68 protein-coding genes (2 of these 68 only partly in view) are annotated in these 53,375 nt (G+C 64.7%); 52 read left to right on the top strand and 16 right to left on the bottom strand.

Features of this window, described 5'->3' with window-relative positions:
- Positions 1-440, top strand: the 3' portion of a protein-coding gene (locus GGC65_RS00810; protein WP_192645421.1) for a hypothetical protein. It extends 253 nt beyond the left edge of the window; the window shows 440 of its 693 coding nt (coding positions 254-693); its start codon lies off the left edge, out of view; it ends in the stop codon at positions 438-440.
- Here the strand turns inward: GGC65_RS00810 and GGC65_RS00815 are convergent.
- Both GGC65_RS00815 and GGC65_RS00820 read right to left on the bottom strand, forming a co-directional pair.
- Positions 437-1,432 carry an aldo/keto reductase gene (locus GGC65_RS00815; protein WP_192645422.1) on the bottom strand — a complete coding sequence of 332 codons (996 nt, stop codon included), beginning with the start codon at positions 1,430-1,432 and terminating at the stop codon, positions 437-439. The two genes, GGC65_RS00810 and GGC65_RS00815, sit on opposite strands and share 4 nt — an antisense overlap.
- On the bottom strand, positions 1,429-2,676 hold the full coding sequence (locus tag GGC65_RS00820; RefSeq protein WP_192645423.1) for a dicarboxylate/amino acid:cation symporter: 1,248 nt from the start codon (positions 2,674-2,676) through the stop codon (positions 1,429-1,431). Before GGC65_RS00820 ends, GGC65_RS00815 begins: the two co-directional genes overlap by 4 nt.
- Positions 2,677-2,849: 173 nt before the next feature.
- Here GGC65_RS00820 and glmM point away from each other — a divergent pair, with 173 nt between their 5' ends.
- The 7 genes from glmM to folP all read left to right on the top strand — a co-directional run bounded on the left by glmM (position 2,850) and on the right by folP (position 9,630).
- Positions 2,850-4,187 carry a phosphoglucosamine mutase gene (glmM, locus tag GGC65_RS00825; RefSeq protein ID WP_192645424.1) on the top strand — a complete coding sequence of 446 codons (1,338 nt, stop codon included), beginning with the start codon at positions 2,850-2,852 and terminating at the stop codon, positions 4,185-4,187.
- A 119-nt stretch (positions 4,188-4,306) separates the two neighbouring features.
- Positions 4,307-4,531: a DUF1272 domain-containing protein gene (locus GGC65_RS00830; protein ID WP_192645425.1), complete on the top strand. Its 225-nt coding sequence runs from the start codon at positions 4,307-4,309 to the stop codon at positions 4,529-4,531.
- On the top strand, positions 4,528-5,670 hold the full coding sequence (thiD, locus tag GGC65_RS00835; protein WP_192645426.1) for a bifunctional hydroxymethylpyrimidine kinase/phosphomethylpyrimidine kinase: 1,143 nt from the start codon (positions 4,528-4,530) through the stop codon (positions 5,668-5,670). The genes GGC65_RS00830 and thiD overlap by 4 nt, the downstream gene beginning before the upstream one ends.
- Complete coding sequence (locus GGC65_RS00840) at positions 5,667-6,221, top strand: ribonuclease HII (protein ID WP_192649335.1); 555 nt, start codon at positions 5,667-5,669, stop codon at positions 6,219-6,221. The genes thiD and GGC65_RS00840 overlap by 4 nt, the downstream gene beginning before the upstream one ends.
- 25 nt (positions 6,222-6,246) lie before the next feature.
- Entirely contained in the window at positions 6,247-7,143 is an 897-nt protein-coding gene (locus tag GGC65_RS00845; RefSeq protein ID WP_192645427.1) for an oxidoreductase, read from the top strand.
- A gap of 217 nt (positions 7,144-7,360) precedes the next feature.
- Complete coding sequence (locus GGC65_RS00850; RefSeq protein ID WP_192645428.1) at positions 7,361-8,500, top strand: site-specific DNA-methyltransferase; 1,140 nt, start codon at positions 7,361-7,363, stop codon at positions 8,498-8,500.
- The gene (gene folP / locus GGC65_RS00855) at positions 8,500-9,630 is read left to right on the top strand and encodes a dihydropteroate synthase (RefSeq protein WP_192645429.1); all 1,131 of its coding nucleotides are present in this window, start codon (positions 8,500-8,502) and stop codon (positions 9,628-9,630) included. The genes GGC65_RS00850 and folP overlap by 1 nt, the downstream gene beginning before the upstream one ends.
- On the opposite strand, the gene GGC65_RS00860 is transcribed toward folP, so the two are convergent.
- A complete protein-coding gene (locus tag GGC65_RS00860) occupies positions 9,631-11,061 on the bottom strand; it encodes a sigma-54-dependent transcriptional regulator (RefSeq protein ID WP_192645430.1) in 1,431 nt (476 codons plus the stop codon).
- 247 nt (positions 11,062-11,308) lie between these two features.
- Between GGC65_RS00860 and GGC65_RS00865 the strand changes: the two genes are divergently transcribed.
- From GGC65_RS00865 to GGC65_RS00900, 8 genes are all read left to right on the top strand, one after another.
- Entirely contained in the window at positions 11,309-11,431 is a 123-nt protein-coding gene (locus tag GGC65_RS00865; RefSeq protein WP_225940615.1) for an aa3-type cytochrome c oxidase subunit IV, read from the top strand.
- Positions 11,432-11,444: 13 nt separating this feature from the next.
- The gene (locus GGC65_RS00870) at positions 11,445-12,566 is read left to right on the top strand and encodes an NAD(P) transhydrogenase subunit alpha (RefSeq protein ID WP_192645432.1); all 1,122 of its coding nucleotides are present in this window, start codon (positions 11,445-11,447) and stop codon (positions 12,564-12,566) included.
- 8 nt (positions 12,567-12,574) lie between these two features.
- A complete protein-coding gene (locus GGC65_RS00875) occupies positions 12,575-12,889 on the top strand; it encodes a hypothetical protein (RefSeq protein WP_192645433.1) in 315 nt (104 codons plus the stop codon).
- Positions 12,890-13,022: 133 nt separating this feature from the next.
- On the top strand, positions 13,023-13,628 hold the full coding sequence (locus tag GGC65_RS00880) for a fasciclin domain-containing protein (protein WP_192645434.1): 606 nt from the start codon (positions 13,023-13,025) through the stop codon (positions 13,626-13,628).
- A 40-nt stretch (positions 13,629-13,668) separates the two neighbouring features.
- Positions 13,669-14,265, top strand: a complete 597-nt coding sequence (locus GGC65_RS00885; protein WP_192645435.1) for a fasciclin domain-containing protein — start codon at positions 13,669-13,671, stop codon at positions 14,263-14,265.
- Between the two features lie 157 nt (positions 14,266-14,422).
- Positions 14,423-14,704, top strand: coding sequence for a proton-translocating transhydrogenase family protein (locus GGC65_RS00890; RefSeq protein WP_058808197.1), 282 nt, complete (start codon positions 14,423-14,425; stop codon positions 14,702-14,704).
- A 1-nt stretch (position 14,705) separates the two neighbouring features.
- On the top strand, positions 14,706-16,190 hold the full coding sequence (locus GGC65_RS00895) for an NAD(P)(+) transhydrogenase (Re/Si-specific) subunit beta (protein WP_192645436.1): 1,485 nt from the start codon (positions 14,706-14,708) through the stop codon (positions 16,188-16,190).
- Positions 16,191-16,302: 112 nt separating this feature from the next.
- On the top strand, positions 16,303-17,001 hold the full coding sequence (locus tag GGC65_RS00900; protein ID WP_192645437.1) for an aspartate/glutamate racemase family protein: 699 nt from the start codon (positions 16,303-16,305) through the stop codon (positions 16,999-17,001).
- 100 nt (positions 17,002-17,101) lie between these two features.
- Here the strand turns inward: GGC65_RS00900 and GGC65_RS00905 are convergent, their stop codons facing one another.
- Positions 17,102-17,464, bottom strand: a complete 363-nt coding sequence (locus tag GGC65_RS00905) for a DUF2147 domain-containing protein (RefSeq protein ID WP_192645438.1) — start codon at positions 17,462-17,464, stop codon at positions 17,102-17,104.
- Between the two features lie 149 nt (positions 17,465-17,613).
- Here GGC65_RS00905 and GGC65_RS00910 point away from each other — a divergent pair, with 149 nt between their 5' ends.
- From GGC65_RS00910 to GGC65_RS00945, 8 genes are all read left to right on the top strand, one after another.
- Positions 17,614-18,828, top strand: a complete 1,215-nt coding sequence (locus GGC65_RS00910) for a parallel beta-helix domain-containing protein (protein ID WP_192645439.1) — start codon at positions 17,614-17,616, stop codon at positions 18,826-18,828.
- Positions 18,825-19,856 carry an SO2930 family diheme c-type cytochrome gene (locus GGC65_RS00915; RefSeq protein ID WP_192645440.1) on the top strand — a complete coding sequence of 344 codons (1,032 nt, stop codon included), beginning with the start codon at positions 18,825-18,827 and terminating at the stop codon, positions 19,854-19,856. The genes GGC65_RS00910 and GGC65_RS00915 overlap by 4 nt, the downstream gene beginning before the upstream one ends.
- Before the next feature lie 133 nt (positions 19,857-19,989).
- Positions 19,990-20,622 carry a maleylacetoacetate isomerase gene (gene maiA / locus GGC65_RS00920; RefSeq protein WP_192645441.1) on the top strand — a complete coding sequence of 211 codons (633 nt, stop codon included), beginning with the start codon at positions 19,990-19,992 and terminating at the stop codon, positions 20,620-20,622.
- Positions 20,619-22,709, top strand: a complete 2,091-nt coding sequence (locus GGC65_RS00925; RefSeq protein WP_192645442.1) for a TonB-dependent receptor — start codon at positions 20,619-20,621, stop codon at positions 22,707-22,709. Before maiA ends, GGC65_RS00925 begins: the two co-directional genes overlap by 4 nt.
- A gap of 82 nt (positions 22,710-22,791) precedes the next feature.
- Entirely contained in the window at positions 22,792-23,238 is a 447-nt protein-coding gene (locus GGC65_RS00930; protein WP_192645443.1) for a MarR family winged helix-turn-helix transcriptional regulator, read from the top strand.
- A complete protein-coding gene (locus tag GGC65_RS23680; RefSeq protein ID WP_192645444.1) occupies positions 23,231-23,512 on the top strand; it encodes an HPr-rel-A system PqqD family peptide chaperone in 282 nt (93 codons plus the stop codon). Before GGC65_RS00930 ends, GGC65_RS23680 begins: the two co-directional genes overlap by 8 nt.
- Complete coding sequence (locus tag GGC65_RS00940; protein ID WP_192645445.1) at positions 23,509-24,375, top strand: HprK-related kinase A; 867 nt, start codon at positions 23,509-23,511, stop codon at positions 24,373-24,375. Before GGC65_RS23680 ends, GGC65_RS00940 begins: the two co-directional genes overlap by 4 nt.
- Positions 24,372-25,385 carry a nucleotidyltransferase family protein gene (locus tag GGC65_RS00945; protein ID WP_318780102.1) on the top strand — a complete coding sequence of 338 codons (1,014 nt, stop codon included), beginning with the start codon at positions 24,372-24,374 and terminating at the stop codon, positions 25,383-25,385. The genes GGC65_RS00940 and GGC65_RS00945 overlap by 4 nt, the downstream gene beginning before the upstream one ends.
- Here the strand turns inward: GGC65_RS00945 and GGC65_RS00950 are convergent.
- Entirely contained in the window at positions 25,382-26,044 is a 663-nt protein-coding gene (locus GGC65_RS00950; RefSeq protein ID WP_192645447.1) for an HAD-IA family hydrolase, read from the bottom strand. The genes GGC65_RS00945 and GGC65_RS00950 overlap by 4 nt on opposite strands.
- Positions 26,045-26,091: 47 nt before the next feature.
- Here GGC65_RS00950 and glmU point away from each other — a divergent pair, with 47 nt between their 5' ends.
- From glmU to GGC65_RS00995, 9 genes are read left to right on the top strand one after another with little or no spacing between them, the layout of a single operon-like run.
- Positions 26,092-27,456, top strand: a complete 1,365-nt coding sequence (glmU, locus tag GGC65_RS00955) for a bifunctional UDP-N-acetylglucosamine diphosphorylase/glucosamine-1-phosphate N-acetyltransferase GlmU (protein WP_192645448.1) — start codon at positions 26,092-26,094, stop codon at positions 27,454-27,456.
- A gap of 5 nt (positions 27,457-27,461) precedes the next feature.
- Positions 27,462-27,998, top strand: coding sequence for a GNAT family N-acetyltransferase (locus GGC65_RS00960; protein WP_192645449.1), 537 nt, complete (start codon positions 27,462-27,464; stop codon positions 27,996-27,998).
- On the top strand, positions 27,995-28,309 hold the full coding sequence (locus tag GGC65_RS00965) for a hypothetical protein (RefSeq protein WP_192645450.1): 315 nt from the start codon (positions 27,995-27,997) through the stop codon (positions 28,307-28,309). The genes GGC65_RS00960 and GGC65_RS00965 overlap by 4 nt, the downstream gene beginning before the upstream one ends.
- Positions 28,306-28,770, top strand: coding sequence for a GNAT family N-acetyltransferase (locus tag GGC65_RS00970; protein ID WP_192645451.1), 465 nt, complete (start codon positions 28,306-28,308; stop codon positions 28,768-28,770). Before GGC65_RS00965 ends, GGC65_RS00970 begins: the two co-directional genes overlap by 4 nt.
- Before the next feature lie 30 nt (positions 28,771-28,800).
- Positions 28,801-29,025, top strand: a complete 225-nt coding sequence (locus GGC65_RS00975; RefSeq protein ID WP_192645452.1) for a ribbon-helix-helix protein, CopG family — start codon at positions 28,801-28,803, stop codon at positions 29,023-29,025.
- Positions 29,022-29,390, top strand: a complete 369-nt coding sequence (locus GGC65_RS00980) for a PIN domain-containing protein (RefSeq protein ID WP_192645453.1) — start codon at positions 29,022-29,024, stop codon at positions 29,388-29,390. The genes GGC65_RS00975 and GGC65_RS00980 overlap by 4 nt, the downstream gene beginning before the upstream one ends.
- Before the next feature lie 15 nt (positions 29,391-29,405).
- On the top strand, positions 29,406-31,229 hold the full coding sequence (gene glmS, locus GGC65_RS00985; RefSeq protein WP_192645454.1) for a glutamine--fructose-6-phosphate transaminase (isomerizing): 1,824 nt from the start codon (positions 29,406-29,408) through the stop codon (positions 31,227-31,229).
- Positions 31,226-31,783 carry an STM3941 family protein gene (locus GGC65_RS00990; protein ID WP_192645455.1) on the top strand — a complete coding sequence of 186 codons (558 nt, stop codon included), beginning with the start codon at positions 31,226-31,228 and terminating at the stop codon, positions 31,781-31,783. Before glmS ends, GGC65_RS00990 begins: the two co-directional genes overlap by 4 nt.
- A gap of 30 nt (positions 31,784-31,813) precedes the next feature.
- Positions 31,814-32,227 (top strand): GFA family protein, encoded by a 414-nt coding sequence (locus tag GGC65_RS00995; RefSeq protein WP_192645456.1) that lies wholly within the window; start codon positions 31,814-31,816, stop codon positions 32,225-32,227.
- A 22-nt stretch (positions 32,228-32,249) separates the two neighbouring features.
- On the opposite strand, the gene GGC65_RS01000 is transcribed toward GGC65_RS00995, so the two are convergent.
- Positions 32,250-32,438, bottom strand: coding sequence for a hypothetical protein (locus tag GGC65_RS01000; RefSeq protein WP_192645457.1), 189 nt, complete (start codon positions 32,436-32,438; stop codon positions 32,250-32,252).
- Between the two features lie 40 nt (positions 32,439-32,478).
- Here GGC65_RS01000 and GGC65_RS01005 point away from each other — a divergent pair, with 40 nt between their 5' ends.
- The 4 genes from GGC65_RS01005 (at position 32,479) to GGC65_RS01020 (ending at position 34,736) form a co-directional block, all read left to right on the top strand.
- Positions 32,479-33,156 (top strand): HAD family hydrolase, encoded by a 678-nt coding sequence (locus tag GGC65_RS01005; RefSeq protein ID WP_192645458.1) that lies wholly within the window; start codon positions 32,479-32,481, stop codon positions 33,154-33,156.
- A gap of 23 nt (positions 33,157-33,179) precedes the next feature.
- Positions 33,180-33,455 (top strand): hypothetical protein, encoded by a 276-nt coding sequence (locus GGC65_RS01010; protein ID WP_192645459.1) that lies wholly within the window; start codon positions 33,180-33,182, stop codon positions 33,453-33,455.
- 156 nt (positions 33,456-33,611) lie between these two features.
- Entirely contained in the window at positions 33,612-34,481 is an 870-nt protein-coding gene (locus GGC65_RS01015) for a dienelactone hydrolase family protein (protein WP_192645460.1), read from the top strand.
- 39 nt (positions 34,482-34,520) lie between these two features.
- Positions 34,521-34,736 (top strand): hypothetical protein, encoded by a 216-nt coding sequence (locus tag GGC65_RS01020; RefSeq protein WP_192645461.1) that lies wholly within the window; start codon positions 34,521-34,523, stop codon positions 34,734-34,736.
- Between the two features lie 10 nt (positions 34,737-34,746).
- Here GGC65_RS01020 and GGC65_RS01025 read toward each other — a convergent pair whose 3' ends face one another.
- Complete coding sequence (locus GGC65_RS01025) at positions 34,747-35,199, bottom strand: DUF411 domain-containing protein (RefSeq protein WP_192645462.1); 453 nt, start codon at positions 35,197-35,199, stop codon at positions 34,747-34,749.
- Positions 35,200-35,246: 47 nt separating this feature from the next.
- Between GGC65_RS01025 and GGC65_RS01030 the strand changes: the two genes are divergently transcribed.
- A complete protein-coding gene (locus tag GGC65_RS01030) occupies positions 35,247-35,813 on the top strand; it encodes a hypothetical protein (protein WP_192645463.1) in 567 nt (188 codons plus the stop codon).
- 114 nt (positions 35,814-35,927) lie between these two features.
- On the opposite strand, the gene GGC65_RS01035 is transcribed toward GGC65_RS01030, so the two are convergent.
- Together GGC65_RS01035 and GGC65_RS01040 are read right to left on the bottom strand one after the other, a co-directional pair.
- Positions 35,928-36,944, bottom strand: coding sequence for an aldo/keto reductase (locus GGC65_RS01035; RefSeq protein ID WP_192645464.1), 1,017 nt, complete (start codon positions 36,942-36,944; stop codon positions 35,928-35,930).
- A gap of 59 nt (positions 36,945-37,003) precedes the next feature.
- Positions 37,004-37,594 (bottom strand): LysE family translocator, encoded by a 591-nt coding sequence (locus tag GGC65_RS01040; RefSeq protein ID WP_192645465.1) that lies wholly within the window; start codon positions 37,592-37,594, stop codon positions 37,004-37,006.
- Positions 37,595-37,668: 74 nt separating this feature from the next.
- On the opposite strand from GGC65_RS01040, the gene GGC65_RS01045 reads away from it, so the two are divergent.
- From GGC65_RS01045 to queE, 8 genes are all read left to right on the top strand, one after another.
- Complete coding sequence (locus GGC65_RS01045; RefSeq protein WP_192645466.1) at positions 37,669-38,121, top strand: Lrp/AsnC family transcriptional regulator; 453 nt, start codon at positions 37,669-37,671, stop codon at positions 38,119-38,121.
- 67 nt (positions 38,122-38,188) lie between these two features.
- The gene (locus GGC65_RS01050) at positions 38,189-39,175 is read left to right on the top strand and encodes an LLM class flavin-dependent oxidoreductase (protein ID WP_192645467.1); all 987 of its coding nucleotides are present in this window, start codon (positions 38,189-38,191) and stop codon (positions 39,173-39,175) included.
- Between the two features lie 115 nt (positions 39,176-39,290).
- Positions 39,291-40,478, top strand: a complete 1,188-nt coding sequence (locus GGC65_RS01055) for an aspartate aminotransferase family protein (protein ID WP_192645468.1) — start codon at positions 39,291-39,293, stop codon at positions 40,476-40,478.
- A gap of 28 nt (positions 40,479-40,506) precedes the next feature.
- Positions 40,507-41,433 (top strand): ornithine carbamoyltransferase, encoded by a 927-nt coding sequence (gene argF / locus GGC65_RS01060; RefSeq protein WP_192645469.1) that lies wholly within the window; start codon positions 40,507-40,509, stop codon positions 41,431-41,433.
- 10 nt (positions 41,434-41,443) lie between these two features.
- On the top strand, positions 41,444-42,367 hold the full coding sequence (locus GGC65_RS01065) for an Hsp33 family molecular chaperone HslO (protein ID WP_318780103.1): 924 nt from the start codon (positions 41,444-41,446) through the stop codon (positions 42,365-42,367).
- A 165-nt stretch (positions 42,368-42,532) separates the two neighbouring features.
- The gene (locus GGC65_RS01070; RefSeq protein ID WP_225940618.1) at positions 42,533-42,910 is read left to right on the top strand and encodes a hypothetical protein; all 378 of its coding nucleotides are present in this window, start codon (positions 42,533-42,535) and stop codon (positions 42,908-42,910) included.
- A gap of 175 nt (positions 42,911-43,085) precedes the next feature.
- Complete coding sequence (queC, locus tag GGC65_RS01075; protein WP_192649336.1) at positions 43,086-43,769, top strand: 7-cyano-7-deazaguanine synthase QueC; 684 nt, start codon at positions 43,086-43,088, stop codon at positions 43,767-43,769.
- A gap of 4 nt (positions 43,770-43,773) precedes the next feature.
- On the top strand, positions 43,774-44,406 hold the full coding sequence (gene queE / locus GGC65_RS01080; protein WP_192645472.1) for a 7-carboxy-7-deazaguanine synthase: 633 nt from the start codon (positions 43,774-43,776) through the stop codon (positions 44,404-44,406).
- A gap of 2 nt (positions 44,407-44,408) precedes the next feature.
- Here queE and GGC65_RS01085 read toward each other — a convergent pair whose 3' ends face one another.
- Entirely contained in the window at positions 44,409-44,753 is a 345-nt protein-coding gene (locus tag GGC65_RS01085) for a hypothetical protein (protein ID WP_192645473.1), read from the bottom strand.
- A gap of 9 nt (positions 44,754-44,762) precedes the next feature.
- Positions 44,763-45,416: a lipoyl(octanoyl) transferase LipB gene (lipB, locus tag GGC65_RS01090; RefSeq protein WP_192645474.1), complete on the bottom strand. Its 654-nt coding sequence runs from the start codon at positions 45,414-45,416 to the stop codon at positions 44,763-44,765.
- A 132-nt stretch (positions 45,417-45,548) separates the two neighbouring features.
- On the opposite strand from lipB, the gene GGC65_RS01095 reads away from it, so the two are divergent.
- Both GGC65_RS01095 and GGC65_RS01100 read left to right on the top strand, forming a co-directional pair.
- The gene (locus GGC65_RS01095) at positions 45,549-46,295 is read left to right on the top strand and encodes a glycerophosphoryl diester phosphodiesterase membrane domain-containing protein (protein WP_192645475.1); all 747 of its coding nucleotides are present in this window, start codon (positions 45,549-45,551) and stop codon (positions 46,293-46,295) included.
- Positions 46,296-46,405: 110 nt separating this feature from the next.
- The gene (locus GGC65_RS01100; protein ID WP_192645476.1) at positions 46,406-47,287 is read left to right on the top strand and encodes a hypothetical protein; all 882 of its coding nucleotides are present in this window, start codon (positions 46,406-46,408) and stop codon (positions 47,285-47,287) included.
- A gap of 58 nt (positions 47,288-47,345) precedes the next feature.
- Here GGC65_RS01100 and hemF read toward each other — a convergent pair whose 3' ends face one another.
- Together hemF and GGC65_RS01110 are read right to left on the bottom strand one after the other, a co-directional pair.
- On the bottom strand, positions 47,346-48,206 hold the full coding sequence (hemF, locus tag GGC65_RS01105) for an oxygen-dependent coproporphyrinogen oxidase (protein WP_192645477.1): 861 nt from the start codon (positions 48,204-48,206) through the stop codon (positions 47,346-47,348).
- On the bottom strand, positions 48,203-48,661 hold the full coding sequence (locus tag GGC65_RS01110) for a tRNA (cytidine(34)-2'-O)-methyltransferase (protein ID WP_192645478.1): 459 nt from the start codon (positions 48,659-48,661) through the stop codon (positions 48,203-48,205). The genes hemF and GGC65_RS01110 overlap by 4 nt, the downstream gene beginning before the upstream one ends.
- Before the next feature lie 224 nt (positions 48,662-48,885).
- Here GGC65_RS01110 and petA point away from each other — a divergent pair, with 224 nt between their 5' ends.
- From petA to GGC65_RS01130, 4 genes are read left to right on the top strand one after another with little or no spacing between them, the layout of a single operon-like run.
- Positions 48,886-49,443, top strand: a complete 558-nt coding sequence (gene petA, locus GGC65_RS01115; RefSeq protein ID WP_192645479.1) for a ubiquinol-cytochrome c reductase iron-sulfur subunit — start codon at positions 48,886-48,888, stop codon at positions 49,441-49,443.
- 13 nt (positions 49,444-49,456) lie between these two features.
- Positions 49,457-50,743, top strand: coding sequence for a cytochrome b (locus tag GGC65_RS01120; protein ID WP_192645480.1), 1,287 nt, complete (start codon positions 49,457-49,459; stop codon positions 50,741-50,743).
- Positions 50,744-50,774: 31 nt separating this feature from the next.
- Positions 50,775-51,587 (top strand): cytochrome c1, encoded by an 813-nt coding sequence (locus GGC65_RS01125; RefSeq protein ID WP_192645481.1) that lies wholly within the window; start codon positions 50,775-50,777, stop codon positions 51,585-51,587.
- Between the two features lie 22 nt (positions 51,588-51,609).
- Positions 51,610-52,164 (top strand): adenine phosphoribosyltransferase, encoded by a 555-nt coding sequence (locus tag GGC65_RS01130; RefSeq protein ID WP_192645482.1) that lies wholly within the window; start codon positions 51,610-51,612, stop codon positions 52,162-52,164.
- A gap of 10 nt (positions 52,165-52,174) precedes the next feature.
- On the opposite strand, the gene GGC65_RS01135 is transcribed toward GGC65_RS01130, so the two are convergent.
- From GGC65_RS01135 to GGC65_RS01145, 3 genes are all read right to left on the bottom strand, one after another.
- Positions 52,175-52,627 (bottom strand): DUF6010 family protein, encoded by a 453-nt coding sequence (locus GGC65_RS01135; RefSeq protein ID WP_192645483.1) that lies wholly within the window; start codon positions 52,625-52,627, stop codon positions 52,175-52,177.
- 44 nt (positions 52,628-52,671) lie between these two features.
- Positions 52,672-53,052, bottom strand: coding sequence for a RidA family protein (locus tag GGC65_RS01140; protein WP_192645484.1), 381 nt, complete (start codon positions 53,050-53,052; stop codon positions 52,672-52,674).
- Between the two features lie 105 nt (positions 53,053-53,157).
- Positions 53,158-53,375 carry the final stretch of a DUF1134 domain-containing protein gene (locus tag GGC65_RS01145; protein WP_192645485.1) on the bottom strand. Its footprint extends 556 nt past the window's final position, so only the last 218 of its 774 coding nucleotides appear in the window; the start codon falls outside the window, past its right edge — the gene reads right to left on this strand; its stop codon occupies positions 53,158-53,160.

The following is a 53,375-nucleotide window of genomic DNA, read 5'->3' on the forward strand; positions in this document are numbered from 1 at the left end:
TTCAGGGGGAACTCGCGCGCCCTACTCATATGGTTCGTCAGCTGTTGGCTAAGAACCAATCTGAGCATCGAGCCGCGGCGATCGGACGAATTCACGAGATGGCTCTGGCTTCGACGGCCACTGAGGAAGCGCGCGAAGAGCGTGTTGCCGACCCATTTGTTCAAGCTCAGGGGCATATAGCCCAAGCCGGCCTTCCCATTGAGTTCACTGTATACCTATCTGGTTTCGGAAGGTTTTGTATCGATCACCGGTCAGCCGAAGGCACAGCACATGGCGCAGTTCCATTCATACTCGCCGAAAAATACATCCGATTTGTTGCAGGCGAGGTGGATTTCGAGGAGTTTAAAAACTCTCTACCAAAATTCCTTCAGCCTGGAACGAAGGAGCTACAGGACAAAGGAGTCCTCATCACAGCTGTGGATGGTGTAGCTGAGGGCTAAAGCCGCACCATCCGCATACCCATCTCGCCGTAACGCGGCCCACTGGTGCCGCCCTTCGGCGCCGCCGCATCGATTGCGGCGAGGTCTTCGGCGGTCAGCGTGACCTCCGCCGCCGCAACGCTGTCTTCCATCGTGGCGCGGCGCTTGGTGCCGGGGATGGGGACGATGTCGTCGCCCTGCGCGAGCAGCCAGGCGAGCGCGACCTGCGCTTTCGACACGCCGTGCCTGTCCGCGACCGCGCCGATCGCATCGACGATCGCGAGATTGGCGGGCAGATTTTCGTCCGAATAGCGCGGATCGTTGCGGCGCCAGTCATTTTCAGGAAGTTCGTCGCGGCTGCGCACCGCGCCCGCGAGGAAACCGCGGCCGAGCGGTGAATAGGGAACGAAGCCGATGCCATTGTCGCGGCACGCGCCGAGGATCTCGTCCTCGATATCGCGTTCCCAGATCGAATATTCGCTCTGCAGCGCGGTGATCGGCGCGGCCTTCGCGGCGCGGCGGATCGTGTCGGCGCCGGCTTCGGACAGCGCGATGTGGCGAATCTTGCCTTCCTTCACCAGCTCCATCATCCCGCCGACCGTTTCCTCGATCGGCACCGACGGGTCGACGCGGTGCTGGTAGAAAAGGTCGATCGTGTCGATGCCGAGCCGCTGGAGCGAGCCTTCGCACGCGGCGCGGGCATTGGCGGGCGAGCCGTCGACACCGACGATCTGGTTGCCGTCGAACTTGAAGCCGAATTTGGTCGCGATGACGAGCCCGTCGCGCTTGCCCTTGATCGCCTCACCCAGCAGTTCTTCGTTGCTGAACGGGCCATAGATTTGCGCGGTGTCGAAAAAGGTGACGCCAAGGTCGATCGCGCGGTGGATCGTGCGCGTCGTTTCGTCGAGATCGGCCGCCTCGCCATAGAGGATATTGCCGCCCTTGATCATCGGCATGCAGCCGATGCCGATCGCCGAAACTTCGAGGCCGTGGCCGAGCTTGCGATATTTCATGGGGTCTCTCCTGCTGGTTCGCGTTCGACGCCGTCGGCGGCATATTTGGTCGCGGCGACGTCGCCGATAACATTGCCGAGTGTACGGAAAATGTCAGGGAAAGTCTCGACCGCGACGAGCAGCCCGAGCGGTGCGACGGGGACGCCCATCGACACCGCGATCGGGGCGATCGAGGTCACGAAGCTGATCGAGCCGGGAAGGCTGACCGAGGAGAGCGCCGCCGCCATTGCGACCGCGAGGCCGACCGCCATTTCCCACGGGCTCAGTTCGATCCCGAACAGCCATGCGACATAGACGACGACCGCGAGGTTCATCGCGGGGCTGGTGAAGCGGAACAAGGCGACCGCGAGCGGCAGCACGACGTCTGCCTTCTTGGGATCGACGCCGAGTTCTTCGGACGATTTCAGCATCGCGGGCAGGCTGGCGAGCGAGCTTTGCGTGCTGATCGCGACCGCGAGCGTCGGCACCATCGCGCGGAAAAAGCGCGGCAGCGGGATGCCGACGACGAGCCATGCGAGCAGCAGGCCGAGGATGATGCAGCTCGCGCCGGTGGCTGAGAGGATCAGCACATAATGGACAAGGCCGCCGAAGGCCGCGACCCCGGCCTTGACCGCGAGCGCATAGCCCAATGCAAAAACGCCGATCGGCGCGAGCGCGAGGATCCAGCCGATGACGATCAGCATCGCATCGCCCAGTGCCTTGAACAGCCCCGACAGTGTTGCGCGCTGCGGCGGTTCGAGCTTGGTGATCGCGAAGGCGAAGATGGTGGTGAAGACGATCAGCGGCAGGATCGCGGTTTCGGCGGCCGCGGCGATCGGGTTCGTCGGGATTAGCGAGAGCAGGAAATCGCCGAAGGTCGGCGAAGGGCCCGCCTCGGTCGTGCCGCCGAGGCCGTGGCGCAGCGCCTCGGCAGCGCCCGCCGACAGCGGGAAGAGCCGGAGGTATAGCGGCGTGAGGAGCAAGGTCATCAGTCCCGACAGGAAGATCGCGCCGAGGAAGGTCATCACCGCGCGAAAGGCGAGCTTGCCGGCGCGCGCGGCGTCGGCGGTCGCGGTGATGCCGGTGATGAGCAAGGCGACGACGAGCGGGACGATCGTCATCTTGAGCGCGTTGAGCCAGAGCAATCCGATCGGTTCGATATAGGGAAGCGATGCGGTGCCGGCGGCGGGCGACACCAGCTCGACGCCGATACCCAGAAGCATGCCGGCGACGAGCGCCGAGAGGATGAACCAAGCGGATTTCAAGACGGATTCTCCCGGCGATTTTTATGGCCAGCTTGCCAAGCAAAAGAGGGTGACTTAGAGCACCTCCCGAAGGAAACGGGAACCGGTTTTTGGGCCGGTAAATGCTCCGCGGGGGCCATCCCGCGAGACGCCGGGGCAGGCTTGCCGGGCGATGGTTAGGTAGCAGAGGGAACATGCGCAAGTTTTTCGGAACCGACGGGATTCGCGGCCTGACCAACAAGGCCCCGATGACGGCGGAAGTTGCGATGCGCGTCGGCATGGCCGCGGGCGCACACTTCCTGCGCGGCGACCACAAACACCGCGTCGTGATCGGCAAGGATACGCGCCTGTCGGGCTATATGCTCGAAAACGCGCTCGTCGCGGGGTTCACGAGCGTCGGGATGGACGTGGTGCAGGTCGGGCCGATGCCGACCCCCGCTATCGCGATGCTGACGCGCTCGATGCGCGCCGACCTCGGCGTCATGCTCTCGGCGAGCCACAATCCCTATTACGACAATGGCATCAAGCTGTTCGGGCCCGATGGGTACAAGCTGTCCGACGAGGATGAGGCGCAGATCGAGCATCTGCTGACCGTCGAGCCCAAGCTCGCCGATGTGGCGCATATCGGGCGCGCGAAGCGCATCGACGACGCGCGCGGACGCTATATCCACGCGGTAAAGCAGAGCCTGCCCGAATCGGTCCGTCTCGACGGGCTGCGCATCGTGCTCGATTGCGCGAATGGCGCGGCGTATAACAGCGCGCCGACGGTGTTCTGGGAGCTCGGCGCCGACGTCGTCGCGATCGGGGTCGAACCCAACGGCACCAATATTAACGACAAATGCGGATCGACCGCGCCCGCGCTGCTACAGGAAACGGTGGTCGCGAGCGGCGCCGACATCGGCATCGCGCTCGACGGCGACGCCGACCGGCTGATCGTCGTCGACGAGAAGGGAACGATTGTCGACGGCGACCAGATCATGGGGCTGATCGGTGCGAGCTGGGCGCGGCAGGGGCGGCTGAAGGGCGGCGGGGTGGTTGCGACGGTGATGTCGAACCTCGGCCTCGAACGTTTCCTCGAAGGCGAGGGGCTGCGGCTCGAACGCACGAAGGTCGGTGACCGTTATGTGCTCGAACGGATGAAGGAAGGCGGCTTCAACGTCGGCGGCGAACAGTCGGGGCATATGATCCTGTCGGACCATGCGACCACCGGCGACGGCACGCTCGCGGCGCTGCAGGTGCTCGCCGAGCTCGTTGCCGGCGGCAAGCCGGCGAGCGAATTGCTCCACCAGTTCGATCCGGTGCCGCAGCTGCTCAAGAATGTCCGCTTTGCCGGCGGCAAGCCGCTCGACGACAAGCATGTCATCGCGGCGATTGCCGAAGGTGAAGCGGCGCTCAATGGACGCGGCCGTCTTGTTATCCGTCCGTCGGGCACCGAACCGCTGATCCGCGTCATGGCTGAGGGCGACGATGCCGGGCAGGTCGAGCAGGTCGTCGACATGATCTGCGACGCCGTGCGCGCCGCTGCGGCTTAATTATCTTCTCTTCCCGTTCGTGCTGAGCTTGTCGAAGCACCGTTCTTTTCTCTATTGAAGGGGAAGGAAGAACGGCCCTTCGACAAGCTCAGGGCGAACGGCCTTTAAGGAATAATCACATGCTTGAAATGCGACCCGATTGCGAAAAGTGCGGACGCGATCTGCCCGCCAACCTTCACGGCGCCTTCATCTGCTCGTTCGAATGCACCTTCTGCGCGAATTGCGCCGACAAGCTCGACGAGATTTGCCCCAATTGCGGCGGTGACCTGCTCGACCGCCCGCTGCGCGAGGGCGCCGCGCTCGCCAAATTCCCCGCTTCGACGGAGCGAAAGTATAAGGGGTGACCGCACGCGTCCTGATTATCGCCGGATCGGATAGCGGCGGCGGTGCGGGCATCCAGGCCGACATCAAGGCGGTCACGATTCTCGGCGGCCATGCGATGACCGCGATCACCGCGATCACCGCTCAGAATACGCTGGGTGTGCAGGGCGTCCATCCGGTTCCGACCGAAATGGTGCTCGCGCAGATCGACAGCGTCGCGTCGGACATCGGTGTTGACGCTGTCAAGATCGGCATGATCGGCAGCGCCGAAACCGCCGCAGCGGTCGCGGAGCGTTTGTCGCAGCCCGACCTCGCGCAGGCGGCGTTGGTGTTCGATCCGGTGATGGTCGCGACGAGCGGATCGGTGCTCGCCGATGCGGCGACGATCGATGCGTTCCGCGCGCTGCTCAACCGTGCGATGGTCGCGACACCGAACCTGCCCGAGCTGGAAGCGCTCGGCGGCGAAGAGGCGGTGCTCGCGCATGGTTGCTCGCTGCTGATCAAGGGCGGCCACGCCGAGGGCGAGACGGTGATCGACCGCCTGCTCGAAACGGGCGAGGGCGAGGTCGCGCGCTGGGAAGCGCCGCGCATCGACACGCCGCACAGTCACGGCACCGGCTGCACGCTCGCGAGCGCGATCGCGACCGGGCTCGCGCAGGGCATGCCGCTCGAACCCGCGATCGCGCGTGCGCGCGATTTCGTGCGCCTCGCTCTGCACGATGCGCCGGGGCTGGGGCAGGGGCATGGCCCGATGGGGCAGCAATATGTGCGCAACGACGGGCTGTTCACCGGCCCCGCGCTCAACCAGATCACCTTGCCCGCGAACGATTATGCGGTGTCGGTCGCTTTCTATAAACAGATGGGGCTGAAGCAGATCGTCGATAGCCCTGACAATGGTTATGCGCGGTTCGAGGCGGCGAATGGCGTGACGTTGTCGATCCATGTGGGCGACGGCGCGGCAGGCGGAGCGACGGCTTATCTCGAAAGCGGCGCGCTCGATGCCTGGGTTGCTTATCTCGCGCGGCGCGGGGTGCGGTTCGAACAGATGCCGAAGGATGAGGAATGGGGCTGGCGCGAGGCGCGGCTGGCCGATCCGGCGGGCAATCGCCTGTGCCTGTATCAGGCGGCCGAATATCGGCGTTATCCGCCGTGGCGCATATGATCGTCGGGGTCGACGAAGCCGGACGCGGGCCGCTGGCCGGGCCTGTGGTCGCAGCGGCGGTGCTGCTTTGCGAGGGCGGAATCGTCGGGCTGGACGATTCCAAAAAGCTGACAGCCAAACGCCGCGGCGAGCTCGAGATCGAGATCAAGGCGCGGTGTCGCTGGGGTGTCGGCGAGGCGAGCGTTGCCGAGATCGACCGCATCAACATCTTGCAGGCGACCTTCCTCGCGATGACGCGCGCAGTCGAGGCGTTGGGGTTCGATCCGCATGAGGTGCTGGTCGATGGCAACCGGTTGCCGCGATGGCGCTACACCGCGCGCGCGATCATCGGCGGCGATGCGCTGCATCCGTGCATTTCGGCGGCGAGCATCATCGCGAAGGAACATCGCGACCGCTTCATGGTCGCCGCCGCGCGCGACTTTCCTGGCTTTGGCTGGGAAACCAACATGGGCTATGGTACCGCACAGCATCTCGCGGCGCTGCGCCAGCATGGCCCCACGCCGCACCATCGGACCAGTTTTGCCCCGGTCGCACAAATGCAGCTGGTCTGAAGCCTGAAACCAGAGGGGGAACAGGATGAGCAGGGGATTTACGGCCGACGATGTGTCGGTCCAGACCGGCCGCACTTTCCTTGTCACCGGTGCCAATGCCGGGATCGGTTTCGAGACCGCCAAAATCCTGGCGGCGCGCGGGGCGCATGTGATCCTCGCCTGTCGTGACGAGGCCAAGGCCGAGATCGCGATGAACCGCATCCGGGTCGACGTGCCGAAAGCCGAGCTGTCGTTCCAGCCGCTCGACCTCGCCGACCTCGACCAGGTGCGCGATGCGGCGAAGGCGGTGCTTGCGGGGCCGCGGATCGACGTCCTGATCAACAATGCGGGGGTTATGATCCCGCCCAAGACGCTGACGAAACAAGGGTATGAGCTGCAATTCGGGGTCAACCACCTCGGCACATTCGCGCTGACTGGCCTCATTCACACGCATGTCGACGACCGCATCGTGATCACCGGCAGCATCGCGCACCGGAACGGGACGATGGATTACAGCGACCTGTCGGCATCACGCAGCTATCATAATTGGGCGCGCTACCAGATGAGCAAGCTCGCGAACCTGCTCCATATGTTCGAGCTCGACCGGCGACTGAGCGCGGCGGGGCGCGCGACGCAGGCGATCGGTTGCCATCCGGGGGTCGCCCTCACCGAATTAACCCGCCACCTGCCGCTGCCGCTCCGCACGATGACGCCGCTGGCTGGCCCCTTCTTCAACAGTTCCGCGCAGGGCGCCTGGCCGACGCTGCAGGCGGCGACCGGCGCGCGGGTGCAGGGCGGCGATTATCTGGGACCGCAGGGCCTCGGCGAAGTGTCGGGGCGCTCTGGGCCCGCACGCGCGACGCGTCAGGCTCGCGATCCGAGACTGGCCCGCGAGCTCTGGATGCGGTCGATCGAGCTGACCGGGGTCGATCCGGGTCTCTGACCCCGCAACGCAAATTTTTTTCGCGAGTGAGTCTTCATCGCCACACCACCAGTGGTTGAGTCCGCGGGTCGCGCCCGACTCCATATGGTGTGGCAGACTCGTTTCGTTCTCATCGCGTTAACCAGTTAGAGAGGCGGAATCCCTAGAGTCCTGCGCTTGACGGCGGACTCCGCCTGACTCATCAGGGCCTTCTTTCAGTCGAAGAACGGGGTGAAGCATGGGTGTGATGGAACGGGTCAAGGCGCCGGCGACGAAGAAGCGGACGCCGAAGGTCGACCCCGCGGACCTGCCGCTCGACAGCATCTTGCAGGGCGATTGCGTCGAAATGATGCGCAGCCTGCCTGCCGCATCGGTCGACATGATCTTTGCCGACCCGCCGTATAATCTCCAGCTCGGCGGCGACCTGCTGCGTCCCGACGGCAGCCAAGTCGATGCGGTCGACGATGATTGGGACAAGTTCGACAGCCTCGCGACTTACGACCGCTTCACCCATGCCTGGCTCAAGGAGGCGAAGCGCATCCTGAAACCGAACGGCAGCATCTGGGTGATCGGCAGCTATCACAATATCTTCCGCGTCGGCACCGCGTTGCAGGACAATGGATACTGGATCCTCAACGACATCGTGTGGCGCAAGGCGAACCCGATGCCCAATTTCAAGGGCACGCGCTTCACCAACGCGCATGAGACTTTGATCTGGGCGTCGATGGGCGAAAAATCGCGTTACACCTTCAACTATCGCGCGATGAAGACGCTGAACGACGAGCTTCAGATGCGTTCGGACTGGCTGATCCCGATCTGCGGCGGTCAGGAGCGTTTGAAGAAGGGCGGGACGAAAGTTCATCCGACGCAAAAGCCCGAAGCTTTGCTCTATCGCATCCTGCTCGCCTGCTCGAACCCCGGCGACGTGGTTCTCGACCCCTTCTTCGGCACCGGCACCACGGGCGCGGTTGCGAAACGCCTCGGCCGCCATTTCATCGGTATCGAACGCGAGGATGATTATATCGAGGCCGCGCTGGAACGTATCGAGCTGGCGCTGCCGCTCGATGAGAGCGCGGTGAAGACGATGATGGCGCCGAAGGCGGCGACGCGTGTCGCGTTCGGCACGCTCGTCGAGTGCGGCATGATCGCGCCGGGAACGGTGCTGACCGATACCAAGCGCCGCTGGAAAGCGAAGGTGCGCGTCGACGGCAGCCTCGAGTGCGAAGGTCAACCCGCGGGGTCGATCCACAAGGTCGGCGCGGGCCTGCAGGGCGCGCCGAGCTGTAACGGCTGGACCTTCTGGCATGTCGATAACGGCAAGGAATTGCGCGTGATCGACGCGGTGCGGCAGGACTGGTTGCTGGCGAACGAAGCCTGATGTTCCAGCCGCTGACCAAGCCCGACCTCGGCGCCGCGTCGGCGGGGGCGCAAATCTATTGTCGTCCGACCTGTTTCGTCGATCGGCCGCACGAGCTGGATGACGATTGCCTGCGCGTTGCCGAGACGATGGTGTGGTTTGCGGCTTGGCACATCAGCCTGCGCGATGGTTTGACGGTCAAATCGGCGATCGTTCCGGTTCCCGAATGGGACGGCTGGATCGCGGCGATGCCCGACCGGATGGCACAGGCGGCCACAGCCCAGCGCGCGGGCGTCGCCCGCCCGCGCGGCGTGCTCCAACTCGGTGAGCGGACGATCCGGCTGAACGAGCCGCAGCTGATGGGCATATTGAATGTGACGCCCGACAGTTTTTCGGACGGCGGCAAGCATGTCGATAGCGAGGCGGCCGCCGAAGCGGGCTTCGCGATGGGGTCGGCGGGTGCGGCAATCATCGATGTCGGGGGCGAATCAACGCGCCCCGGCGCCCCGCTCGTCTGGGAAGGCGACGAGATCAAGCGCATCGAAGGCGTGGTGTCGGCGCTCGCGCGGGGCGGCGTCGCGGTGTCGATCGACACGCGGAAGGCCGCGGTGATGGAAGCGGCGCTCGCCGCCGGCGCGCGGATCGTCAACGATATTTCGGCGCTGCGTTACGACGACCGCGCGATGGAGGTGGTCGTGCACGCAGGTTGTCCGGTCGTGCTGATGCACGCACCGTCGGCGAAGAGTGATCCGCACGAGGGTGGAAATTACGCGCATGTCCTGTTCGACGTCTACGACATGCTCGCCGAGCGGGTCGCGGCGTGCGTTGCGGCGGGGATCGATCGCACGAAAATCATCGTCGATCCGGGGCTCGGCTTCGGCAAGGGGGTTGGCGACAATCTGGCGCTGATCAACGGTCTTGCGCTGTTCCACACCTTGGGCTGCCCGATCCTGTTCGGGGCGAGCCGCAAGCGGATGATCGGGGCACTCGACAATGAGGCCGCCGCCGACCAGCGGCTCGGCGGGACGGTGGCGCTGCATTATCAGGCGGCGTCGCAGGGCGCGCAGTTGCTGCGCGTCCATGACATTCCGGAAAACCGGCAGGCGATTCGCGTATGGCGCGGGCTGCGCGACGCGGCGCTGACCGCCTGATCAGGCGGCGGTGTCGATCCCGAGATCGCTCAATTTGCGGTAAAGCGTCGAGCGGCCGATGCCGAGGCGACGGGCGACTTCGCTCATGCGGCCGCGGTAATGGCCGATCGCGAGGCGGATGACGTCGGCCTCGATTTCCTCAAGCGGGCGGAGGTTGCCGTCGGGCAGGTAGAGCGTGACGCCGATCGCTTCGCCATTGATCGCGACGTCGCCGTCGTTGCTGGCGCCGCCGCCGAGCGTGGCCTCGATCGCGCGGAAGTCGGCGCTGGTGAGCACGTCGGTGGTGCTGTTCACCGCGGCGCGGAACAGGACGTCCTGCAACTGGCGGACATTGCCCGGCCAGGCGTAGGCCGCGAGCAAGCGGAGCGCGTCGTCGGTGACCCCGATGGGCCCCATGCCGGGCAGGCCGCCGATGCGCGCGAGCAGATGGCGCGCGAGCGGGCCGACGTCGCCGCGGCGTTCGGAGAGCGAGGGCAGGGTGAATTGGGCGCTCGAGAGCGCGTAGAACAGATCTTCGCGGAAGTGCCCGGCCTCGATCAGCTTGTCGAGCGGGCTGGCGCTCGTCGCGATAATGCGGACATCGACGCTCTGGCGGATCGATCCGCCGATCATCTGGACTTCGCCGCTGTTCAGGAATTCGACGAGTTTCGCCTGCGTTTCGAGCGGGATACATTCGACATGGTCGATGATGATGCTGCCGCCGTCGGCCTGGACGAGGCGGCCGACCTGCCGGTCGAACGCGCCGGGAAACGCACCGCGTTCGTGGCCGAACAGGCCCGATCCGATCAGGCCCGGCGACACCGCCGAGCAATCGACCATGACGAGCTGGCCCCGCGCGCGGGGCGAGGCGCTGTGGATCGCGCGGGCAAAGACTTCCTTGCCGGTGCCCGGCTTGCCGTTGATCATCACCGGGACGCGCGCGCGCGCGGCCTTGGCGGCGATCGCGAGCGCGCTGCGGAAATTGGGGCTCGACCCGATGATTTCCTCGAACGCCAGAGGCGCGCGCAGTTTTTCGGTGAGCGGGCGGAGCTCGCCCTGCGGGCCGCTGGTCGACACGACGCGGTCGAGCGCTTCGAGCAGGCGGTCGGGCGCGATGGGTTTCTGGACGAAATCGCTCGCGCCGGCGCGCATCGCGCTGACCGCGACTTCGACGCCGTTGCGCATCGTGATGACGACGAGCGGCAACGCGGGGCGCCAGCGGCGGAGTTCGCCGACGAATTCGGCAATATCCATGCCCGGCGCGCCCTGATCGACGAGCACGGCGTCGAGCGCCATGCCTTCCTGGGTGCCGAGCTTGGCAAGCGCGGTGTCGGTGTCGGCCGCGATGACGCTACGCCAGCCGCCGCGCGATACAAGGGCTGCCAGAAAGCGCTGCTGGGCAGGCTCGCTGTCGACGATCATCACCATTCGCGTGTCGCGCGTGTTCGTCATGGTATCGAATCTGCCCCCTGAACCGACATTGCTATGAGTTTGTTCTGCTGAGGGCTGCATATCTATCCGATAGGGGTAAAAGGGCGATTAAGGGCATTCGTCTTTTCCCGCAGCGAAGTCTAGGGGCGCTGTCCACAAACCCGCACTTGAGCATCGGGGGGCGCGTGGCTAAGACCGGCGCGATAACCGATTCTGGGCAGGGCGCTGTGCGTTCGCGCACAGATAGGGCCGTTCAAGGGGAAAAATGATGGCACAGCAGGAAATGAAGGCAGCCGAAGAAACCTACACGGGTTTCATCAGCCTGCTGAAAATCGGTTCGATCATCACCGCGATCGTGACCGTCGGCGTCGTCCTGCTCATCGCATCCTGACCGGGATTCGCGCATGCGCATCGCAGTCCTGAAGGAGCTCGCCGAAGGCGAGACTCGCGTCGCCGCGACCCCCGAAACCGTGAAGAAATTCATCGGGCTGGGAGCCGAAGTTGCCGTCGAATCGGGGGCGGGAGATCAAGCTTCGATCGCCGATGCCGATTATAGCGCCGCGGGCGCCAGCGTTGGCAGCCGCGCCGATACGCTAAAGGGTGCCAACATCATCCTCGGGATTCAGGGCCCCGATCCCAAGGGGCTGTCGGGCTTTGCTGACGGCGCCTGGCTCGCTGCCGGGCTCAACCCGTTCGGCGAACGCGCGCGTGTCGATGACTATGCGAAGCTCGGACTCGAGGCGCTGGCGATGGAATTCATGCCGCGCATCACGCGCGCGCAGTCGATGGATATCCTCTCCAGCCAGGCCAATCTCGCGGGCTACAAGGCGGTGCTGATCGCGGCGAACGCCTATGGCCGGGCTTTCCCGATGATGATGACCGCCGCGGGCACCGTCAGCGCGGCCAAGGCGTTCGTGATGGGCGTCGGCGTCGCGGGGCTGCAGGCGATCGCGACTGCGCGCCGCCTCGGCGCACAGGTCAGCGCGACCGACGTCCGTGCCGCAACCAAGGAACAGATCCTCAGCCTCGGCGCCAAGCCGATCTTCGTCGAGACCGTCGCCGGGATCGAGGGCGAGGGCGCGGGCGGCTATGCCACCGAAATGTCCGACGAATATAAGGCGGCGCAGGCCGAGCTCGTGTCGTCGCACATCGCCAAGCAGGATATCGTCATCACCACCGCGTTGATCCCCGGGCGCCCGGCGCCGCGGCTGATCTCGGACGCGCAGCTCGCGACGATGCGCAGCGGCAGCGTGATCGTCGACATGGCGGCCGAAAGCGGCGGCAATGTCGAAGGATCGGTCTCGGGAGAGGCGAAGAAGATCCACGGTGTGACGGTGATCGGCGCGAAGAATATCGCGGCGCTGATGCCCGCCGACACCAGCGCACTGTTCAGCCGCAACCTGTTCAACTTCCTTTCGGCCTTCTGGGACAAGGAAGCGGGCAAGCCGGTGCTCGACGAGGAGATCGGCAATGCGGTGCGCCTGACACGGGGCGGCAAGGTCGTGAACGACCGGCTGCTGGGTTGAGCCTGCTTTTGGCCCTCGCGCTTGCCGAGGCGACGGCGCCGGTTGCGCCGCCCCCGGCGCTGCAATTTTCCTTCTGGCGCATGGCGGCGTTCAAATCGCGGGCGAAGCAACTGGGTTGCGGCGCCGGCTCGCTCGACGGCGAGCTTGAGGCTATCCGCAAACAATTGGCAAAACGCCACGGCAAGGAAGCCTTTGCCTGGCCAAAAACGCCGTCGTCCGCTAATCAGGGCGAAGGTGACTGCTATGTTGCCTTGATGGTGTACCGGACAAATCTTGGCGATTTCAAGCGTGAGGCGGATGCTGCGCTCGCCATTGCTCCGTAGTCGATCCGTCCGGCGAGGCATATCGTCCCGTCGCAGAAGTCGGCCAATTTCGGCCTTTTCATGAAACTTCCTTTGGTTACTATGCGTTCAGGGTTTCCCTAACCCTGACTCTCAACCAACTGGAGAATGATTGATGTCGTCTGCGAAGCTTTTCGCCACTCCCCTCCTTGTGCTTGCCACCCTGTCGCCCGTCTACGCGCAGGAAACCGCCGCTCCGGCTGAAGCGACCGAAGTCGCCGCCGATGCCGCCGCTCCGGCTGAAGCCGCGGCGCCTGCCGCACCCGCGCAGCCCACGGGAATCGCGCTCGAACTCGGTGCGAAGCCCGACCACAAGACGCTGGCCAACGCGCTGACCGCCGCGGGCGTTTCGGACAAGCTGGCCGGCCAGCCCTTTACGCTGTTCGCCCCGACCGACCAGGCCTTTGCCGCGGTACCGCAGCAGATGACCGACTGGCTGATGAACCCGGGCAACACCGAATCGCTCGCCAAGGTGCTGACCTATCATGTCGTCCCGGGCCGCGTGACCGCCGAGGATCTCTATGCGAAGATCAAGGCAGGCGGCGGTAAGGCGACGCTGGCGACCGTCGAAGGCGAAACGCTGACCTTCACAGAGGTACAGGGCAACATCAAGGTCGACGGCACGCAGGGCAGCAGCGGTTTCATCACCCAGCCCGACGTCGAACAGTCGAACGGTAATATTCACGTCATCAACGGCGTGTTGATGCCGACGCTCGGCTGACGATTCGCGCCGCTGCGGACGTCATTTTGAAGGATGGACAATGAAGACCCCCCTGATTTTGACGGCCGCAGCGGCCGCGCTCGCGCTTTCGGGCTGCGGCAAGACCGACACGCCGACCGAGACAACGACGATCGCCACCGGCGAAACTGCCGTGGCGCCTGCCGCCAGCCCGTCGCAGATGCTCGCGAGCAGCACCATCGCCGCGAACCTCTCGGCGTCGCCCGACCATAAGTCGCTGGCAGCTGCCGTGACGCAAGCCGGCCTGTCCGAAACATTGTCGGGTGCTGGACCGTTCACGGTCTTTGCGCCGACCGACGCAGCCTTTGCTCAGGTGCCGCCGGTGACGCGCGACGGCTGGATGCGTCCGGCGCAGAAGGACGTGCTTGCGGGCATCCTCAAATATCATGTCGTGCCCGGCAAGCTGACCGCGGCCGACCTCGCTGCAAAAATCACCGAAGGAGGCGGCCAGGCCGCACTCAAGACCGTCGACGGGCAGGATTTGATCGCGACGAAGAACGGCGATGCCATATTGCTCACCAGCGCGAGCGGCAACAAGGCGGCGGTGACGCAAGCCGATGTCGGTCAGTCGAACGGCGTCGTCCATGTCATCGACGCGGTGCTCATACCGAAAATGTAATATCCCGGCGCGCCTGCGCAGCGATATTTTATGTTACAAGGGGCTCGCATTTCTCACTTGGGGAAATGCGGGCCCTTCTTTTTGGCCGCTTTGGAGTCGACACGCCAGCATCGTCACGGCAAGAGGTGGCCTCGCGGAATCAGCAGGGGAGCTTGCCGTGGATTTTATCTCCATTTTTTCGATTTTCGTCCTGGCCTGCTTCGTCGGCTATTTCGTCGTCTGGTCGGTGACCCCGGCGCTGCACACGCCGTTGATGAGCGTCACCAACGCCATTTCGTCGGTCATCATCGTCGGCGCGCTGATCGCCAGCGCTGCCGCGGGATCGGCCACATCGAAATGGCTGGGTCTCGCCGCAGTGGTGATGGCGAGCATCAATATCTTCGGCGGCTTCGCCGTGACGTCGCGCATGCTCGCGATGTACAAGAAGAAGGAGCGCTGAGATGGACGTACAGGCCATTCTCTCGGCCGCGACCGGCGGCCATGGCGCAGTGAATCCCTATGCTGCCATCGCCTATCTGGTCGCTGGCGTTCTCTTCATCCTTGCGCTGCGCGGGCTGTCGAGCCCGGCGACGGCGCAGAGCGGCAACCGCTTCGGCATGATCGGCATGACGATCGCGGTGGTGACCACCATGCTGACGCATGCGCCCGTGAGCGCCGGCGGCCTGCTCGACACCATTTCGCTCGTCGAAATCCTCGTCGCTATCGGCATCGGTGCGGTCATCGGTATCGTGATGGCACGCAAGATCGCTATGACCGCGATGCCGCAGCTCGTCGCGGCGTTCCACAGCCTCGTCGGTCTTGCCGCGGTCGCGGTGGCGGCTGCCGCCTATCTCAACCCGGTCGCATTCGGCATCGCCGACGCCGCGGGACAGATCCATGTCGTCAGCCGCGTCGAGATGGGGCTGGGCATCGCGATCGGTGCGATTACCTTCTCGGGCTCGGTCATCGCCTTCCTCAAGCTCAACGGCAATATGTCGGGCTCGCCGATCATGCTGCCGGGGCGGCATATCATCAACCTCGGCACGCTCGCCGCGATCGTCGCGCTGACCGCCTATTTCACGCAGGACCAGTCGCCGTGGGTGTTCTGGACGATCACCGGGCTCAGCTTCGCGATCGGCTTCTTGCTGATCATCCCGATCGGCGGCGCCGACATGCCGGTGGTCGTGTCGATGCTCAACAGCTATTCGGGCTGGGCTGCGGCGGCGATGGGCTTCACGCTCGGTAACACCGCGATGATCATCACCGGCGCGCTTGTCGGCTCGTCGGGTGCGATCCTGTCGTACATCATGTGCCGCGCGATGAACCGCAGCTTCATCAGCGTGATCGCGGGCGGTTTCGGTGCCGACGATTCGGGCGGCGGTGCGGGCGGTTCGAAGGAACAGCGCCCGTGGAAGCCGGGCAGCGCCGAGGACGCCGCCTTCCTGATGAGCCAGGCCGAAAATGTCATCATCGTCCCCGGTTACGGCATGGCGGTCGCGCAGGCGCAGCACGCGCTGCGCGAAATGGCCGACCAGCTGAAAAAGGAAGGCGTGAACGTCAAATATGCGATCCACCCGGTCGCGGGCCGTATGCCCGGCCATATGAACGTGCTGCTCGCCGAAGCGAACGTGCCTTATGACGAAGTGTTCGAACTCGAGGACATCAACGGCGAGTTCGCACAGTGCGACGTCGCCTTCGTCATCGGCGCGAACGACGTGACCAACCCGGCAGCGAAGACCGACAAGTCATCGCCGATTTACGGCATGCCCGTGCTCGACGTCGAAAAGGCGAAGACCGTGCTGTTCGTGAAGCGCTCGATGGGCGGGGTCGGCTATGCCGGCGTCGACAACGACGTTTTCTATATGGACCAGACGATGATGCTGCTCGGCGATGCCAAGAAGATGGCCGACGACATCGTCAAGGCTCTTAGCGGCAGCGGGCACTGACGCTTTGCCGCAAAACTTCGCTCGCGGGCTTGCCCGCGGGCGCGAGTTTTTCTAGCCAAGTTCGGGACCGGGTCCGGCGAGACCCGGTTTTGTTGTATTTCGGAGGACCATCTTGCGCAAAATCGGCCTGATCGGGGGAATGAGCTGGGCATCGACCGAGCTTTATTACCGGCACCTCAACAAGGGCGTGCAAAAGCGCCTTGGCACCGCCTGTTCGGCGCCGATCCTGATGGAGAGCCTGAACTATTGCGAGCTGTCGCGGATTACGACGCCCGAACAATGGACGCATGCGAAGGAGGTGCTGATCGCATCGGCGCAGCGGCTCGAGGCCGCGGGCGCGACCGCGCTGATGATCGCCGCCAATTCGATGCACAAGGTTGCCGAGGACGTCGCCGCGGCGATCTCGATCCCGCTGCTTCATATCGTCGACGAAACCGGCGAGAAGATGAAGGCCGACGGCGTCAAGGCGACCGCGGTGATCGGTACGCGCAATGTGATGACCGAGCCCTGGTTCCGCCAGCGGCTGGTGCGTCACGGGCTGACGCTCGCGCCTTATGACGCGACGCGCACCGACGAGATCGACCGCATCATCTATGAAGAGCTGATGCTGGGCAAGGTGAACGAAAGTTCGCGCCGCACGATGAAAACCTTCATCACCGACATCGCGAAGCAGGATATCCAGGCGATCGTGCTGGCGTGCACCGAACTGGTGATGCTGGTCGACACCGACGCCAATGTTCTGCCGATCTATGACACGACGCGCATCCATGTCGCGGCGGGCGTCGACTGGATCTTGGGCGCCGACGCATAAGTCTCACTAAAGACCCGTTCGCATCGAGCGAAGTCGAGATGCCCATCGGTCGAGTACCACTTAAGGGTGTCTCGACTTCGCTCGACACGAGCGGAAATGCCTAGCTCATCTTCGTCCACGTCACCGTGCGGCAAAATACGCTGACGCAGCCCTTCATCGTCATCTTGTCGCCCTTCACGCGCAGGTGCGCCTTGTAATATCGGCCGTCCTCGGGGCTATAGCCTTCGCCTTTCCAGCTATCGCCGTGGGGCACGAGATCCCAGTAAATCTGCAGGCCCGTGACCTTGCGGCTACGTTTCGCCTTGTCGGGGTTGCGCTCGTCGAGCTGGCCGCCCGCGGGCTGCTTGATCAGCAGGCGCTCGACGCGCCCGCACATCTTGTTGCCGCATGCGGCCATGACGACGATACCCTTGCCATCGTCGGTCTTCCATCGTCCCGCGATCGGCGCGGGCGCCGCGGCCATCGACGGCACGGCTATCATGGCGACAAGCGCCAAACCTAATCTGTGAATCAAAGCGACCTCTCCCCGGGTTAGCTACACATATGTCAGCAACATCGCTTGGCATCCGTCAAGTCTTGCACCATGTTCCCCGAAAATAAGGGGAGAGACATATGCGATTCCATGGCCTGTGCCACGCGGCGACGCTCTGCATCGTGGCTGGCTTTGCCGCCAGTCCGGCGGCGGCGAAAGTGATCAGCGTCAGTGCAACAACGCCCGACGCGAACGAAAAGCTGCAAGAAGCGCTGATTCTCGCGCAGCCCGGCGACACGGTGCAGCTCGGCGCGGGCGTGTGGAAGCTGACCGACGGCCTGTCGCTCGACGTTGCGGGAGTTACCGTGCGCGGCGCCGGGGCGGGCGAGGGCGGGTCGATCCTCGACTTTGCGGGACAGCAGGGCGCGGGCGAGGGACTGCTTGTCACCAGCGACGATGTGCTCCTGACCCAATTTGCGGTGCTCAACACCAAGGGCGACGGCATCAAGTCGAAGGGCGCCGACCGCATCGTCTATTACAAGCTGCGCGTCGAATGGACCGCGGGGCCTAAGGAAACCAACGGCGCGTACGGCATCTATCCGGTCGAAAGCAGTGACGTGCTGATCGATAGCGTTTTCGTGCGCGGCGCTTCGGATGCGGGTATCTATGTCGGCCAGTCGAAGAATATCGTCGTCCGCGATTCGATCGCGACCGAGAATGTCGCGGGGATCGAGATCGAGAACAGCTATGACGCCGATGTTCACGACAATATCGCGACGAAGAACACCGGCGGTATATTGGTGTTCGACCTGCCCAGCCTGCCGATGCAGGGCGGCCACAATGTCCGCGTGTTCGAAAATATCGTGAACGACAACAGCACGCCGAATTTCGCGCCCAAGGGCAATATCGTCGCGAGCGTGCCGACGGGCACCGGGGTCCTTATCATGGCGAACCGCAATGTCGAGATTTTCGACAATGTGTTCGACCAGAACGGCACCGCGAACGTGATGATCGTCGGCTATCGCTACGAGCATAAGGATCCGAAATACCAGCCGTTGCCGAAAGCGATCGTCGTGCGCGGGAACCAGCATGGCAAGGCGGGCTATGCGCCGAAATTCCCCGGGGGCGACATGATCGCGGCGGCGATGGGGGGCAGTATTCCGCCGGTATTGTGGGACGGTGCGGGCGATGCGGTCGTGCTCGACAAGGTCGGCGTGCTGTCGCTGAACCTGCCCGATGTGAAGACGCCGCAGAGCGAAGCGAAGCCGGCGCCCGCCGACCTGTCGAAGGGTACGCCGCCCGCGGCGCTGCCGGCGATCAAGCTGCCCGATGCGATGGAGGCGAAGGTCAAGTGAGACGCGTCTTTGCCGCGATTGGTGCGGCATTATTATGTTCGAGCGGCGGCGCGGCCCTGGCGCCGCCGGGTGTCGATCAGGCTGTCGTCGAGAGCGACGCGATGCCGCCCAAATTGTCGGCGTTCGGTCTGTTTCGGGGCAATGACCCGGCGCAGCCGTCGACGGGCCTCCGCTACACGCTGCGTGCGCCTTTGTTCAGCGACTATACCGACAAGCACCGCTTCATCTCGATCCCGGCAGGGAGGAAGGCGAAGGTCGGAAGCGACGGCGTGATCGACTTTCCGGTCGGCACCGTGCTCGTCAAAAGCTTCGGCTGGAGCGACGTCAACGGCGGACGCCCGGTCGAGACGCGGCTGCTGATCCGCCGCGCGACAGGCTGGACCGCGCTGCCCTATATCTGGGACGCCGACGGCAAGGACGCGACGCTGGCGCTCGGCGGGCGTCGCATTCCCGTGACCTTCAAAAGCCCCGACGGCGAGACGCACAGCATCCGCTATGCGGTGCCGAACAAGAATCAGTGCAAGGAATGCCATAGCCTCAGCGGCGAGATCGTCCCGATCGGACCCAAGGCGCGGAACTTCATTCCCGATCCCGCCGCGTCCGACAAATTGCGCGCGCTCTATTTCGACAATGTCGCTGCGCTGAAACCGACGATGCCGCAGTGGGACGACCCCAAGGCAGGCAGCATTGCCGACCGCGCGCGCGCCTATCTCGACGTCAATTGCGCACATTGCCACAACCCGGCGGGCAGCGCGTCGAACAGCGGGCTGTTCCTGCGCTGGACCGACGATCCGGCGGGTGTGAATTACGGTATCGGCAAGCGCCCGACCGCGGCGGGGCGCGGCAGCGGAGGGATGGAGTTCGCCATCGCGCCCGGCGACCCCGCGCACAGTTTCCTGATCTATCGCCTTGAAAGCACCGACCCCGGCATCGCGATGCCCGAGGTCGGGCGCTCGACGGTGCACAGGGAAGGTGCGGCGCTGCTCAGGCAATGGATTGCGGAGATGCCTCAGCGCGAGAAAAACTAGCCTTCTGTCGATCTTGCGCGATGGGTGATCCGCTCATATCCGTCATCCCGGCGAAGGCCGGGATCTCAACCCTGCGTCCTGAAGCTCCGTCGAGATCCCGGCCTTCGCCGGGATGACGATAAAAGGTCTCCTCATGGCATCGCTCATTCTCCACGACTATTTCCGCTCCTCGGCCAGCTTTCGCGTGCGCATCGCGCTCAATCTCAAAGGGCTCGATTATGAGCGCGTCGAGATCAGCCTGATCGCGGGCGAGCAGCGCAGCGACGCCTATCTCGAGCAGAATGCGCAGGGCTTCGTCCCGATGCTCGTCGTCGACGGCGAGCCGATCATCCAGAGCATGGCGATCATCGACTGGCTCGACCGCGCCTTTCCCGAACCGCGGCTGATCCCCGAAGAGGCGATGCCGCGCGCGATCGCGCTGGCACGGGCGCAGGTGATCGCGAGCGACATCCACCCGCTCAACAACCTGCGCGTGCTCAAATATCTGAAACGCGACCTCGGACTCAACGAGCAGACCAAGGAGCGCTGGATCGCGACATGGATTACGCAGGGGTTCGAGGCATTGGAGGCGATGGCGGGCGACGGGCGTTATCTCGGCGGCGACACGCCGGGGATCGCCGACTGCTGCCTCGTCCCGCAAATCTATAACGCGCGCCGCTTCGAGGTGCCGCTCGACGCCTTTCCGCGGCTGATAGAGATCGATGCGGCGTGCATGGAGCTGGACGCTTTCCAGAGAGCGCATCCCGACGCGGTCAAACCCGCGTGATCCGGCTGTTTGCTGGGGCCGCGCTGCTGGCGATGCCGGCGGCGGCGATGGCGCAGGGCGGCGCCATCGACGAGGAGAGCGCAGCTGCCATCGACCAGGCGGCCGCGGAAGAAGCCGGTGGCTGCTGCAGCTTCTGGGTTCCACGCATTCCGACTGAAATCATCGTCGTGCGGGGGAGCGGTGCGCTTCAACCGGCCGACAGCGATACGGTTCAGGGCTCCAGCCTGATCGCCTATCCCGAACAGGGCTTCGGCGCGCGCATCGAGAACCGTCTGCGCGACGAAGCGGGCATCGTCCAGTTTCGTCGATCGGACGGTCGCTCGGCGCATCCGACCAGTCAGGGCATCACCTTGCGCGGCCTCGGCGGCAATGCGTCCGCGCGCGCGCTCGTCACGCTTGATGGTATTCCGCAGGCCGACCCATTCGGCGGATGGGTCGCGTGGAGCGCCTATGACGCGATCAACCTTGGCGGCATTCTCGTTGCCCGCGGCGGCGGGAGCGGCGTCGATGGTCCCGGTGCGCTGGCGGGAACGGTCGGCCTGTATTCGACGATGACCGATGGCGTCGAGGCGAGCATGGCTTATGGCAGCCGCGATGGCTGGGACGCATCGGCGTCGGTTGGCGGCGAAATCGGCAGGGGCAGGATTGCGGTCGATGGCCGCTATAGCCGCGGCGACGGCTTTATTCCCGTCGCGAAGGGCCAGCGCGGTGCGGTCGACCGGGCGGCACCCTATGAACAGGGTGGACTTGGCTTGCGTTTGCGTCTTGACGCTGGCGACGACAGCCGGATCGAGGCCAGCCTGCGCGGTTTTTCGGACCGGCGCGACCGCGGGACCGATTTCACGCAAAGCAAATTCGATGGCGTCGATGCGAGTCTGCGCTTCGTCCACGATCCCGCTGGCGAGACGCAATGGCTTGCGCTGGGCTATATCCAGCTCCGCGATTTCGAAAGCGGCTTCGCGAGCGTCGCGGCCGGGCGGAACAGCGTCGCGCCCGCGCTGTTTCAGCGCGTGCCGGCGACAGGTATTGGCGCGCGGTTCGAATTGCGTCCCGCGATAGGCGGAGCGAATCCGCTTCGAGTCGGTGCCGATTGGCGCCGCACGACCGGCCGGACCGAGGAGGATTTCTTCTTCAGCGGCATAGTTCCCGGCCGCCACCGCATCGCGGGCGGCAGCAGCGATACCGTTGGCGCTTTCGCCGAATGGACGTCGGGCGACACCAATGACGGCTTCCTCTGGACGCTGAGCGGCCGCGTTGATCGCTGGTGGCTCGGCGAGGGCTACCGGCTCGAACGCAATATCGCGGGCCCCGTCATCACCAACCTGCGCTTCGCAGCGCGGCAGGGGTGGGAAGGCAGCGGGCGGGCGGGTGTGCGCTGGACCTCGGACGCGTTTTCGCTCCGCGCCGCGGGCTATCGCGGCTGGCGCCTGCCGACGCTCAACGAACTCTATCGCCCGTTCCGCGTCGGTGCGGAGGTGACGACCGCGAACGAGATGCTCAAGCCTGAACGGCTGTGGGGCGGCGAGGTCGGAGCCGACTGGGAGAGCGGCGATACGAAACTGTCGGCGACGCTGTTCGCGAACCATCTGACGAATGCGATCGCGAATGTCACGCTCGCGCCGAACCTCAACCAGCGACAGAATCTCGACGCGATCGACAGCAAGGGGGTCGAGGTCAGCGCCGAGCAGCGGATCGGCCCCGCGACGCTCCGCGCCACCTATGCCTTTACCGACGCCAACGTCGATGCATCGGGTGCGGCGCTTGGGCTCGATGGCCGCCGCCCCGCACAGATTGCAAAGCATGGCGGCAGCGTGTCGCTACGCAGCAATGGCGGCGGCCCGTTCGGCGGCTTTGCGACGCTGCGCTATGTCGGCAAGCAGAATGAGGATGACCTTGGCCTGCTCGAACTCGACGATGCGCTGACGCTCGACGCCGGCCTATCGTGGAAGCTTGCCGAGGCGATCAGCATCGAGGCGCGCGGCGAGAATCTGTTCGACGAACTCGTCCCTGCGGCGATTTCCTCGTCGGGGATCGTCGAGCGCGCGACCCCGCGGACTCTGTGGGTCGGCGCGCGACTTTCTTTCTGATTCTCCCGCCGAGAGACCTTCACAGACCCGAAACAGGCTATAGGATGGCTGCGACCGGGCAAAAGGTGAGGGTTTGTAAGGCATGGCCGCGAAGAAGCTGAATCTCGACAATTTCCTGCCGTATCGTCTGTCCATTGCCTCCAATGCCCTGTCGAGCCGGATCGCCGCCGAATATGAGAATCGTTTCGGGCTGAAGATTCCCGAATGGCGGTTGATGGCGGTGCTGGGCGAAGGACAGCCCAAGACGCAGCGCGAGCTGGTTCAGGCGACGCGCATGGACAAGGTCACGGTCAATCGTGCGGCCAAGGCGCTTGCCGATCGCCAGCTGATCGCGCGTCAGGCGCATGAAGCCGACGGGCGCTCGCATCACCTCGAACTCACCGAAACGGGACGCTCGCTCTATGACGCGATCGTCCCCGCGGCGCTCGCGAGCGAGGCACAGCTCGAATCGAATATCAGCGCGGGCGAGCGCGCGACGCTGATGGCCATCCTTGCGAAGCTGACCGCTGCCGCCGAAGTCTATGACTGATCGCGCCTATCGCGCCGCGCCCGCGGGCGCGCTGCGGATCGAGCCGCTGGGCGAATTGACCGCGATCTTCGACCGGCGATCGATGCAGACGCATCTCGTCGTCTCGCCGATGCCCGAGATTCTGGGTGCCATGGACTCCGACGCGTGTAGCGCGGCGACGCTTGCTTCGCGGCTCGCGGCGACGTTCGATCTGGGCGATGGCGGCGACGTGCAGTCGATCCTCGCCGAGCGGCTCGGCGAACTCGCCGCGATGGGGCTGGTGGAGCGCGCGTGAGGCACGGCATTCGCATTGCGGTCGGGCCGGTGCAGTTCCGGATCGGCAGCGACTGGGGCGAGCCGATCGCGGCGCTCGAACGGCTGTACGCTGGATATCCAAAGGACGATGATCGCCCCGCCGACGCGACGGTGCGCCTCTTCGCGGCGCGTCCCTGGCGGCGCTGGCTAAGGCCGTCGGTGCATATCGGCGGCGATTTCGTCGTGCCCGACGCGCTGCCGCTGCCGCTGTCGATGGGACTGCTCGCCGCCGAGATGGGCATGAATTTGCAGGTCGCATTGGGCTGGCGGCGGCACATGCTGCTCCACGCCAGTGCGGTCGCGAAGGATGGGCGCGCGGTGATCCTGTCGGGCGAATCGGGGTCGGGAAAATCAACCCTGGCGGCCTTGCTCGGAGAGGGCGACTGGCGGCTGATGGGCGACGAATTCACGTTGATCGACCCCGAGGGCGGCGATGCCTTCGCCTTTCCGCGCGCGGTCAGCCTGAAGAATGAAGCGATTGCCGAGGTGGCGGCACGGGTCGATCCGGCGCGGCTCGGCCCGCTGCTCGCGGGGACACCGAAGGGCGATATCCGCCACCTGATCCCGCGACCCGACGCCATCGCCGCGATGCACGAACCCGCGCGCCCCGCGCTGCTGCTCTTCCCGCGCTTCGGCGGCGAGGCAAGTATCGAGCCGATGGGCGAGGGCGAGGCTTTCGTGCGGCTGACCGAGGCATCGACCAACTATGTCGCGCTCGGCGAAGCGGGCTTTGCCGCGCTGACGCGGCTTGTCCGCGAAACGCCGGCGTTCGGCATTTCCTACCCCGACAGCGCGGCGGGCATCGCGCTGGTCGAGCAGCTATGGGCGGAGACGCCCCGGTGAGTGCGGTGCGGACCTTTGTCGACCTGCTCGCCGGGCGCCGCGATCCGGCCGCGCTCGCGCCGGGCGACTGGGACGGCGTGATCGGCGTCGCCCGCAGCGAGGCGATGCTCGCGACGCTCGCGCACCGATTGACCGAGGCCCAATTGCCGCCAACCGTCGCCGCGCTGTTCGCCGACCAGCGCGCTGCCGCCGCGGTCGCGCAGCGCCAGGCCTTGTGGGAGGCCGAGATGGCGCGGCGCGCGCTCGCACCCGCGGGGATCGAATTCGTGCTGCTGAAGGGCGCGGCCTATGCCGCTGCCGGCATGAGCTGTTCGGCGGGGCGGCAGATCGGCGATCTCGACATCCTCGTTCTCGCCTCCGACATCCGGCGCGCCGAGAATGAGCTGCTCAACGCCGGGTGGGAATGGGTGAAGTCCGATCCCTATGACGACCATTATTACCGCGCGCATATGCACGAGCTGCCGCCGCTGATCCACAAGGTGCGCGACCGGATGATCGACGTCCATCACACGATCCTGCCGCGCACCCACCGGATTACACCCGACGCGCTCGCGATGATGAGCGACGCGGTGACGGGCGGTGGCGGCTATTCGGTGCTGAACCCCGCCGACATGGCGTGCCATTGCGCGGCACACATGCTCGCAGACGGCGATTTGCAGGGCGGGCTGCGCAATCTGTGGGATTTCCACACGATGACGCGTGATTTTGCCGAAGCCGATCCGGGGTTCTGGGGGCAGCTCGACGGTCGCGCGGCGCTCCATGGCTTGCAGGACGCGGTGCATCGCGCGGCGCGGCTGTCGCGCGATATCTATGGCGCGATGCTGCCGAGCGGGTGGGATCGGATGGATCCAACCGATATATGGTTCCGCCGCCGCCTCTTCGCGCGCGACGATTGGGGCCGCGTGACCGACCCGCTGCTCGAACAGGCTTTCTACATCCGCTCGCACTGGCTGCGCATGCCGCCCGCGATGCTCGCGAAGCATCTCTGGACGAAGTGGCGCAAGCGCTAGAGCGTCGCGAGGAGCTGCACCAGCTCGTCGAAATGATCGATCACATGGTCGGCGCCAAGCTCCGGGGCGGGGCGGTCGAGGAAGCCGAAGCTGACCGCGACGCTGGGCACGCCCGCATTCTTCGCCGCCATGACGTCATAGATGCTGTCGCCGACGAAGACCGCGCGGCCGCCGCCGCATCGCTCGACCATTGCATGGATCGGCTCGGGCGACGGCTTGCGGACGCCCAGCGTGTCGCCGCCGATGATCGTCGCCATGCGGTCGGCCAAGCCGAATTCGGCGAGCAGCAGGCGCGCCAGATGCTCGGCCTTGTTGGTGGCCACGGCGGTGCGCACGCCGAGTGCATCGAGCCGGTCGAGCGCGGCGATCACGCCGGGGAAGGGCTGGCTGTGGACGGCGATATGCGCCGCATAAAAGTCCAGCAGTTCGGGATAGAGCCGTTCGACCGCGCCATCGGGAACGCCGCCCGACGCGCGCAGGCCTTCCTCGAGCATATGCTTCGCGCCGCGTCCGATCATCGGCCGCACCGCGTCGATGGTCAGCGGGGCGCGGTCCATCGATGCCAGCGTGTGATTGACCGCGGCGGCAAGGTCGCCCAGCGTATCGAGCAAAGTGCCGTCGAGGTCGAAGCCGACGATCGCAAAAGGAAATCCGTTCATCCGCTGCGCATGGCGCGATGCTCTGGAAACCGCAATGATTTGCTGGCATGGCAGCGCGCATGAGCAATCCCATCGCCGCTATCGTCCTTGCCGCGGGCAAGGGCACCCGCATGAAGTCCGACCTGCACAAGGTGCTGCACCCGATTGCGGGGCGACCGATGCTGCTCCACCTGATGGCGAGCGTCGATGAACTGAACCCGGCCAAGAAAGTCGTGATCGTCGGCGACAAGGCCGACCAGCTCGAAGCGGCACTCGGCGGTACTGCAGAGCTTGCGGTGCAGGACCCGCAGCTAGGTACGGGCCATGCGGTGCAGCAGGGCGAAGCGGCGCTCGCGGGCTTCGACGGCGATGTGCTGATCCTCTATGGCGACGTGCCCTTCGTTCCCGCCGCGACGATGCAGGCGATGATCGACCGGCTGGGCGCCGCCGATGCGCCCGCGGTTGTCGTGCTCGCGTTCGAACCCGCCGATCCGCTGCAATATGGCCGCGTCATTACCGAGGGCGATTATGTCACCAAGATGGTCGAACATAAGGATGCGACCGACGCCGAGCGCGCGGTGCGCCTCTGCAATTCGGGGCTGATGGCGGCGAAGTCGGCCGACCTCTTTGCGCTGCTCGCGCGTGTCACCGACGACAATGCGGCGAATGAGTTCTACCTCGTAGATATCGTCAATATCGCGAACGCCGACGGGCGCCGCTGTGCGGTGGTCAAGACCGATCCCGCCGATGTTGCCGGGATCAACAGCCGCGCCGAACTCGCGGCCGCCGAGGCACAGTGGCAGGCGTTCAAGCGCGAAGAGGCGATGGCGGGCGGCGCGTCGCTGCGCGCGCCCGACACGGTCTGGTTCTCGTGGGATACCGAGCTTGGCCGCGACGTGACGATCGAGCCCAATGTCTTTTTCGGTCCGGGGGTGAAGGTGGCCGACGGCGTCAACATCCGCGCCAACTGTCATATCGAGGGCGCGATCATCGGTACGGGCTGCGAAGTCGGCCCGTTCGCGCGGTTGCGCCCGGGCACGATCCTGGGCGAGAAGGCAAAGATCGGCAATTTCGTCGAGACCAAGAAAGCGGTGCTCGGCAAGGGCGCGAAGGCGAACCACCTGACCTATCTGGGTGATGTGAGCGTGGGCGCCGGCGCGAACATCGGCGCGGGCACGATCACCTGCAACTACGACGGCTATTTCAAATATAAGACCGAGATCGGCGAGCGAGCCTTCATCGGATCGAACAGCGCGCTCGTCGCGCCGGTGAAGATCGGTGCCGATGCGATCGTCGCCGCCGGGAGCGCGGTGACGCGCGACGTCGCCGATGGTGAGCTCCGCATCGTGCGCGGCGAGCAACTGGTCAAGCCCGGCTGGGCCGACCGCTTCCACGATGCGATGCGCAAGAAAAAGGCGGCGGAGAAGAAGTAGCCCCGATGGCCGCGCCGACCCTCACCACCGCGCGCCTCGTGCTGCGCCAACTGCGCGAGGACGACGCCGCCGCTCTGTACCCGGTGCTGTCCGATCCCGAGGTGATGGTCTGGTGGTCGAGCGGGCCGCACACATCGCTTGCCGAGACGGCCGACTATGTCAAAGGCAATGCCAGCGAAGGGCAGGGCTATCTCTGCTGGGCGATCACCGCGGGCGACGATGTCGCTCTCGGCTGGGTGATCCTGATCGACGGCAAGCCCGACGTGAAGGAAATCGGCTATATCCTGCGCCGCGACCAATGGGGCAGCGGTATCGCGCGCGAAGCGGTGGCGCGGGTGATCGATCATGGGTTCGGCGAGATGAAACTGCGCCGGATCTTTGCCGATACCGACCCCGAAAACCCCGGCTCGATCGGACTGCTCGAACGGCTGGGCTTTCAGCGCGAGGGCCGGCTGCGCGGCGAGTGGGAGACGCATATCGGCGTGCGCGATTCGCTGATCTATGGCCTGCTGCGTGACGAATGGATGGAGAAGACAAAGTGAGCGACCGCTATGCCGACAAGCCCTTTCTGCGCTTTGTCGACGCCTGGGTGCTGAAGGCGATCGGTCATCTCGACCCCGCGACCGAGGCTTATTGCAAGGCGATGGTGCCGCAACTCGAGCAAAGCTTTGGCACGACCGGAAGCTGGGAGCAGATCGTCGAGCAGCAGATGAAGTTCGGTCCCGAGCTGCCTGCGCAGATCCTGCAAATCTGGACCGACGGCAAGGCGCGCTTCGCCGCGGGCAATGGCGAGGCGCCCGATCCGCGGCAATTCGCGATGATCTTCGTCGACCGGAATTTCGGCCGGTCATGAGCGGCCTGATCGTCCGCCCGGCGGCGCGCGCCGATTACGGCCACTGGCTGCCTTTGTGGGACGGCTACAACGCATTCTACGGCCGCAGCGGCGATACCGCGCTGGCGCCCGAGATCACCGCCGCAACATGGGAACGCTTCTTCGATCCCTATGAGCCGATGTTCGCGCTCGTCGCCGAACAGGACGGCGTGCTTCTCGGCCTGACCCATTATCTGCTTCATCGCAGCACAACGTCGCTGCTGCCCTCGCTTTACCTGCAGGACCTGTTCACCGCTGCCGAAGCGCGCGGCAAGGGTGTCGGCCGGGCGCTGATCGAGGCTGTCTATACCGCGGCAAAGGAGCGTTCGCTGCCGCGTGTCTATTGGCTCACGCATGAAACAAACGACACAGCTATGTTGCTCTATGACCGTATCGCCGAAAAATCGGGGTTCGTTGTTTATCGGAAACAGTTGTCCGCTTGATTTGATATCATGATATGATATCATGGATGCATGCGCTTCCTCGCTGACATCCCTGATGACGATATTCAATGGCTTGACGCGCAAGCGGCGGAGCAGGGTGTGTCGCGCGCCGAACTTGTTCGCCGCGCGGTGACGGCCTATCGCGCAGAAGTTTCGGGGGACGCGATCGACAATGCATTTGGCATCTTCCGCACCCGCGACGATATCGGCGACGGGCTGAAATATCAGCGGCGTCTGCGGGGCAAGCGCGAATGATCGACGCGCAATTCGACAGCGACATCTTGATCGACGCGCTGAACGGCGTGGAGGCGGCGCGTAGTGAGATCCGCCGTGCCGGGCGCAAGAGTGTGAGCCGCGTCAGCTGGACCGAAGTGATGTCCGCCGCCGATTCCGCGTCGGTCAAGGCGGTCGAGGCCTTTCTCGGTTGCTTCCAGGTCGAGGAAATCGGCGATGCGGTCGCGCGCCGTGCGGCGGCGCTGCGCGCGGAGCGCAAGGGCTTGACGTTGGTCGACGCTTTCGTACTGGCGACCGCGCAGATCAGCGGGCGCATTCTCGTCACGCGCAATATCAAGGTGTTTCCGGCATCGATGCCGGGTATTCGCGTTCCCTACACGCTCTAACGAAAGCCAGACCCCATGTGCGGAATTATCGGAATCATCGGCAAGGATCAGGTGGCGGACCGCCTCGTCGACGGGCTGAAGCGCATGGAATATCGCGGCTATGACTCGGCGGGCGTGTGCACGGTCGAGGGTGGTCAGCTGATCCGCCGCCGCGCCGAGGGCAAGCTCGGCAATCTGGTGAAGGAGCTCGCGGGCAATCCCGCGCCGGGCACCGTCGGCATCGCGCACACGCGCTGGGCGACGCACGGCGCGCCGACCACCAGCAACGCGCACCCGCACGCGACGGGCGAAGTCGCGCTCGTCCACAACGGGATCATCGAGAATTTCAAGCCGCTGCGCGAAGCGCTGCAGGCGCGCGGCCGCAAATTCGAAAGCGAGACCGATACCGAGGTCGTCGCGCATCTGGTCAGCGAACAGGTCGAGGCCGGCCTGTCGCCGCAGGATGCGGTGAAGGCGGTCCTCCCGCAGCTTCGCGGCGCTTTTGCGCTCGCGATCGCCTTCCGCCAGCATCCCGACCTGCTGATCGGCGCGCGCCTCGGCTCGCCGCTCGTCGTCGGCTATGGCGAAGGCGAGACCTACCTCGGTTCGGACGCCCTCGCGCTCGCGCCGCTGACGCAGAAGATTACCTATCTCGACGAAGGCGACTGGGTCGTCATCACGCGCGACGGCGCGCAAATCTACGACGCCGACAACAATCCCGTGACGCGCGAGATTACGACGTCGGGCGTCACTGCCGCCGCGGTCGAGAAGGGCAATTACCGCCACTTCATGCAGAAGGAGATTTTCGAGCAGCCGACCGTCGTCGCGCAGACGCTCTCCTCCTACATCCGCCCGCTCGAACAGACCGTCGCGCTGCCGCAGATGGATTTCGACCTGTCGAAGGTCGAGCGCATCACCATCGTCGCGTGCGGCACCAGCTTCTACGCCGGCATGGTCGCCAAATATTGGTTCGAGACCTTCGCGCGCGTTCCCGTCGATATCGATGTCGCGTCGGAGTTTCGTTACCGCGACCCGGTGCTCCAGGCCGGCGGGCTCGCGCTCTTCATCTCGCAGTCGGGCGAGACCGCCGACACGCTCGCGGCGCTCCGCCATTGCAAGGCGAACGGCCAGACGATCGCTGTCGTCGTCAACGTGCCGACGAGCAGCATGGCGCGCGAGGCCGACCTGCTGCTGCCGACGCATGCCGGTCCCGAAATCGGCGTCGCCTCGACCAAGGCCTTCACCTGCCAGCTCGCGGTGCTCGCCGCGCTCGCCGCGCATCTCGCGCTCAAAAAGGGCAAGCTCAGCGCCGCCGACGAGCATGAGATCGTCAGGCATCTGATCGAGGCGCCCGCCGCGCTCAACGCCGCGCTTGCGCATGACGAGGATATCGCCGGCATGGCGCACCTCGTCGCTCCGGCGCGCGACGTGCTCTACCTCGGCCGCGGCCCCGACTATCCGCTCGCCTTGGAAGGCGCGCTCAAGCTCAAGGAAATCTCGTACATCCATGCCGAAGGCTATGCCTCGGGCGAAATGAAGCACGGCCCGATCGCGCTGATCGACGAAGCGGTTCCCGTGATCGTCCTCGCGCCGTCGGGGCCGCTCTTCGAAAAGACCGTCAGCAACATGCAGGAAGTCATGGCGCGCGGCGGCAAGGTCGTGCTGATTTCCGACGCCGAGGGCCTCGCCGAAGCCGGCGACGGCTGCATGGCGACGATCGAGATGCCCAAGGTCCACCCGCTGATCGCGCCTTTGGTTTACGCCGTGCCGGTGCAGCTTTTGGCGTACCATGTCGCCGTGGCGAAGGGCACTGACGTCGATCAGCCGCGTAACCTCGCAAAGTCGGTGACCGTGGAGTGAGCCCAGATCCCTTCATCGCAAGGGATAGTTGGTGGCGCATTGCGGCGGCAATTGCTCTTGCTGCGGGCATTGTCTGGTTTTCCGCTATTTTTGCGGGGCTGATTGTGCCTGCACAAGGCGTGAAACGACAGATTGTCGGCTGGATTGGCCTGATCTTCTTCGGGGGCGCGGGAATCGGTCTTTTGCCGCGCCTGTTTGGTTCGGCCGACCGCGTCAGAATTTCATCCAGAGGAATTTATTCGCGTTCATGGTCGGAGGATATGATCCCCTGGCAAGAAATCTCGCGAATTTCGACATGGGGAAGCCAAGGTAAAACGGAGTTTATTTTGTTGCATCTCGTTCGCCCCGACCGATTTCCGCCTTCGCATCCGGCGGGCTATTTTTCAAAGGCGAACGCGCTGTTCGGGGTGCGCGCCGATATCTGGATCGGCTTTGTGCTAACCGACCGGCGCATCGACGAGGCGCTCGCCGCTATCGACCGGTTTCAAAACCCGCCGGAACCCGCTGTCCGTTCCGCACCCGCACGTCCGGGTTTTGGGCGCCGCCGTGTTTGATGCAATGACTCCGGGCGAAGTGGAGAAGGAATGAACTGGAACACAACCTGCCACTGCGGCGCCGTCTCGGTGCGGCTCGCCAAGGCGCCCGAAGAGATCGCCGAGTGCAATTGCTCGCTTTGCTTCTCGCACGGTATCCTTTGGAGCTATATGTCGCCGCGCGATGTGGTGATCGAAGGGGCGACGCGGACCTATAATCGCGCCGATCGCGAGAACCCCAATTCGGACCTGCACTTTTGCGCGACCTGCGGCTGTACGACGCACTGGTCTGCGACCGAGGGGCTGATCGAGCGGATGGGCGGCGAGGTCGATTTGATGGGTGTGAACATGCGCCTATTCGACCCGGCGCAGCTCAGCGGACTCAAGCTCAGCTTTCCCGACGGGCGCGGCTGGTCGGGCGAGGGGCCGTGGGCCTATGCGCGCGAGCATGGGGTCATGCCCTGACGGGCCGGCAGCCGCCGGCGCGTCACTCGGTCGAGTTGGCCTGTTCCAGAATCGACGCCGCGATGTCCTCGAGCTTGCCCGCAACCAGCAGCGGCGTGCCGCCGACCATGCCGACCTGCGTCTGGCCATTTTCATAGTCGCGAAGCCAAGCGACATTTTCGGCGACGAGAAGATAGTTGCCGCCGCGCGACTTGAGCGAAATGAATTTCATTGGGGGTGTCTCCTGATCCCCGATGCTCTAGGCGGCAAATATGAAGAATATGAGATCAACTCCTCCCGCCGCGATCATCTTCGATTTCGACGGCGTCATCGCCGACAGCGAAGTGCGCGCGAACCTGTCGCTTGCGGAGAGCCTGACCGCGGCCGGCATGCCCGCGACCTATGACGAGTGCCTGCGCGATTATTACGGCCATAATTGGCAGGAGACCGAGCGTCGCATCGTCGCGCGCTACGGCCGCGCCTTGCCCGACGACTTCCGCGAGACGCACCGCGCGCGGGCGCGGGCGCGCTATATGGAGGGCTTTGATGCAGTCCCCGGGGTGGCGGCCTTCCTCGACATGCTCGGGTCGCTGCCACGCGCGATCGCCTCATCGAGCCGCGCCGAATATATCGGCTGGGCGCTCGGGCTGTTCGGGCTCGGCCATCATTTCGGCGAGCATGTCTACAGCGCCGACGGCTGGGATCGCGGCAAGCCGTTTCCCGATATCTATCTTGCGGCGGCCAAGGGGCTGGGCGTCGACCCGGTCGACTGCCTCGCGATCGAGGATTCGCCGACGGGCGCGCAGGCCGCGATCGCTGCGGGGATGACCGTGGTCGGCTTTTGCGGTGCGGGGCATATCGTCGACCGGATCGCACATGGCGAGATGCTGCGCGAGGTCGGTGTGCACCGGCTTGCCTTTGCCTTTGAAGAGATTAGCATCGCTGCTTGACCATTGGCCGGGGGGCGCGACCTATGATGTGGAATATTCTGTACCCGTTGATGCTGTTCGGCGCGGTTGTCGTCTTGCCGGTGTGGGTATGGCGGCGGATGAAGAAGGTGCAGCGCATCACGCGGGAGGCGCTCGACGATACGCCCGCCGCGCGCCACACCGATCAATGGGAAGAGGTCGAGACGCGGGATGACGGCTTGGGCAGCGGCCGGACGGCGTCCTACAATTCCCTGTTGAGGGCGGCCGATCGTGACCGGAACGACGGCGGGGACAATGCGATATTGGGCGATCGGCGCTGACGGGGGGCGTCTGCGGCAAAAAAAGGACTGTCCTAAAAAACATCGTCCCATTAGCCTGAGGACGATACCAAGCCTTCCGCGCCCATCGACACTCAATCGCGAATGAAGTTGCGCAGTTTTCTGCGACTTTTCCAAATGTCCCCAAGGAGAGATTGCATGTGCACCGAGAACACCGAAGCCGACCTCGACCGCGCTGGAATGCCCGTCGGACGACGCAGCTTTACCGCGCTTGCGGGCGCCGGTGCGCTCGCCGCCGCGCTGCCCGCGCGTGCGATGGCGGGCAAGCCGGTGAAGGGCCGCGATGTCACGATCAAGACCGACGACGGCACTTGCGACGCCTATTTTGTCGCGCCGGCGAGCGGCAAGCATCCCGGCGTGCTCGTGTGGCCCGATATCCGGGGGCTCCGTCCCGCATTCCGGCAGATGGCCGACCGGCTCGCTGCCGAGGGTTACGCCGTGCTGACCGTAAACCCGTTTTACCGCTGGCAAAAGTCGCCGGTAGTCGATGCCGCGAACGACTGGAGCAATGAGGCGGTCCGCCAGAAGCTGTTCGGCTATCTGAAGCAGCTCACCAAGCCGATTGTCGAAACCGACGCCAAGGCGCATCTTGCCTTTCTCGATGCACAGAAGGAAGTCGACACCAAGCGGAAGCTCGGCACGACGGGCTATTGCATGGGCGGCCCGATGGTCATCTATACGGCGGCGCTCAAGCCCGATCGCGTCGGTGCGGCGGCGAGCTTCCATGGCGGCGGCGTCGGCACCGACAAGCCCGACAGCCCGCACCTGCTGATCCCGAAAACCAACGCCGGCTATCTGTTCGCGATCGCCGACAATGACGACAAGGAAGCGCCGAACGAGAAAGTGCTGCTGAAGGAGGTGCTCGCGCCGCGCAAGCAGTGGCACGAGGTCGAGGTGTACGAAGGCGCGATGCACGGATGGTGCCCGCCCGACGGCCGCGCCTATAACGAAGCCGCTGCCGAGAAGGCGTGGGGCCGGATGCTCGAGCTGTTCAAGGCGAGCCTGTAGCGCGGATGGCAGGAGGGCGATCGGATGAATTGGACCGCATTGGCCCTCTATTTTGGAACCCTCGGCGTGCTGGCCGGCATCCCGATCTACTTCGCCCGCCGTTATCGCGGACGGAAACCTGAAAGCCTGTCGTCGTTGCCGTCCGTTGTCGACCGGATCGGAAGCGGCGATGGCGTGGTTTATGAGCGCGGCTGGCGGGTCGAGGAGGAAGCCATATTGCTCGACAATGACGAGTTTCCGCCGCCGCGCGGTTGAACGCATCCGGTCAGTGGCTGGCGGCGTAGCTCGCATAGACGCGCTGGCCGGCGGGGCCGAAGGTCATGACCTTATAGGCTTCGCGGTGGTCGCCATGCTCCATGCCGGGCGACCCCATCGGCATGCCGGCGACCGCGAGGCCCTTTACGCCCTTGGGTTTTTCGCGGAGCAGGCGGGCGATGTCTTTCGCGGGCACATGCCCCTCGATCACATAGCCGCCGACGAGCACCGTGTGGCAGCTGCGCAGCGCCTGCGGCACGCCCTGCTTGTCCTTGACCGCGTCCATGTCCTTCGAATTGACGATGGTCGCCTTCTGCCCGAACGACGCCTTCACTTGTTCGAGCCATTTGAGGCAGCAGCCGCAGCCCGCATCGCGGAACATCACCGGGTTCGCCGCGTGCGCGGTGCCGATGATGGCGGAAAAAGCGGCAAGGGCGAAAAACGCGCGGCGAGCAGAAGTCATCGCAAATCCTTTTGGTGGAAGTGCTGCGGAGCCTATAGGCGGTGCCCATGAAAGTCCATTTCATCCGGTCGGGCGAACGCCGCTATTCAATGCGGATCGAGCGCGGGGGGCTGCCGGTGCTGGTGATGGATCCGGCGCCGGGCTTCGACCCCGACCTGCCGCACGACATGGTGCATTTCGTCGTCGAGGCGGCGTTGGGGCTCAAGACCGGCGTGTTCGGCCAGATCGCGGCGGGCGGCGATGCGGGTTCCTTCCATGTCGAGGCGGGAGGCGCGCTGTCGGCAAAGGAACGCCAGCGCGCCGCGCGCAAACAGGTCGCGAAGGGTGCGAAGCTGATCAAGGCGCAGGGCCGCGACGGCGAATTGTCCGAACTCGCAGCTTTCCTGTTCGACATTGGCTGGCGCAGCAGCACGCGACCCGACAGCCCGGCACAGCGCGCGGCGCTGAGTGAAGCCGAGCGGACGCGCGCGTCGCTCGGTGCCGACGAGCGTGCGCGGATCGATGCCGCCCAGCCGCGCGTGTTCGAGGACTTCGAGCGGTTATCGAAGGCATGGCGCGAGCTACGGACAGGCGAGGCGCTGATCCTCGAATGGCCGTCAGGGCACGTCATTTGAATCGTCATCCCGGACTTGATCCGGGATCCATTCGAACGGCGCGGTTATGGATCCCGGAGCAAGTCCGGGATGACGGGAAAGGAAGGCGATTCCTTCCTCAAAACCCGACCGGCCTCAGCCCATCGGGTAGAGGATGTCCTTGCTGACCTTGTGCAGCGCCTTCATCACATCGTCGCTCAGCACGAGTTCCATCGCATCGAGGATCGGCTGGACCTGATCATAGGCGCTGACCCCGACGATTGTCGAAGCCACGAAGTCGTGCTGCTTCGACCAGGCGGTCGCCATCGTAACCGGGTGCAGGCCCGCCTCTTCGGCGATTGCGAGGTAGCGTTCGGTCGCGGCGAGGCTCTTTTCGTTGACGAAGCGGCGGCCCATCGCCGCCTGCCGTCCTTCCATGCCGAGGTAGCGCGAGAAACGCGCGCCTTCGGGCCGCGCGCCGTCCTGATATTTGCCCGACAGCACGCCGCCGGCGAGCGGCGAATAGGGGATCAGGCTGACGCCTTCCTGCCGGCAAACCTGCGCCAGCTCGTCCTCGAAGCGGCGGTTGTTGAGGCTGAAATTATTCTGGATCGTGTGGTAACGCGCGCCGCCCAGTTTTTCCGACGCGGCAAGGGACTTCATCAGCCCCCAGCTCGTTTCGTTCGAGCAGCCGAGGATGCGGACCTTGCCGACGCGGACGAGTTCGTCGAGCGCGTCCATCATTTCGTCATAGGGCGCGTCATGATCGGGCCAGTGCGTCTGGTAGAGGTCGATATAATCGGTCTGCAGCCGCGTCAGGCTGTCGTCGACCGCCTGCATGATATTCTTGCGGTCGAGCGCGGTCATGCCGTTGCGGCACGGCGACTTGAACCACACATGGCTGGGCCCCGACACCTTGGTCGCCATGATGATCGCATCGCGCGGTTTGGTCTTCATCCAGCGTCCGACAATCTCCTCGGTGCGGCCGACCCATTTGATGTCGGGCGGAACCGGATAGCCCTCGGCGGTGTCGTAGAAATTGATGCCTTCGTCGAAGCAGCGGTCGAGGACGCGGAATGCCTCGGCCTCGTCGGTCTGGCTGCCGAAGGTCATCGTCCCCATGCAGATGTCGGACACATGGATGGCGCTCTTGCCGAGGCGGCGGCTGGTCATGGGGCTTGGTCTCCGCTGAATGGAGCGCCGTGCATAGGTTGCGGTTCGCAACCTTGCAATCAGATCAGCAGCGCGAGCGATCCCACCAGCAATGCCGCCATCGTCCAGTTGAACATCTTGAGCCGCGCCGGGCTCGACAGCCAGCCGCGCAGCACCTGTCCCATCACCGCCCACAGGCTGGTCGAGGGCAGGTTGATGATCCCGAAGACGACCGCGACGAGCAGCACCGCGCCGAGATTGCGGTCGGGGGCGTAGAGCGCGATCGCGGTCAGCGCCATCGACCAGGCCTTGGGGTTCACCCACTGGAACATCACTGCCTGGAAGAAGGTCATCGGCTTGGCGCGCGCGCCGGTCGCCGTGTCGGGCGCGGCGGCGTTGGCGATCTTCCACGCGAGCCATAGCAGATAGACGACACTCACCACCTTGAGCACGGTGTTCAGGACGGGGAACAGGTCGAACAGGCCCATCAGCCCGACGCCGACGAGGACGATCATCAGGGTGAAGCCGAAACCGACGCCGAGCGCGTGCGGCACGGTGCGGCGGAGGCCGAAATTGGCGCCCGACGCCATCAGCATCATATTGTTCGGCCCCGGCGTGATCGAGGAGACGAGCGCGAAGGCGGAGAGCGCGGCGAGGGTGGTCTGTTCCATGGCGTGCAACATAATGCGTTTTGATGCGCGATGGATTGCAAAGATACGTAGTCATCGGATAGATTGTGCAATCTATGATCAAGATCGACGCCATTGGCCGCAAGATATTGCAAGAACTGTCGCGCGACGGTCGAATCTCCAACCTCGAACTTGCCGAGCGTGTCGGGCTGTCGCCGTCGGCGTGCCTGCGCCGGGTGCAGGAGCTCGAGCGCAGCGGGGTGATCAAGGGCTATCGCGCGGTGATCGACCCGGCGAAGCTCGGGCTGACCTTTCTCGCCTATGTGACCGTCGGCCTGTCGTCGCACACCAAGAAATCGCAGGCCGATTTCGAAGCGGCGATGGCGCTCGCGCCCGAGGTGCGCGAATGCCACAATATCACCGGCACGATCGAATATCTGCTGCGCGTCGAGACCGAGGATCTCGCGGCGTACAAGCATTTCCATACCGAGGTGTTGGGCGTGCTGCCGCAGGTGCATTCGATCACCACCTATGTGCTGATGGATTCGCCAAAGGACGAGCGCGCATAGTTTTTCTTCGCGCCGCTCGCGAAGCGCTGCGCTTGAACCGCGGCGACCCGCACCGCATATCGGTTTCATGACGAAACTCTCTTTCCTCGACCTCGTGCCCGTCACCGACACCGGCACGATCGCCCAGTCGCTCGCCAACGCTGCCGATCTTGCTCGCCACGCCGAGGCACTTGGTTACGAACGCTATTGGGTTGCCGAGCACCACGGGATGGCGGGGATCGCGAGCGCCGCGACGTCGGTCGTGCTCGCGCATCTTGGTCAAGCGACGTCGCGCATCCGCATCGGTTCGGCGGGCATCATGTTGCCCAACCATGCCCCGATGGTGATCGCCGAGCAGTTCGGCACGCTCGAAGCTCTGTTTCCCGGCCGCATCGATCTGGGACTGGGCCGCGCGCCGGGATCGGATCAGCGTGTCGCCCGCGCGCTGCGCCGGACGCTCGCCAGCGACGAGCGCCAGTTTCCGCAGGATGTGCTCGAGCTTCAGGCGTTTCTCGCCGGCGACGAGCAGCTTGGCATCACCGCGGTGCCGGGGGCGGGCACGCATATTCCGCTCTGGATTTTGGGGTCGAGCACCTTCGGTGCACAGCTCGCGGCAATGCTCGGACTGCCTTATGCTTTCGCCAGCCATTTTGCCCCCGACGCGCTCGACGAGGCGCTCGACATCTACCGCCGCCAGTTCAAGCCGTCGGCGCAACTTGCCGAGCCCTATGCTGCTGCTGCCTTCAACAGCTTCGCCGCCGACACCCGCGAAGAAGCCGAACTGCTCGCTTCGTCGCAGCAGCAGGCGTTCGTCGCGCTGCGCACGGGCAATCCGGGCAAGATGCAGCCGCCGCTTGCGGGTTATAAGGACAGCCTGCCGCCCAACGCGCGCGCCATCCTCGACCATGTGCTCCAATGCTCGGCGGTCGGCACCGCCGACGATATTGCGGCGGGGCTGAAAGCCTTTGTCGCGCGGACCGGGGTCGACGAGGTGATCATCGCGTCGTCGATGTACGATCATGATGCGCGCAAGCGTTCGCTCACGCTGACGATGGAGGCGGCGAAAGCGCTCTAGTCGCCTGTCACCCCCAATGTTGACGCGGCTCCGGCCGCGGCAGTATAGGAGCGGCCCGACCAAGGGCGGCCCGTTTTGGGGTCGCCTTTTTACTTTTGACTGAAAGGTGCCTGCCATGACGATCACGCCGCTGATGCCCGTATACCCCCGGTGTGGTGTGCGTCCGGTTCGCGGCGAGGGCGCCTATCTGATCGGCGATCGAGGCGAGCGCTATCTCGACTTCGCGAGCGGCATCGCGGTGAACCTGCTCGGCCACGGCCACCCGCACCTGACGAAGGCGATCCAAGAGCAGGCCGCGACGCTGATGCACGTGTCGAACCTCTATGGCAGCCCGCAGGGCGAAGCCTATGCCGCGCGCCTTGTCGAGAACACTTTCGCCGATACGGTCTTCCTGACCAACTCGGGCGCTGAGGCGGTCGAATGTTCGATCAAGACCGCGCGCGCCTATCATTCGAGCGCGGGCAATGCCGAGAAGCACACGCTGATCACCTTCAACAACGCCTTCCACGGCCGCACGCTCGGCACGATCTCGGCGACCAATCAGGAAAAGCTGCGCAAGGGTTTCGACCCGCTGCTGCCGGGCTTCGCCTATGCACCGTTCGACGACATCAACGCCGCGCTCGATCTCGTCGACGACAATACCGCGGGCTTCCTCGTCGAGCCGATCCAGGGCGAGGGTGGTATTCGCCCCGCGTCGCAGCCCTTCCTGCAGGCACTGCGCGACATCTGCGACAAGCGCGACCTGATGCTCGTGTTCGACGAAGTCCAGTGCGGCGTCGCGCGCACCGGTCATCTCTACGCCTATGAACATTTCGGCGTGACCCCCGACATCATGGCGAGCGCCAAGGGCATCGGCGGGGGCTTCCCCATGGGCGCGTGCCTCGCGACCGAAAAGGCGGCGCGCGGCATGGTGATCGGCACGCATGGTTCGACCTATGGCGGCAACCCGCTGGCGTGTGCTGCGGGGCAGGCGGTGCTCGACGTCGTGCTCGAAGAGGGTTTCCTCGATCAGGTGAAGGCGACCGGCGAGCGGCTACGCGGCGCGCTCGAACAGCTCATCCCCAACCACGACCAATTGTTCGACAGCGTCCGTGGCGTCGGCCTGATGCTCGGGCTCAAGCTCAGCTCGGACAGCCGTGCCTTCGTGGCGCATCTGCGCGACAACCACGGGCTGCTGACCGTCGCGGCGGGCGAGAATGTCGTTCGCGTGCTGCCGCCGCTCAACATCGACGATAGCCATATCGCCGAATTTATCGAGAAACTGTCGGCAGGTGCGGCGAGCTACACGCCGCCCGAGTCCTGATGTTTTCCGTTCCTGTAGAACGGAGGGCGTGATGCGGCACTTCCTGAACCTGTCCGACGCGGGCGGGGACGCGGTCGCCGCGATGCTTGCCGACGCGATCGATCGCAAGGCGGCGCGCGCCGGCTGGCCCAAGGGCAAGGTCGATGCCGATGCGCCGCTCGCCGGGCATGTGCTTGCGATGGTGTTCGAGAAGAATTCGACGCGCACCCGTGCCTCGTTCGACATCGCGATCCGCCAGCTCGGCGGCACGCCGATGATCATGGATGCGGGTGTCACGCAGCTTGGCCGCGGCGAGACGATCGCCGACACCGCGCGCGTGCTGTCGCGTTATGCCGACGCGATCATGATCCGCACCGACGACCATGCAAAGGTTGAGGAACTCGCGGAATATGCCAGCGTCCCGGTGATCAACGGCCTGACCGACCTGTCGCATCCGTGCCAGATCGTCGCCGACCTGCTGACGGTCGTCGAGAGCGGCAAGGCGCTGCCGGGGCTCGAGCTCGCGTGGCTCGGCGATGGCAACAATGTCCTCGGCTCGCTGATCGAGGCGGCTGGCCTGTTCGGCTTTCACGTCCGCGCGGGTGTGCCGCAGGGTTATGAACCCGACGCGAGCTTCGTCGAGGCGGCGCGCGCGAAGGGCGTCCGCATCGACATCATGCGCGATGCGCGCGAAGCCGTCGCGGGCGCGGACCTCGTCGTCACCGACACATGGGTGTCGATGGGGCAGGATCATGCACACAACAAGATCGCGGCGATGGCGCCCTATCAGGTCGACGAACGGCTGATGACCGGCGCCAAGGATGACGCGATCTTCCTCCATTGTCTGCCCGCGCATCGCGGCGACGAGGTGGTCGACGCGGTGATGGACGGGCCGCAGTCGCGGGTATGGGACGAAGCCGAAAACCGCGTTCATGCGCAGAAATCGATCCTGCTCTGGGCATTCGGGAAATTGTGAGTTCGAAGACGTGAGTGAAATCATCGAAACCTGGTTCGACCAGCCCCTGCTGTTCACCATCGCCGAACGCCATGTGCGCGGGCGGCTGGTGCGATTGGGGCCGACGCTCCAGACGATCATGGGGGCGCATAATTATCCGCCGGTGGCCGAAAAGCTGCTCGCGGAGGCGCTCGTACTCACCGTCCTGCTCGGTTCGACGCTGAAGGACGAAAATGGCCAGATGACGCTGCAGGCGCAAACCGGCGGCGGCCCGATCGAGCTGCTCGTCTGCGATTATCGTGGCGGCGAACTGCGCGGCTATCTGAAATTCGACGCGGAGCGGCTGGCCGAAGTCGGGTCCGATCCGACCCTGTTCGCGCTGTTCGGCGAAGGCTTCCTCGCAATCACCTTCGACCAGGCTGCGACCGCCGAGCGTTATCAGGGCATCGTCCCGCTCGAAGGCGCGTCGATCGGTGAGGCCGCCGAGCATTATTTCGAGCAGTCCGAACAGATTTCGAGCCTGATCAAGCTTGCCGCGCGTCACGATCCCGAGGCGGGTTGCCTTGCCGGCGGGCTGCTGCTCCAGCATCTTCCCGAAGGCGAGGTCGGCCGCGACCGCCTGCACGTCCGGCATGACAATCCCGAATGGGAGCATGCGCGCACGATCGCGACGACGTTGAAGGACGAGGAACTCACCGATCCCGCGACATCGCTGGAAACGCTGGCATGGCGGCTGTTCCACGAGGATGAGGTTCGCGTGGAGCCCGGCGTTTCGGTGTCGCGCGGCTGTCGGTGCAGCACCGCCTATTTTGCCGGCGTGCTCGCGCAGTTTCCCGAAACCGAGCGGGCCGACATGGCTGACGAGAATGGGCGGATCGTCGTCGATTGTGCCTTTTGTTCGCGCTTCTTCCCCATCCCGCTGGATGAGATTTCGACCCATAATCGCGCGGAATGAAGGCGTAACTCCTCCCGCAGTCGGCGATGAAGCGGGTCAATCGAGCGCCAAGCGGTTGAAATCGTGATTTCGGATTGCTAGCTAATTGGCAACGGGGTCGCGTTTCGCTCGCTTGCGGGCGGCCAATGGATAGGTGGAATGGCGATCTTCTCTCCTGCATTTCGAATGTCCCTGATTGCGCTCGGCTGTGCCGGTGCAAGCGCGGTGCCGGCGCAGGCGCCGTCGCTGGCGATGCTCGACCGGCTCGAAAAGGGCAGCTGGCAACTGCGCGAACGCGGCAAGGATGCCGTGCTGCAGACGATTTGCGTCGGCGACGCGCGCCGGATGATCCAGATTCAGCACCCGCGAGCGACCTGCTCGCGCTACGTCATCGAGGACACGCCGAATTCGGTCACGGTTCATTATACCTGCCCCGGCGCCGGCCATGGCCGCACGACGATCCGCAGCGAGACGAACCGGCTGGTCCAGATCGACACGCAGGGCATCGCCGAGGGCAAGCCCTTCTCGCAAGCGATCGAGGCGCGCCGCGCGGGCGGCTGCTGAGCGAACCAAATATTAACCATGCTGCGTTAGACGGGGGCAGGGCTTCTTCTTCAGTGCCCTTTCTCCCTAACGGCTGTCATGCCGAACTGGGCCGTGCGGCAATAGCCACGCGGCCCATTTCTTTTGGCGTGGCGCAGCACTTGCACCCCCCGCGGTGCGGGCCTATCTGGCGCCGATGCAGGATCTAGCCGGAAAAACCCTGATCGTCCTCTTGTCGGGCGGCCTCGACTCGATGGTGTGTGCGGGCCTCGCGCGCGAAGCGGGCGCGCGCATCGTCGCGCTCACGATCGATTACAACCAGCGTCACCGCGTCGAACTGGAATCGGCGGCGCGGATCGCCGATTATGTCGGTGCAGCCGAACATATCGTGCTGCCGCTCGACCTGCGCCGCTTCGGCGGCTCGGCGCTGACCGCCGATATCGACGTGCCGAAGGATGGCGTGGGCGAGGATGTCCCGGTCACCTATGTCCCGGCGCGCAACCTGATCTTCCTGTCGCTGACGCTCGGGCTGGCCGAAGCGCGGCAGGCACAGGACATCGTCATCGGCGTCAATGCGCTCGACTATTCGGGCTATCCCGACTGCCGCCCCGAATTCATCCAAGGCTTCGAGAAGCTGGCGGCGCTCGCAACGCGCGACGGCGACAAGGGCGTCGATTTCCGTATCCACGCGCCGCTTCAGCATATGACCAAGGCTGATATCGCGGCCGAAGCGGCGCGGCTCGGCATGGACGCTGGGATGAGCTGGTCCTGCTATGACCCGACACCCGAGGGATTGCACTGCGGCGCGTGCGACAGCTGCCGCCTGCGCAGCAAAGGCTTTGCCGACGCCGGGCTTGCCGACCCGACGCGCTACGCCTGAGCCGATGACTTACGCGGTCAAAGAGATTTTCCTCACGCTGCAGGGCGAGGGGGCGCAGGCGGGCCGCCGCGCGGTCTTCTGCCGCTTTGCCGGATGCAATCTGTGGACAGGACGCGAGAAGGATCGCGCGAAGGCAATCTGCCAGTTCTGCGATACCGATTTCGTTGGCACCGACGGGACCCTTGGCGGGAAATATAAGACAGCGACGGCGCTCGCCGAGGTCATCGCCGAAAGCTGGGGCGAGGGGCCCGACGACCGTTATGTCGTGCTCACCGGCGGCGAGCCGATGTTGCAGGTCGACGATGCGCTGATCGATGCACTCCACGAACGCGGTTTCACGATCGCGATCGAAAGCAACGGGACTTTCCCGATCCCGCGCAGCATCGACTGGATCTGCGTCAGCCCGAAGGCAGGCAGCGAGCTGGTGCAGACCAGCGGTGACGAGCTCAAGCTAGTCTGGCCGCAACCCGGCAGCGACATCGCGCGCCTCGCCGCGCTCGATTTCGAGCATCTGCTCGTCCAGCCGCTCGACGATCTGCACGCCGCCGCCAATGTCCAGGCGTGCATCGATCTGGTGATGGACGATCCGCGCTGGCGTCTGTCGCTGCAGACGCACAAGAATCTGGGGCTGCGTTAGGGCTATTCGCCCTTTTTCGCGGCGGTATCGGCGGCGATCGACCGTTTCGCGACCGGCATGTCGACCGCTTCGGGATTCTCGTCGGCTTCGCTCGCGGGCTCAGCCTCATCGGCGCTGTCCGCCTCGTCGGACTTCGCCGCGTCTTTCTTGGTCCCGTCGTCGGGAACGCTGTTGTCGACCGCAGTGCCGTCGCTCGCCGCATCGTCGAGGATGATCATCGAATCGCTCACCGATCCGGGCTGGACCTCAACTGCGTCGAGCTTGGTCGTCGATTTGCCGGCTGTGTCGCCGCCGCCGCAGGCGGCAAGGGCGAGCAGGGAGAGCGATGCGAGAAGGGTGCGGGTCATGCGGCGTTCCTAATCGCTTGGCGAAAGCTTGTCGAGAAAGGCCGGAAGCGTCTGGACCAGCGCCGCATCGACATCGGCGAACGACGCCGTCTTGCCCAGCGCGGCGAGGCTCGTCACTGGAAATTCGGCGATCCCGCACGGCACGATCCCGCCGAAATGCGCCATCTCAGGTGCGACGTTGAGCGAGAAGCCGTGCATCGTCACCCAGCGTTTCACGCGGACGCCGATCGCGCCGATCTTCGCTTCACGGCCATCCAAGTCGTCGGTCCAGATGCCGATGCGGCCCTCGGCGCGGCGCGCCCCGACGCCGAGCAATGCGAGCGCGTCGATCACCCAGCCTTCGAGCGCCGAGACATAGGCGCGCACGTCGCGCCCGCGCTGCGTCAGGTCGAGCTGGACATAGCCGACGCGCTGGCCGGGGCCATGATAGGTATAGCGGCCACCGCGTCCCGCATCATAAACCGGGAATTGCGGGTTCAGCAGTTCGGCAGGATCGGCGCTCGTCCCCGCTGTATAGAGTGGCGGATGCTCGATCAGCCAGATGCGCTCGCCCGCGTCGCCGGCGTGGATCGCGGCCGCGCGTGTGTCCATGTCGGCCAAGGCCTTGTCATAGTCGGTCAGGCCGGGGCTGATGGTCCATTCGGGCGGAGGAAGGGCGTTCATTGCGCGCGCTATCTGGCGCGCCGCAGCGCCTTGCGCAAGGCCCTCCGCGCCGCTTGCCGACGGGGCTGGACAGGAGCGCCGAAGATCGTCACCTTCGGACAATAGAGAAATCGAAAAAATGACGGGGTATCAATGGTAAAATTCGACATGGGTGCGGCGTGGGACGACACCCTGCAGCTTCTGAAATCGCACACGGCGCTGGTGGGCACGATCGCTGGCGTGTTTCTGTTCTTGCCCGCGCTCGCGGTTGCATGGTTCGGGCCGGTGCCGATCGAGCCTGCGGCGGGGGCCGATATCAACGAGGTCATGGCGACGTTTCAGGAGAGTTTCCGGCAGATGATCCCGGGCCAACTCGCCATCGCGCTCTGCTCGCTGATCGGTACGGCGGGCATTCTGCGGCTCTGGCTGTCGCGGGCCGGCGTCAGCGTCGGCGAGGCGCTGACCTTCGCGCTCACGGTCTTTCCCACGATGATCGCGATCCAGATTTTGTGCGGCTTTGCCATCGGTATCGGCTTCCTGCTGCTGATCATTCCCGGCATCTATCTTGTCGGGCGTCTTGCGCTCGTCGCCCCGGCGGTCGCCGACCGCGGCCTCTACAATCCGTTCGACGCGATCCGCGCGAGCTGGGATCTCACCCGCAATAACGGCTGGGCGATCTTCTTTTTCCTTTTCCTCGTCGCGCTGGTGATCGTGATCGCGGCGCTGATCGTCGGCGGCGTCGTTTCGGTGATCGCGGGCAGCGAGCCGGGGTTCGGGCGGATGCTTGGCGGTTTCATCGAGGCCGCGTTCAGCACCGTCGGCAGCCTGGCATCGATTGCCGTTTCGGCCGCGGCCTATCGCCAGCTCGCGCTTCGGACCTCGTCGGACGTGTTCCAGTGACGCGGGTCACCGCCAACTATAACGATGTGTCGCAAATGGGATGAAGCCGTCCGGCTTTGCCTGCCTTGGATGGAGTGTAAGAATCTGGTTTAAAAACAGGGGGAAGTGGCATGACAAAAATGAGTATCGGAGCGGCCTTTTCGGAAACCTTCGCGTTTCTGAAGGCCAATTGGATGCAGATGCTGATATGGGTCGGCGGCGCTTTGGTCGTCGTTGGCCTGCTTGGCTTTCTGTTCCTCGGCTCGACCTTCTCGGCGATGGCGTTGGCGCCCAACGACCCGTCGCTCGTGATGGGCGCATTCGGCAAGATCGCACTTTTCGCGCTGATCGCTGCCGTTGTTTTCTATGGCGTTTCGATGCTGATCTGGCGCGGCGGCATGCATCCCGGCGAAGCGCCGAATTTTGCTTGGGCGTTCCAGGCCGGGCCTGCGTTGGCGTTCGGCATGTTCGTGGTGATGATCGCGGCCTATATCGTCATCTTCGTCGTCATGCTCGTTCTGACGCTGATCTTTGGCGCAGCGCTGGGCGGCATGGGGGCCTTCTCTCCCGGCGCTCTTGAATCGGGTGGAGCCGGGGCGATCGGCGGTGGCGCAATCTTCCTGATGGTCATCGTCTACATCGGCCTGCTGGTTTTCATGCTGTGGGTACAGGGGCGTTTCATGGTTGCAGGCCCCGTCATGGCCGACCAACTGACGCGCAACCCGATGACCGGCCTCGGCGAATCGTGGCGGCTGACCAGCGCGTCGCAATGGACGATCGTCGGCTTCTACCTGCTCTTCACGATCGGCGTATTCGTCTATGCGTTGATCGCTGGCATGATCTTCGGCGGCGTCCTCGGCGCGATCCTGGGCGGTTCGATGGTCGGGGCGATCCTGAGCATGATTGTGATGGCGGCGCTCGTCTACCTGCCGATCATCATGATCTCATTCTCGATGCCGGTCGGCGTCTATCGCGCGCTCGCGCCGCGCGCTTCGGGCGACGTTTTCGCCTGATCGCCGGTAAAGATGGGTGCAATTGGGGCGCTTCCGGAAACGGAGGCGCCCTTTTTTGTCAGTTCCATTTGGCGAGCGGCGGCAGGCTCATCAGGATCGCGTCGATATTGCCGCCGGTCTTGAGCCCGAACAGCGTCCCCCGGTCATAGACCAGGTTGAATTCGGCATAACGTCCGCGCCAGATCAACTGCGCCTCGCGCTCGGCGTCGGTGAAGGGCAGGCCCATCCGGCGCCGCACGATCTGCGGAAAGATGTCGAGAAAGGCCTCGCCGACCGCCTGCGTCAACTGGAAGTTGCGGTCGAACTCGGCGTCATCGCCGCATTCGAGATGGTCGTAGAATATGCCGCCGACGCCGCGATGGACGCCGCGGTGCGGGATATAGAAATAATCCTCGGCCCATTTGGCATAGCGTTCATAGATGTCGGGACCGAAGGGCGCGCATGCGGCGCGCAGCCGCGCGTGGAAGGCGTCGGTGTCCTCCTGATACGGGATCGGCGGGTTGAGGTCGGCCCCGCCGCCGAACCAGCGCTTCGTTGTTGCGAGGAAACGCGTGTTCATATGCACGGCGGGGACGTGCGGATTTGCCATATGCGCGACGAGGCTGATGCCGGTGGCGAAGAAGGTCGGGTCCTCACCCGCGCCGTGGATCGACGCAGCGAAGTCGGGGGCGAACTGCCCGCGAACGGTAGAGACGTTGACGCCGACCTTTTCGAAAACCTTGCCCGTCATCACGCCGCGTACGCCGCCGCCGCCTTCGCCGGGCTCGAGCCCTTCGGCCTCGCGGTCCCATGGCGTATAGGCAAAGCGCGCGTCGCTGCCAGCCTCGGCCTCGATCTTCTCGAATTCGGCGCAGATGCGGTCGCGGAGCGATTCGAACCAGCTACGCGCTGTTTGTTGCTGCGGGTCGAGCGAGATCATGCCGGAAAGCCTTTCGTTTGCCTGAGCGCTTCGGCGAGCGCGATGCCAGCCGCGACCGCGACATTCAAGGATCGAAAGCCCGCCTGCATCGGAATCGCGACCCGCGCCGCGGCCGCATCGTGCACATAGGGCGGCACGCCCGAGGATTCGGCGCCGAGCAGCAGCACATCTTCAGGCTGGAACGCGAAGTCGGGCAGGGGCGTCGCGCCCGCGGTGGTGAGCAGCACAAGCCGCGTTCCTGCGTCCGCGCGCCATTGCTGGAAGCTATTCCAGTCGGCATGGCGCCGCACATTGGCCCGTACGGCATAGTCCATTCCCGCGCGTTTGAGCGCGCCGTCGGAGAAGGGAAAGCCGCAGGGCTCGATGATATGCGCGGGCACGCCGAAACAGGCCGCGGTACGCAAGGTCGTGCCGACATTGCCCGCGATATCGGGCTGAAACAGGGCGATTTCCATGCACGGCCCATAGCCGCAGCGTCGCGCGGAATCGAGAGGGCTTGGCTCGACGCCTTGATACAGAAAGCGAAGCAAAAATTGCCTGTTGGCAAGCCCGGACAGTGCGGCTATCAGGCCCGCAATTCCCGGAGGGGCCGCCGGGTTGTGCGCTTTCGTGCGTGTGCAACAGGGGCGGCCATAACCTTCGAGAACTTTTGTTAGTTCACCCATGCAAGGGCAGTCGAATGGCCAGTGAATCTGAACTCAACGCCGGTACCGAGGATGGCGTACGCCGCCGGGATTTCATCAATATTGCGGCGGTGAGTTTCGCTGGTGTCGGTTCGGTCGCGGTGGTGCTGCCGCTGCTCAACCAGATGAACCCGTCGGCCGACGTGCTCGCGCTGTCGACGACCGAAATCGACATTTCGGCGATCCAGCCCGGACAGGCGATCAAGACCAGCTGGCGCAAGCAGCCGGTGTTCGTGCGCAACCTCGTCGCCAAGGAAATCGCCGAAGCCAAGGCGGTTCCGCTCGGCGACCTCCGCGATCCCGAAACGATCGACCAGCGCACCAAGCCCGGCAAGGAAAACTGGCTGATCACGCTGGGCGTCTGCACCCACCTCGGCTGTGTGCCGCTCGGTGCGGCGGAAGGCGAGAACAAGGGCGATTTCGGCGGCTATTTCTGCCCGTGCCACGGTTCGCATTACGACACCGCGGCGCGCATCCGTAAGGGCCCGGCACCCAAGAACCTGGTTGTGCCGCCCTATGAATTCAACAGCGACACCGTCGTGACGATCGGCTGAGGAGCGAGATAAGATGAGCTTTCCCTGGGCCAAACCCTATGAGCCGACGCATCCGCTGATGAAGTGGATGGACGAGAAGCTGCCGATTCCGCGCCTCGTCTATAACGCCACGGGCCCCGGCTATCCGGTGCCGCGCAACCTCAACTATTTCTGGAACTTCGGCGTCCTCGCCGGCGCCGCGCTGATGATCCAGATCATCACCGGTATCGTTCTGGCGATGCACTATGCCGCGAACGCGAGCGTCGCGTTCAATTCGGTCGAGCATATCATGCGCGACGTGAACGCCGGCTGGTTCATCCGCTACGCGCATATGAACGGCGCGAGCATGTTCTTCATCGTCGTCTATCTGCACATTTTTCGCGGCCTTTATTACGGTTCGTACAAGGCGCCGCGCGAAATGGTGTGGCTGCTCGGCGTCGTGATCTTCCTCCTCATGATGGCGACCGCCTTCATGGGTTATGTTCTCCCGTGGGGTCAGATGAGCTTCTGGGGCGCGCAGGTGATCACTGGCTTCTTCTCGGCGATACCGCTGGTCGGCGAGCCGGTGCGCGAATGGCTGCTCGGCGGCTTCGTCCCCGACAACGCCACGCTCAACCGCTTCTTCTCGCTGCACTATCTGCTGCCGTTCGTGATCCTGGGTGTCATCATCCTGCACATCTGGGCGCTGCACATCCCGGGTTCGTCGAACCCGACCGGCATCGAGGTGAAGGACGAACAGGACACCGTCCCGTTCCACCCCTATTACACCGCGAAGGACGGCTTCGGCGTCGGCGTCTTCCTGCTGATCTTCGTTGCGCTGACCTTCTTCAGCCCGAACACGCTCGGCCATGCCGACAATTATATCCCGGCGAACTCGCTTTCGACCCCGGCGCATATCGTTCCCGAATGGTACTTCCTGCCCTTCTACGCGATCCTGAAGGCCTTCACCTTCAACTTCCTGTGGATCGACGCGAAGCTCTGGGGCGTCATCGCGATGTTCGCATCGATCGCGTTGCTGTTCTTCCTGCCCTGGCTCGACAGCTCGCCGATCAAGTCGTCGAACTATCGTCCGCTGTACCGGATCTTCTTCTGGGTCCTCGTCGCTGACGTGCTGCTCCTCGGTTTCTGCGGCATGCAGCCCGCCGAGCAGCCCTATGTGATCCTCAGCCAGCTGGGCGCGATCTATTATTTCGCTCACTTCCTGGTGATCCTGCCGATCGTGTCGCGGATCGAACGCCCGCTTCCGATGCCGAATTCGATCACCGAAGCGGTCCTCGCCAAACACGCCACCGACACCGCGTCGGCTTCGGCAACGGCCTGAGCGCCGGACTTTAATAGGAGCTGATACAGCCATGGTTCGTCCGCTCGGTTTTCTCGTCGGTCTCGGTTTCATTACCGCGCTGGTGCTCGCGATCCTCACGACGCCGCTCAGCAATGAAGCCAATGTCGCGCACGAGTTTCACAAACATCCCCGCCATCTGAAGCTGGCCAGCGATGGCATCGTCCTGCCGCATTGGGACAAGGCCCAGCTGCAGCGCGGCATGCAGGTGTACAAGGAAGTCTGCTCCGCCTGCCACAGCCTGCATCTCGTCGCCTTCCGCGACATTGCGGACCTCGGCTACACCGAAGGCCAGATCAAGACCTTCGCCAAGGGCTTCCAGGTGCCGTCGATCAACCCCGACACGGGTGAACCGGCGACGCGCGACGGTCTGCCGTCGGATTATTTCCCGTCGCCCTATGCGAACGAAACGGCTGCCCGCGCCGCGAATAACAACGCGCTGCCGCCCGATCTTTCGCTGATCACCAAGGCGCGCGAAGGCGGCAAGGACTATGTCTATTCGCTGCTGACCGGTTTCCAGAACCCGCCGAAGAACCTGCCGGCCGAACTGAAGCCGGGCACGGGGCTACACTACAACCCCTATTTCGCGAACCTCAACCTCGCGATGGCCCCGCCGCTGGCACCCAATCAGGTGACCTATGCCGACGGCACCAAGGCGACCGTCGACCAGATGTCGAAGGACGTCACGGCATTCCTCGTCTGGACCGCCGAGCCGAAGCTGATCAAGCGCATCCAGGTGGGTTATGCAGTCTTCTTCTTCCTGCTGATCTTCACCGTGCTGACCTATCTGTCGTACCGGAACATCTGGGCCGACAAGAAGCATTGATGAGCCGGGGAGGGCGGCCTTCATGATCGCCCTCCCGCCTCAGCCGGACCTCGACCTCGCGTCGCTCGTCCGCACCATCCCGGACTTTCCGAAGCCGGGCATTCAGTTTCGCGATATCACCACGCTGATCGGCGACGCCGCCGGTTTTGCCGAAAGCGTGCGTCGGCTGAGCGCGCTCGCTGCGGTGCACCGCCCCGACTTCATCGTCGCGGTCGAGGCGCGCGGCTTCCTGTTCGGTGCGGCGATGGCGACCGCCATGGGACTGGGCGTCGTTCCGGTGCGCAAGGCGGGTAAGCTGCCCGGCGTCACGATCGGCGTCGATTATGAACTCGAATATGGCGTCGACCGGCTCGAGCTGCACGAAGGTGCGGTGCTGCCCGGCCACCGCGTCGTCCTCGTCGACGACCTGCTCGCGACCGGCGGCACGATCCTCGCTACCGCGGCGCTGATGCGGAGCGTCGGGGCCGAGGTCGCCGCGGCGCTGTTCGTGATCGACCTGCCAGATCTCGGCGGGTCGAAGCGGCTGGAGGCCGCGGGGCTCACCTGCGAAACGCTGATCGCCTTCGACGGCGATTGAGTCGGGCGCTTCAGATTAGGCCGTCGCTGCGCCAGATGATCAGCAAGCCGGCTCCCACGATGACGTCGATCACGACGCACCAGGGCACATACCATTGCGGGATCGCGACGAGCGGCAGGCGCGCGCGATTATGGTGCGCAAGATCCCAAGCCGCGTGGCCGAAATAGGCGAGCGGCAGCAGCACGGGCCAATAGAGTAGCCCGAGCAGGCCCGAAACCGCGAACGCCCCGCTGACATTGAACTCGACAAACTGGTCGCGCGGCGATCCGTTCACGACCGCGAAGCCGAAATAGATGCCCGCAATGAGCGCGATCAGTACCGCCGCAAAGCCGAGCGAGGCGGGCGCGGGCAGAAAGGCGTGGGGGAGCAGCGAGCCGATGCCAACGGCGATACCGGTGATGATCGGCCGCCGGGCGAATGCCGACAGGACATGACGATCGCTATGCAAAGGTTCGATAGACATAACCAGCCTCCCCACGGCTTCAGATGCGTGCCTTATGATACGCGTTAAATCGTTGCATCCTTCGTCGCCAATGCGATGGCTTCGATCTCGATCCGGAAACCGAAGTGAAGCGGGCCTGTGGGCACGACGCTACGCGATGGGCGTGTCGCCCCGAAGAATGCGCCATAGATGCTGTCCAGCTCGTCCCAGTCGGCGATGTCGCTGAGGTAGACCGTCGTCTTGATCACCTGCGACAATTCGGCGCCCGCGTCGTGCAGAACGGATTCCAGGTTCTGCAGCGTCTGTTCGACCTGATCCCTGAACGGTGCCGCCGACAACGACGTATCGCGTCCCGGCTTCAGCGGCAGCTGGCCGGAAATGAAGATCAGGCCTCCGCCCGTCGTGAAGGGCGAATAGTGCGGGCCAGCGGCAGGCTGTGAAGTCATGTCGGTCGATCTCCCAATCGGCTGCGCTGGCACGATATCATCGACGCAAAGAAAAAGCCCGCGCCGAAGCGCGGGCTATCGCCCCCGTGGCAAACGGGCTGGTTCTCAGAAGGGGACCCAGTTCTGCTTTTTGCGGAACTTCATATAGCCGGCGTTCACGCCGAGCCGCGCGCCGACACCGACGCGGATCGGGATCAGCACGACATCGCCGCGGCGCATATAGCTCGCGTTGAAGCCGCCAACCAGATAGGCGGCACCTTCACCCGCGGGGTAGCGCTTGTAGAGATCCTCACTGTCGAACAGATTATAGACGAGGACAAAGG

The organism is Sphingopyxis sp. OAS728 (assembly GCF_014873485.1).
Lineage (GTDB): Bacteria > Pseudomonadota > Alphaproteobacteria > Sphingomonadales > Sphingomonadaceae > Sphingopyxis.

Coding starts and splice junctions, on each gene's coding strand:
- GGC65_RS00815 (WP_192645422.1), bottom strand. CDS start 1,432: ATGAAATATCGCAAGCTCGGCCACGGCCTCGAAGTTTCGGCGATCGGC.
- glmM (WP_192645424.1), top strand. CDS start 2,850: ATGCGCAAGTTTTTCGGAACCGACGGGATTCGCGGCCTGACCAACAAG.
- GGC65_RS00830 (WP_192645425.1), top strand. CDS start 4,307: ATGCTTGAAATGCGACCCGATTGCGAAAAGTGCGGACGCGATCTGCCC.
- GGC65_RS00840 (WP_192649335.1), top strand. CDS start 5,667: ATGATCGTCGGGGTCGACGAAGCCGGACGCGGGCCGCTGGCCGGGCCT.
- GGC65_RS00845 (WP_192645427.1), top strand. CDS start 6,247: ATGAGCAGGGGATTTACGGCCGACGATGTGTCGGTCCAGACCGGCCGC.
- GGC65_RS00850 (WP_192645428.1), top strand. CDS start 7,361: ATGGGTGTGATGGAACGGGTCAAGGCGCCGGCGACGAAGAAGCGGACG.
- folP (WP_192645429.1), top strand. CDS start 8,500: ATGTTCCAGCCGCTGACCAAGCCCGACCTCGGCGCCGCGTCGGCGGGG.
- GGC65_RS00860 (WP_192645430.1), bottom strand. CDS start 11,061: ATGACGAACACGCGCGACACGCGAATGGTGATGATCGTCGACAGCGAG.
- GGC65_RS00865 (WP_225940615.1), top strand. CDS start 11,309: ATGGCACAGCAGGAAATGAAGGCAGCCGAAGAAACCTACACGGGTTTC.
- GGC65_RS00870 (WP_192645432.1), top strand. CDS start 11,445: ATGCGCATCGCAGTCCTGAAGGAGCTCGCCGAAGGCGAGACTCGCGTC.
- GGC65_RS00880 (WP_192645434.1), top strand. CDS start 13,023: ATGTCGTCTGCGAAGCTTTTCGCCACTCCCCTCCTTGTGCTTGCCACC.
- GGC65_RS00885 (WP_192645435.1), top strand. CDS start 13,669: ATGAAGACCCCCCTGATTTTGACGGCCGCAGCGGCCGCGCTCGCGCTT.
- GGC65_RS00895 (WP_192645436.1), top strand. CDS start 14,706: ATGGACGTACAGGCCATTCTCTCGGCCGCGACCGGCGGCCATGGCGCA.
- GGC65_RS00905 (WP_192645438.1), bottom strand. CDS start 17,464: ATGGCCGCGGCGCCCGCGCCGATCGCGGGACGATGGAAGACCGACGAT.
- GGC65_RS00910 (WP_192645439.1), top strand. CDS start 17,614: ATGCGATTCCATGGCCTGTGCCACGCGGCGACGCTCTGCATCGTGGCT.
- maiA (WP_192645441.1), top strand. CDS start 19,990: ATGGCATCGCTCATTCTCCACGACTATTTCCGCTCCTCGGCCAGCTTT.
- GGC65_RS00930 (WP_192645443.1), top strand. CDS start 22,792: ATGGCCGCGAAGAAGCTGAATCTCGACAATTTCCTGCCGTATCGTCTG.
- GGC65_RS23680 (WP_192645444.1), top strand. CDS start 23,231: ATGACTGATCGCGCCTATCGCGCCGCGCCCGCGGGCGCGCTGCGGATC.
- GGC65_RS00950 (WP_192645447.1), bottom strand. CDS start 26,044: ATGAACGGATTTCCTTTTGCGATCGTCGGCTTCGACCTCGACGGCACT.
- glmU (WP_192645448.1), top strand. CDS start 26,092: ATGGCAGCGCGCATGAGCAATCCCATCGCCGCTATCGTCCTTGCCGCG.
- GGC65_RS00960 (WP_192645449.1), top strand. CDS start 27,462: ATGGCCGCGCCGACCCTCACCACCGCGCGCCTCGTGCTGCGCCAACTG.
- GGC65_RS00970 (WP_192645451.1), top strand. CDS start 28,306: ATGAGCGGCCTGATCGTCCGCCCGGCGGCGCGCGCCGATTACGGCCAC.
- GGC65_RS00975 (WP_192645452.1), top strand. CDS start 28,801: ATGCGCTTCCTCGCTGACATCCCTGATGACGATATTCAATGGCTTGAC.
- GGC65_RS00980 (WP_192645453.1), top strand. CDS start 29,022: ATGATCGACGCGCAATTCGACAGCGACATCTTGATCGACGCGCTGAAC.
- glmS (WP_192645454.1), top strand. CDS start 29,406: ATGTGCGGAATTATCGGAATCATCGGCAAGGATCAGGTGGCGGACCGC.
- GGC65_RS00995 (WP_192645456.1), top strand. CDS start 31,814: ATGAACTGGAACACAACCTGCCACTGCGGCGCCGTCTCGGTGCGGCTC.
- GGC65_RS01000 (WP_192645457.1), bottom strand. CDS start 32,438: ATGAAATTCATTTCGCTCAAGTCGCGCGGCGGCAACTATCTTCTCGTC.
- GGC65_RS01005 (WP_192645458.1), top strand. CDS start 32,479: ATGAAGAATATGAGATCAACTCCTCCCGCCGCGATCATCTTCGATTTC.
- GGC65_RS01010 (WP_192645459.1), top strand. CDS start 33,180: ATGATGTGGAATATTCTGTACCCGTTGATGCTGTTCGGCGCGGTTGTC.
- GGC65_RS01015 (WP_192645460.1), top strand. CDS start 33,612: ATGTGCACCGAGAACACCGAAGCCGACCTCGACCGCGCTGGAATGCCC.
- GGC65_RS01025 (WP_192645462.1), bottom strand. CDS start 35,199: ATGACTTCTGCTCGCCGCGCGTTTTTCGCCCTTGCCGCTTTTTCCGCC.
- GGC65_RS01030 (WP_192645463.1), top strand. CDS start 35,247: ATGAAAGTCCATTTCATCCGGTCGGGCGAACGCCGCTATTCAATGCGG.
- GGC65_RS01035 (WP_192645464.1), bottom strand. CDS start 36,944: ATGACCAGCCGCCGCCTCGGCAAGAGCGCCATCCATGTGTCCGACATC.
- GGC65_RS01040 (WP_192645465.1), bottom strand. CDS start 37,594: ATGGAACAGACCACCCTCGCCGCGCTCTCCGCCTTCGCGCTCGTCTCC.
- GGC65_RS01045 (WP_192645466.1), top strand. CDS start 37,669: ATGATCAAGATCGACGCCATTGGCCGCAAGATATTGCAAGAACTGTCG.
- GGC65_RS01050 (WP_192645467.1), top strand. CDS start 38,189: ATGACGAAACTCTCTTTCCTCGACCTCGTGCCCGTCACCGACACCGGC.
- GGC65_RS01055 (WP_192645468.1), top strand. CDS start 39,291: ATGACGATCACGCCGCTGATGCCCGTATACCCCCGGTGTGGTGTGCGT.
- GGC65_RS01070 (WP_225940618.1), top strand. CDS start 42,533: ATGTCCCTGATTGCGCTCGGCTGTGCCGGTGCAAGCGCGGTGCCGGCG.
- queC (WP_192649336.1), top strand. CDS start 43,086: ATGCAGGATCTAGCCGGAAAAACCCTGATCGTCCTCTTGTCGGGCGGC.
- queE (WP_192645472.1), top strand. CDS start 43,774: ATGACTTACGCGGTCAAAGAGATTTTCCTCACGCTGCAGGGCGAGGGG.
- GGC65_RS01085 (WP_192645473.1), bottom strand. CDS start 44,753: ATGACCCGCACCCTTCTCGCATCGCTCTCCCTGCTCGCCCTTGCCGCC.
- lipB (WP_192645474.1), bottom strand. CDS start 45,416: ATGAACGCCCTTCCTCCGCCCGAATGGACCATCAGCCCCGGCCTGACC.
- GGC65_RS01095 (WP_192645475.1), top strand. CDS start 45,549: ATGGTAAAATTCGACATGGGTGCGGCGTGGGACGACACCCTGCAGCTT.
- GGC65_RS01100 (WP_192645476.1), top strand. CDS start 46,406: ATGACAAAAATGAGTATCGGAGCGGCCTTTTCGGAAACCTTCGCGTTT.
- hemF (WP_192645477.1), bottom strand. CDS start 48,206: ATGATCTCGCTCGACCCGCAGCAACAAACAGCGCGTAGCTGGTTCGAA.
- GGC65_RS01110 (WP_192645478.1), bottom strand. CDS start 48,661: ATGGAAATCGCCCTGTTTCAGCCCGATATCGCGGGCAATGTCGGCACG.
- petA (WP_192645479.1), top strand. CDS start 48,886: ATGGCCAGTGAATCTGAACTCAACGCCGGTACCGAGGATGGCGTACGC.
- GGC65_RS01120 (WP_192645480.1), top strand. CDS start 49,457: ATGAGCTTTCCCTGGGCCAAACCCTATGAGCCGACGCATCCGCTGATG.
- GGC65_RS01125 (WP_192645481.1), top strand. CDS start 50,775: ATGGTTCGTCCGCTCGGTTTTCTCGTCGGTCTCGGTTTCATTACCGCG.
- GGC65_RS01130 (WP_192645482.1), top strand. CDS start 51,610: ATGATCGCCCTCCCGCCTCAGCCGGACCTCGACCTCGCGTCGCTCGTC.
- GGC65_RS01135 (WP_192645483.1), bottom strand. CDS start 52,627: ATGTCTATCGAACCTTTGCATAGCGATCGTCATGTCCTGTCGGCATTC.
- GGC65_RS01140 (WP_192645484.1), bottom strand. CDS start 53,052: ATGACTTCACAGCCTGCCGCTGGCCCGCACTATTCGCCCTTCACGACG.